We start from the raw sequence: 57671 nt of genomic DNA on the forward strand, positions 1-57671 counted from the left end.
GTTATTTTGCATGACCAACAAGGGGTAAGCCTCACTCACCCCCCCAAAAAAAGAATTGAGAACCCTCCCGGGCTCCCAATTCTTTTTCTTCTGACTGGACTTATTCCATAATCAATCTGGCTACAGCTGCAAGGTCCATAATATCGACGATACCATCGCCATTGATATCCGCTTTCTTGTGAAGCGTATCCCAATCCGGATCTGCCGATGTTTTGCCATAGCTTTTTGCCACAATGGCCAGATCTCCGATACTGAACCTACCGTCTCCGTTCATATCTCCTTGCTGCGCAGCTATCACGGAAGCTTTAAAGACTTGAACTGCCGCCTCCAATTGCTGCGTTGCCGCATTGACCTCTTGTGCGCTCGCACCGGCGCTATCCGCTACGGCTTGCGCCGTAGTAATCGCACGGAGCAATGCCGCTTTGGCTCCTACAGGATACTCGCCCGGCTTGCTGCCTTCTTGTGCTGCATCGTGAAGCTGCTGGGCAGACGCGATCAAATTCAACAATGCCGTCTTATCCACGGTATCTTTCACCGTAATTTGGAGCGCCAGGGCATCTCCACGGTTCAGATTTGTTTCTGTACCGCTGCTATTAGCTACGATGACATCGCTTAAAGTTACAGTGCTTAGCGTCGCTGCGCTTACCGGTTTGGCTTTAAAGTGAAGTTTCAGCAATTGAACAGTACCCGACACGGCAGGTCCTGTATTCGCTAGCAAAATCCTCACTTTACCTGAATTTACGTCTTCGGAGGTGCCAACTACTTGAATCCTCTCAACTAAGGAATCTGCAGAAACATACTCCAAATGGTTAGGATCGTAATTTACCGTAATGTCATTCGCATAAACACTCTCGGATACATCGCTAAAGCCGTAAGTCAAATCTACGGCGTTACCGGCCTCGACGGACGAAGGTCCCGTTAGCGTTGCAATCGGGTTCTCCTTCTCTTTCTCAGCAACTTGAACCTTCGCATAAGCATTCAAATAAGTGCCGGCAACGGTCCCTTTCACTTCAAAAACACCCACTGTTGCGTATTGATCCGCATCGACTCGCTTCCATTCAACATCCGCGTTTTGCTTGCTGCCATCGGATTTCGTCACCGTAACAACGGCCGGCAGCTGCGGTGCGCGTCCAATGCTCGTATGGACATTGACATTATCAATGCTGTCGATAACAGGCGATCTTGTGGTTCTCAGTCTTATGACGGAGAGCGAGTACGCTGGGAAACTGTAGGTGAACGATTTCCCAAAGCCGTTTACCTTCTTCGTCACCGGATACACATGGGTCGGATCATCGTATGAATTCTCATCCGCGCTCGAATCCGATTTTAATTCGATAACGGAAGCCGCCGGTTGAATATACTCGGCTCCGCTAACGTTCACTTGCGTAGTTTGAGCGTCGCCGGAGATATTAATCACTTTGACGATAAGATCGCCCGTCACTTCATCTTTCGTTGTTACACTGTAAAGGGGTCCGGGTATCACATTGTCCGTAATGTCATGAATAAGCTCGCCGTCCAAATAACAGCGAATCCGGCTGCCTTCCAGCACAATTTTGATATCGTACCATTGGTTTGCCGTTATTAATTTAGTACTCGTGTTGCTGATCGTCGTTTTGGTTCCGTTCACTGCTTTTTCAATGACCGTCTTGGTATTGCCGAAGCCGCCAAGATTCCACCAATAGTAGTTGTTGGAATCTTTGCTTCCAAAACCGATAAGGAACCCTTCCGCACCGCTAACTTTTCTCGCTTTAAGCTCCAGCGTATAGTTGGACCAGTTTTGGCCTTGGAGCAATTGGACCCTTGCATCGGTCGCGCTGGCATCCGTCTGCTTGAGTATGCCGCCCGTAATGGCCCAAGTTCCTTTAAATTGGTTCCACTGTGACAAGGTAGAGCTATTCGTAAAATCATTATTAAACAGCTCCGTCTGATCTGCACCCGTTACTTTGACATTGTCATAGTCCACTGCTGTGCTCCACGACCCCAACACAATTGAGCCGGTTACGTCGCTTGATGGTTGGTTCCTCTTCGTAAGCTCAGTCGGCATAAGCTTTTGTCCAAGGTGATTCTTAAACAGTTGTTGAACGTAATAGTTCGGCGTACCGAAAACCTCATGATTATTAAACCAAATCAAATCCGTTGTCCACTGCGTGTGGTTCGTATAAGCGAACAGCGGAGCAAAGGATGCCATGCCGACAACGTCGGAATTACGTTCCAACCCTGTCATGAACGCTCCTTCAGCGAGAGCACTTTCCATATTATTCCTTTTGCCTGATCCGTGAGCTGCGTACTCCCCGACGAATACTTTCGGACCTGTTCGACTGTATTTATCGTAACGGGTTACATTGTTATAGAACCATTGCGGCGATTGATACATGTGCTCGTCGACAAGATCTGCTTTCTGCCCGTTTTTGCTCAGCCAGCTGTAAGTCAGATCGAAGTTGGCATCATCCGGAAAGGCTCCTGCGCTTAAGACAAGCTTCATCTCCGGATATTTCGCTTTGATGGCATCGTAGAAAACATTGTAGCGGTCAAGATAGTTCTGGCCCCACAGCTCATTGCCCAAGCCGAGATATTTCATATGAAACGGTTCCGGATGGCCATTCGCCGCCCGCGCTGCGCCCCATTTCGTTGTCACATCGCCATTCGCATATTCGATCAGGTCAAGAGCATCCTGAATATACGGCTGCAGCTCATTCAGAGGAATCATTGGCGGAGTCGAATGGCATGACACTTGACCGATGAAAATAATCGGCAGCGGCTCTGCTCCAGTGTCTTCAGCCAATTGAAAGTATTCGTGGAAACCTAGACCGAAAGACTGATAATAATTGCTGGACCATTGGTTGTGTTGAATTTGGCGCTGGCTCACATCGCCGATCGTATTTTTCCACTGGTACCGGTTCGCGAGGGAACCCCCTTCAACGATGCACCCTCCAGGGAAACGAAGAAAACCGGGATGCAGGTCATCCAGCATTTCGGCCAGATCGTATCGAAGTCCATTCGATCGATTCCCCCAGGTCGTCTCAGGGAACAAGGAGACCATATCCAGATCCACAGTAGCCGCGTCAGTGGCCGTTACGACCAGGCTTGCTTTCGTATCCGTCGAATTGGATTTCAGAGAACAGTCTAATTTCTGCCATTGAGAGGTCAGGCCGTTGATTGTACACGCATCATACACCGTGCCCTGCTGCCCTTTAAGCTTTACGGCAATCGATTTAGATGGCGAATCCGAACTTCGCGTATACACGGAGAAATGATACGTTTCGCCGCTTTTTACCGCAATGCCGTCATATCCGCTGTTGGAAATTCCTACGCCTGCACCCGGTTTTGTAACGGATAAACGGACGTAGTTCGGGTTTTTCGAATTTAACGGATCGGTTTTCGCAATGGTCACTTGCCCTACACCGCCGTCATTCACGTTCGTCCAGGAATATAGGGGTGAATCAAATTCAAACGAACGGTTCTGCACAAGCTCGCCGTATAGACCGCCATCTGCAGCGTAATTGATATCTTCAAAAAAGATGCCGTATAAGGTCGGGCTTACGTCATGCGCCGGCTGCCCGCCGTTAATGTTCATCGTGTAGGCGGTAGAGCCCGCTTCCCATACAACAACAGTAAAGCTTTTAGTATCTTGAATATCCCCTTTGGAGATCGTCGCTGTCAGGGTTACGGATTTATCTCCTTGACCTGCTGCCGGTTGAATGACGGTCCCGTCGGTTTTTACAATGCTGGCATTTGAAGTTTGCCAAGTAACGGACGTTCCGCCCGGTCCTGACGAAGGCAGGTTTAAGTTTTGCGTTTGTTTGGAGGTGTCACCGAGGTTTAGCCAGTTTTTGGAGTAAGCCACAAGCTCGAGATTGGACATGCTTTCGATCGCAAGTCCCATCACTTCATTGACTTCGAGCGCCCGGGAGTAGATGCGGAAATCATCGATGCCGCCGTCAAAATACGGATCCGCAGCATATTGCGATTTCCCTATGTAGTTCTGCGTTGTATTTCCCAGTACGGAAGGCAACGTCGGCATCGTCGCGGTGCTAGCAACTTCAATACCGTTGATGTACATCGTGCTCTTGCTGCCTTTTTTTACAACCGCCACATGCTGCCAGATCTTTGAAGTCGGAAAAGTGGGGCCGCTTACTAGTTCTTTGCTGCCGCCCTCCGGGGTCGTTGAAAATTCCATGAATCCGGAACCGTTCCTCAGAGTCAGCATCGTCCAATTGGTTGTACCCGATCCGAAATCAAACACGCGTCCCCACGTCTTATTGTTATTTACTTTTACCCATGTTGCTATGGTTACGTCATTCTGACCGGCAAGAATGCCGTCCGGCAGCTTGACATACCCATTCGTTCCGTTGAGGGTAACGGCTCCCCCTAATTTCCCGTCCGTGTTCCAAGTGGCTCCTCCCATCAAAGTACCGTTATGGCCTTTGTTTGAAGCATCTTCCACTGTCGTCCCGCTCGTTTGATCGAACTTGTAGTGCAGCAGCAAACTATCTTCTGCGGCGGTTGATACAGCCGAAATGGTCATATTTGCGCTCGTAGTTGCGTTTTCCGCTGACGCTTGCGCGGGTGAAATGAAAACGCTGCTCATCATCGTTATTATGCCCAAGAAGCTGACCATTTTTTTGAATGTTCTCCGTCTCATCGTGATCAATAGCACTCCTTTAACCAGTTTTTAGTGAAATTGAACGGCATAAAAGCTTCCATCCGTTACGCCAAAATCGTTTGCCCCCTTTCCCCTTTTATTCTAAGCGCTTTCATTTGTTTTAAAATGGAATAATTTGTTTAAAAATTATAATTTAATCGTTATTAAAAAAATAATTCTCGCAACGAATCTCTTTTCATAGAATTTTCGAAGAGCTTAAAAATTTACAAGTTTACCTGATGAAAATATATGGATTCTTCTTGGCTAAAAGCTTTATAATGATATTATCTATTGCTAGAAACCGCTTACGAGAATTGTATTGTTCTGTTTCTGAGATCTAAGATTCATACTTTTGAGGGGCTTGTCCCCCTCTCTATGAGAGGATGATAGATATGCTAAAACGTAAGACAATTTTCACTACTTTATTTTGCAATCTCTGTTTATCCTTAGCCGTAGTTGCCCCTGTTTCCGCCGCGGACGACTCGCAATTTGTGATGTCAGCATCCGGTACTGAATCGGATAACGGCGAATTTACCGTTACCTTGAAAGGGGAAAATATTCAGGATTTATTCGCATATGAAGTCAAATTTAACATCGATGGCGGCAATATCGAGGTCGTCAAAGCTAGCACAGCGATAAACGGTTTCTCCGTTCCTCCTATTGTGAAGAACAATGAAGTTACGTTTGCACATACGAAGATTGGAAAAGTGGATGGGGAGAAGGGGAATGTCGAAATTGGCACCATTACCTTCAAAGCCAAAAAGGCAGGAACAACGAACATTAAATGGACCGATATCAAAATCGTAGATCATAATTTAGGAAGTCAAACTTTTAAGCCAAATGAATCTACAAGCTTTATGAAAGTCTTTGGCGACCTAAGCGGCCACTGGGCCAAATCCGATATTATGCAGATGGTTGATAAAAAAGTCGTCGAGGGTATGGATGATGATCATTTTGCCCCTAATACGAATGTGACAAGAGCGCAATTTGCAACACTGCTTTCCAAAGCGCTTAATTTGCAGGATGATTCCGGGCAAAATCCTTTTGCTGACGTCTCATCCGGATCATGGTATGAAAGTACCGTGAAGAAGTCCTATGCAGCGGGCCTGATCAACGGGGTTGCGGATAATGCGTTCGCACCGGAGCAAAACATTACCCGTGAGGAAATGACAGCCATGCTCTTAAGAGCGAAAGCTTATGCAACCGGGACGAAAATAGAAGATATGAACGCAAATGGGTCCCTTTCGTTTAGCGACGAAGGATCCATCAGCAGCTGGGCCAAGAAAGCGGTCGTATTGGCAGTTGATTCCGGGTTAATGAACGGTAGAACGGATCAAGAATTTGCTCCTCATGACAATGCCAGCAGAGCTGAGTCCGTAGTCGTGCTGAAGCGATTGATAGCGGGATTGAATTAATAAAAAAGGCGGTCTCATAAGTCATTCATGACTTTTGAGACTGCCTTTTGTTTTTATTGGGAGTTTCCCTATGTGATAGGGAATCTGTATGGCGCTATTTCGCCGCGGCAGGCCCCTTTCCGGTTCCTGCGGGAACTACAGAGCCTTATTTCCCCCTGGCAACCCTTACACCACGATAAATCGGCCAAATAGCGGAACAGAGTTCCCTCTGAATTTCCAAATGGTGGGTTTTCGCGCAAATAGCGGACCGTTGTTCCCACTAACTAGCACCATCAGGTGTTTTTTAGACTTTTTGCGGCAGCCGCTTGTTTTATTAGTATTCCCTTAGAGAAAGGGGAACTACAGGGCTCTATTTGGGTTTGGCAGGCCCCTTTCCGGTTCCTGCGGGAACTACAGGGCCTTATTTCCCTTTGGCAACCCTTACACCACGATAAATCGGCCAAATAGCGGAACAGAGTTCCCTCTAAATTTCCAAATGGTGGGTTTTCGCGCAAATAGCGGACCATTGTTCCCACTGACTAGCACCACCAGGTGTTTTTTAGACTTTTTGAGGCAGCCGCTTGTTTTATTAGTATTCCCTTAGAGAAAGGGGAACTACAGGGCTCTATTTGGGTTTGGCAGGCCCCTTTCCGGTTCCTGAGGGAACTACAGGGCCTTATTTCCCTTTGGCAACCCTTACACCACGATAAATCGGCCAAATAGCGGAACGGAGTTCCCTCTAAATTTCCGAATGGTGGGTTTTCGCGCAAATAGCGGACTATTGTTCCCACTAACTAGCACCATCAGGTGTTTTTCAGACTTTTTGAGGCAGCCGCTTGTTTTTTGGGAATCACTTCAGAGGAGGTTGAGAATAGTGGGGGCCAGTCCAGCCTTATTCGCTGCCTCATCCAGCAACAGTTAGCTTAAGAAAATAAGTATAGACTCTGAATGACCACAGTAGTGACTAAAATAATACCGACGCCAACATGCTCTGCATCAGGAACGATGTGATCTTTTATAGGAGGCAAAAACTTATATGTACGCTTAAAATACTTTTCATAATCCTTACGAACTGAGGTTGGGTAACCTGTAAAATAAGGAATCCACCATGAAAACAAGTGCATTACCATAATAATCATCGTCATTGAATATCCGATCCAAGCCCATACACCCTCATTATAAAAGAATATCGCAATAATAATTAAAGGTGGATAATTCCCAAACACTTCAAATTTCCTAAGTTTTTTATCTCTTGCTTGTACATCGTTGAACGGAAACAAATTCATAAAATCAATAATAACTTGATACAATAAAAACAATAGAGGTAATATAAAAGATAGCAAATGTAAGTTCATATTTTTACCCTTTCTATCTATTTAGTCAATAATTTTGGATGGTAATACTTATGCAGCAACAAACCCGGCGTCAATAAACCCGGGTTTGTTTTTCATAGCCTCATTTCGATTAATTCGTATATGTATTCTTCACTCGTTTTGAATTGATAAAGTAGGGTATCCATATTAAGCAAGTTACGAATGATTTAACAATATTTCTGCCTTGTTCACCCATAAACTCGTGAGTTGCCGCCTCCTCAATGGAGTTTGTAATAAAATAATAGCCAATATTAACAGCAAAGTTAATCAAATAAAAATTTATTACCATATATTTTAATAATTTCTTTTTTTTCAAGACAAGATAACCAAGGAACACTGGAAAAATCACAAAAAATATATTTATAACAGTTTCATAGATGATAACCAAAGAATATTTCCAGTTTTCTTCCTGCAATTGAGAGAAAAGTCCATCCTGGTAGATGGGCAATATAGTATCTATCAAATAGTATAAAGAGCTCGCGAAAGTTAATAGGAATCCTAACGCTACGAAGTAAAGCCAGCCACCAAATCCATAAGGTTTAGCTCTTTCCTCGATGGGTAAATTTACTGCTAGATCATTTTCTGTATTTGTCATTGAGTCACCATTTTCTCCGCTAAATTAATTTTATGCAGCAGCCCATTATTTACCCAAATCTAACATTGCCATGAAGTCAAAGAATAAGTGTACTATAATAACTGGGACAATCCTCCTACTCTTCACAAAATAGATTGAAAAAATAAAAAACATTATCCCAGCATACAAGGCAGGGATTAATCCCTGATATAGATGATATGATGTTTGGATTAACGTACTGATTAGTACTGAAATTTCTTCTTTTTTAAATAAATACTTTGTTTCGGTTATGGTATATGCCCTAACAATTAGTTCTTCAAAAAAAGGATTAATAATGATAAATAACAAGTAGAAAATAGATATTTTTGTTTTTAAGAAATCAATATTTTTTGGCGTCTGACCAAAACTCGGAGAGATCGTAACAGCCACTATAAATGCAAGATAGATTCCAACATAGAGAAGGATTCCATGTAGGATATCAGTTTTCTGAAACTCAAAACCTATATCTTTATAATCTCTCCCCTGTTTTTTTAAAACTAAATAAAGTATGCCTAACGAACTGTTATAAAGAGATACACTGAGTTTATGACAAGTGGGAATATTGAAATTAGTAAATGGACAAGTTGTTGAATTTCAGTAATCTGCTTCCTTTATCAAAAAATACTCCTTTGTAATATAGATCACAAAGACTATATTACATGCGCCAAAGGTTTGAAAGCAATACAAATATTGCCTGCTGCCCATTGCCTCAAGGAAAATGCCAATGGATTTTAGCTCCAGCAAGAAGACTTCGTCACCGCCGGTTTGGTAACTGTTGAGCAGCAAGAACTTACTGCTTCTGCTGTGACAGGGGATTGGTCGCTCTGCTCCGAATCGCAGCACGAATTCCTCTGTATACTGCACACTCCTGTTTCAGGCAGATCAAGTTCGACTCTCTCAGCTGCTTCATAATCGCCGACTAGAGCTGCTACAACGGATCTTACTTGTTCATACCCTGTAGCCATTAAGAAGGTAGGCGCTCGGCCATAGCTTTTGGAACCCACAATATAAAAATTTTTCTCTGGTTGTCTTAGCTCTTTCTCCCCATGAGGTCTTACTGTGCCGCAGCTATGCACATTAGGGTCGATCAGAGGTGCCAGTTCAACAGTGCTCTCCAGGCTTGAATCCGTTGTCACGCGGACTTCTCTTAAAAAAGACAGATCCGGGCGGGAGCCTGTATTTGAAACAATCTCATCCATATCATCCAAATAAAGCAACTCATTCTCATGGGAACCAATGACTTGAATTTGGCTACCTTTAGTTTTTAGCTCTTGAATATAAAATGACGTCAAAACTTTTACTTTTCCTGATTCGACAAGCTTTTGAATACGTGTGCCAAGTTCACCTCTAGCAGCCAGCTGATCCTGCTCCTGCCCTCCATAAACATCTTTCAGCTTAGATTTCCGAAGCGCCCAAACAATTTCCGTTTCCTGTACTTGATCCTTAAGTTCTCCAAGTTCCAAAAGCGTATTAATGGCGGAATGACCACTCCCCACAACAAGCACTTTCCTGCCAACATAACGCTCTTTGTGCTTGCCAAGAACATCGGGTATCCCGTAGAAAATGTGATTTCTTAGAGAATTTTCTTCAGTTGTCCAAACCCCTTCTGAAAGGACGGGATTCGGATTCGTCCACGTGCCCGTGGCATCTATAACAGCCCTGGCTTCAACCACCATTCGCTCACCGTTTTTCTCAACATGCAAAACAAAAGGAAGCTCGTCGCGGCCCTGTGTTTTTACCTTGTTAAAACCTTTGCGGCTCGCAGCAACCACTTTTGCATGGAAGTGAAGGTAAGGTTTAATTTCAGGCAGGTTGGCTAAGGGCTTGAAATAGTTTTCGATCATCTCAAGGCCGGTAGGAATATCTTCATTATTTGGAGCTTTCCAACCGTGTGAGGAGAGTAATTGGCGCGCAGCCTTGTCGATATTGAATTCCCATGGAGAAAAGAGTCTGACGTGAGACCATGAAGCCATATTGGAACCAACCTCATTCCCGGCTTCTAACAGTACAAAGGCCTCCTTACGAATCGCTAGATGCGCAGCCGCGGCAAGGCCGACAGGACCGGCACCGATAATAGCTACAGGTAAATTTTTTTGAGTAAGCAAGTTATTTTCAGACATTGAGGAACCTCCAAATTATATATTTTTCAAATATTTACGACGAGCAGTCATTTCAAGGGACGCAAGCTCGTTGATTCTAAAGGAATATAACACCCCCTTAATCAAATAATTTTGATTTATTGATCAAAAAAAATTGATCAATTGGCTAAAAAAAATTTAGTTTCCGCTTGGTCTAAAAATGCAGCACAGCTGCTCAGACAGTAATCCGTTTACTTCTGCCTGATTAATCTCATAGTAACTCCAAGTACCAATGACTTCTTTCATAATTAGGTTTGCATCGAGCAAAATCTTCAAGTGGTAGGACAGTTTGGATTGAGCCATATCGAAGATGTCACATAGGTCGCAAACGCACGTTTTACCGCGCTGAGTTAACTCATACATGATCTGCAGTCGCTTGCTATCAGCTAATGCTTTAAATTTTGACTCGTATGACATGAAAAATGAGTCATTTGGTGTTGTATTTGTTTTAACTTCTTGTATAGGGATTATGGTCTTCATCTATTCTCACCCGATTCCTTGATCAAATATTTTTGATTTATCAATACTATATACCAATAGGAACCATATTGCAATACTTAATCAAGAAAAATTGATCAATTATACCGCTGGTTGATGTGCTTAGCATCTGCCGCGCGGCAAACTGCTTTGGACAGCTACTTGACACCTCCCCTTCCCCCGTGATAACTGCAAAAGTGCAGGTAATTTAAATACAATAGTTCTATTTAGCTAACTTTGATGTAAAAGTGCAGGTAATTTCGGTGAACGAAGCCATTTTGGCCATTTCTATTGAAATTACCTGTACAATTGCAGGTATTGGATTGTAACTGCATGGAGGATGCTGATTTTGATGTACTTTTTTGCAGTTGAGCTAAGTAGGCTCCCCATACACCGACCTTCCCCAACACACAACGACACATTTGCACATATTGGAAGCGATAAAAACCCACCCTCATATTCCGCAAGGATTTACAAAATCTTAACTTTATATATAATCAAATAATTATATAATAATTTACGAGTGATAAGGCTTGAATGTCCCAACGTAAAGGAGCGTGTTATTTTGCCCGATATTGAAAATCTATCTGATGTATGTAAGCTGCTCGGTGACAAAATGAGGTTGACGATTCTCTCTCTGCTCAAAGAACGTGAGCTATGCGTATATGAGCTTGTTGAACTTTTACAAACGAGTCAGCCCAATGTGAGCCAGCATATGCGTAAGCTGAAAGCCGGTGGTCTAGTGAAGGAAGCCAAAAAGGGCCAATGGGTTTTTTATTCGTTAAATATTGAAGATAAGCCCTTTCTGCATGAGTTTTTTCAGTACCTGCCTTCCCAAAAAGACAAAGTGGATGCGATATCTTGTGAAGATCTAAATTGTTGCGATTAGGAGGAACCATGACTTACATTGCGGTACTTATTTTTCTGCTTACGTTAACTTTTGTAATTTGGCAGCCTAAGGGGCTCAACATTGGATGGTCTGCGTCTGCCGGCGCTATCCTTGCCCTTGCCTTCCAAGTCGTATCTTTCCACGACGTGCTGACGGTAACATCCATCGTTTGGAATGCTACGCTCGCTTTTGTCGCCATCATTCTCATTTCCTTAATCTTAGACAATATCGGATTTTTTGAATGGGCGGCCTTGCATATGGCGCGAATTGCGAAAGGCAATGGAAGACTCATGTTTGTATATGTCATTTTGCTAGGCGCGGCAGTTGCCGCATTTTTCGCCAATGACGGTGCCGCGTTAATTTTAACTCCGATTGTATTGGCGATGGTTCGAGCGTTGAAGCTCCCTGATAAAATGATTTTACCCTTCATCATGGCAAGTGGTTTTATTGCGGATACAACTTCATTGCCTCTTATCGTCAGCAACTTAGTCAACATCGTATCGGCTGACTTTTTCGGCATCGACTTTGTCACTTATGCTAGCCGCATGATGGTCACGAGCCTGTTTTCATTAGCAGCAAGCCTGGTGGTCTTGTACGTTTTCTTCAAAAAAGACATACCAACGAATTACGATATGATGCAATTAAAACCGCCTTCAGATGCCATCAAAGATCATAGGCTTTTCCGAATGTCATGGGTTATCCTTGGCATCCTTCTCGTCGCGTATATAAGCAGCGGATTTATTAAAATTCCTGTTTCCATCATTGCAGGCGTCGTGGCACTGATCTTCATATTGATGGCTAGATCCAGCAAGGTGATCGGAACGAAAAGAGTGATCACGGATGCCCCTTGGGCTGTCGTCATATTCTCTATCGGCATGTATGTCGTCGTTTATGGCCTGAAAAACGTCGGCCTCACCGATGCCCTGGGAAAAGTCGTTGAAAACTTAGCAGGACAAGGATTATTTGTTGCAACAGTGGGAATGGGCTTCTTGTCGGCTATTTTGTCCTCCATCATGAATAATATGCCGACAGTTATGATTGATGCTCTAGCCATTCAAGGTACGAATACAGACGGAATTATCAGAGAAGCACTGATCTACGCCAACGTTGTTGGAAGCGATCTTGGACCTAAGATAACACCGATCGGGTCACTCGCTACACTTTTATGGCTGCATGTTCTATCTACCAAAGGTGTAAAAATCACATGGGGCAATTATTTTAAAACAGGTATCCTTCTTACTGTCCCAACGCTCTTAATTACTCTTACTGGGCTTTATTTATGGCTTCACGTTATTCATACAACAAGTGTGAATATTTGGTTGCTAATTGTTGCGATTGCCGTAATTGCGGTGGTCGTCGCGCTGATCATCAAACAAAAAGGAGATATGAAACCATGGAGAACAAAAAACCGTTAGTATATTTTCTTTGCACAGGAAACTCATGCCGCAGCCAAATCGCTGATGGATATTTGAAAGCATTAGGCGGGGATAAATACGAAGTAAAAAGTGCTGGTTTGGAAGCCCACGGATTAAATCCACGTGCAGTTGCAACAATGAAAGAAGCTGGTATCGACATCTCGAACCATACTTCCGATGTGATTGACCCAGAAATTTTGGCTCAAGCTGATTACATCATTACTTTGTGCGGTCATGCCAACGACAACTGTCCAGTTGTTCGAAATGATACGGCTGAAAGATGGCATTGGGGATTTGACGATCCTGCCAAAGCAACTGGGACGGAAGAAGAAATTACAGCTAAGTTCCGTAAAGTGCGCGAATCCATTAAAAGCAGGATCGAACAATTTGTGAAAGAAGGCAAGTAAAATTATTAGGAAAATAAGGAGTTTATTATGCACAAAAATTATCAAGCTTTGGTTGAAGACAGCATATTTTTTGGCGGAGCTTCAGATGTCGAGGACATGGTTAAAAACGAGAACGTTGAGGTTATTGTGGATTTACGGGGAGAGGCCACGGAGTGCGCTTATCCTACAGACCGTGTAGAATGGGTGCAGGTACCACTTGGTGACAATGCGGATGGTCCGCAAGACCAACTATTCCAGCAAGCAATAAATCACGTTGTAGAAGCATATAAGAGCGGTAAAAAGGTTGGATTCCATTGCGGCGGTGGAAAAGGTCGCACTGGCGCTGTAGCCATTGGCACATTGATAACATTAGGCAAGAGCGATAACATCCATGACGCTGAAGAATTAGCGAAAAGCATTCGCCCAGCAGTTCATATTAGGCAGCCTCAACGTGAGGCGCTTGAGAAGTTATTTAACAAGTAATAGGATTTGGCCCCCTGGCAATATTTTGCTAACGGGACCCATATTATTTTAGATGAACCTGAGCAGATCAAAGTGGCGGATCTTTGTTAATCGGAGCCAAAGCTCACCTTATGTTTTCCTTGCAGAGTGTGGTAAAATACGGATAGGCAGATTAATACGCTGCGCATGCTAACACACAGAGTTTTCCAAAATTTTAATTTGGGAGGTTATAATATGGATGATTATTATTTGGTTAAGGACGGTAGAATTGTACGTTGGGACGGGCTAACACTAGGTGGAAGCAAAATACGTGCCGATGAGTTAGTAGAATCTTTTGGACGTAAGGCTCTTGATGAAATTGAACAATTTGGATTTTACACGATAAATAAATCTTAACGACCTATTAACGAAACGAGGCTATCCCCAGTCATTTCTATGACTTGTGGGATAGCCTTCCCAGCAGTTATGCTTCTGTGATCAAATTAAGGGAAAATTTCCCTCTAATTTGTCTGCGGAAGCTTGTCAGATCCATTTAACAGGAAAAACTCCCGCTATTTGCGCCGATTTCATGAGTATTCTCGGAATCCGGTCAAATTAACGGGAGTTTTTCCTTCAATTTTACCTGCGAGGTCCTCTTTCAAGCCATTTAGAGGAAAATTTCCCGTTAATTCCCTTCGACCTTCTTCGTAAAGCTCGAATTCAGAAACTACTTAATGTGTCCGCTCCAGAACAATCATCTATCCATAATATCTTTAAATAATTGTTCGCTTTCCTCATACTGATCTTGATAAACCCCAAGATAATCAAATATCTCAAAAGAGAAATCAACAAAGGCTCGACCAATGGCCGTAATTACATGACCGTCCCGGACTACACGCTTATTTAAATAATTTTCACGGGGAAAAGGATCTATGACACCTAATTTGTGGATTCTTTCTACTGAGCATGAAGTGGTGAAATTTCTTGTATTTAAAATACCGGCTCTACCTAGATATTGAGGACCATGACATATGGCTGCAAGCATTTTCTCTTCTTGATCCAGTTTTATGATGAGCTCGGTTAACTCCTTCTGTTGATTTCGAATCGGTCCGCCAGGGATGATTAATCCCTCTATGTCATCCAGTTCCAATGCATCAGAAACTGTCAAATTAGGCTTATAATACAGACCAGACTCACTAATTACAGACTCAAGATTGTATCCCATCGATAATACTTCTTTTTTGCCAACATTTTTAATCTTATGGAATGCTAAAGTAATTTCAAAATCAGCAAAATCTTCTGATATAAAACAAATAATCTTCCCCATTTATTACACCTCAATGCATCAGTTTCGATGGGCTCTTGTGCCCCGTTAGACCAACGGCACTCCCAGTATGGTATATTATACCACCAATAACGGCAGCCTTGGACAAGAAGAAGTCCCGGACTGCCGCTATGAGTGAGCTATTATGGCACCTTGCGCGCTTTTCCAAAACCGTTACTTCCAATACCGTCTAGATACGCAATGCTCTTTGGCTAGATTCATCGTGCTCAAATCCACAATTTCAATGCTTTTTATAGTTTCAGGGGAATGTATCATGAGATTGTCTCCGGCGTAAATCCCAACATGGTGAATAGCTCCCTTTCCTTCTTCATGCGCAAAAAAGAGTAAATCCCCCGGTTCCAGCTGTTCCTTCTCAACGAAAGTCCCCTGCTTCGCTTGGTCCGAGGCATCTCTAGGAATCAAAATCCCAAAATATTTGTGCATAGCATAAGCAAAACCGGAGCAATCATAGCCGAAAGAGGACATTCCTCCCCACAAATAGGGCAGATCGAGGAACCTCCTCCCCTGTTCGACGATCCCCCGTCCGATGTGGGCTTCTCCAACTCCGGAAGCCAGGAGACCATCGATCAAGCGAACGTCATCCACGCTTAGATACCCGACTCCCTCTGGAGTCTGTACTCTCACCCATTGTTCCGTTGCCTCCAACACAGGCAAAGAGGTCAGATAGCTCAACTCGATCGACCGCTCGGTCGGATTCTTATACAGCCAGGCTTTATCGGCGATCACTTCGGCTCGTTTGGAGCCGACAGGGGCTTCTTTCGCAGCAACTAACTGGCAGCTTGGCACCCAGCCAGGATAGCCCAAGGCATCCTTGCGCGTTCCCTGCTGCGGGATAAGCACCTTGCTCCAACCTTCGCCTTCTTTCATAACTTCTTCCACGACAAGAACGACGGAGCCATAAAGAATTTGTGTTTGAACCCGGTTGGCTATGCACAAATCCAGCTTGTCATTCAGCGTCATCCGCCCTAGCCATTCTCTTATTCGGGCCGGATGCTTCAAAGCAGGCTCATCCATTGGCCTTGGAGATTCCGGCTTCGTCCATACCGTTGCGACAGAAACAACGACCGTCATTCGTTTAGGCATGCTGATGCTCATGTTCATGATCCCACTACACTTTGGCTGTGGATCACGTCCACAATGCCAAGCCCCGCTGTTTTGGGGAAGGTCATGACCCTTCCGTCATACTGCACGCCGCCAACCACAATATCTTGGAGCATCAGCAACGGCGCATCGAAATCGCAGCGCGTAATATTTTTCTTGCTGGCAGCTAAATGCGCTGCGGCTGTTACGGCCACACGGGATTCAATCATGCTGCCTACCATGCATTCGACACCGAATTCTTCCGCGATCTGATTAATAATTTGCGCTTTGTATATACCGCCGGATTTCATCAGTTTGATATTAATCAGGTCGGCTGCGCGGTTTTTTAGCACCTCAAACGCTTGAATAGGAGTAAACACGCTCTCATCCGCCATAATGGGAGTTTCCACGTGATCGGTAACCATTTTCAACCCTTCGATGTCTCCAGCTTTCACGGGCTGTTCAACCAGCTCAATATCAAGCCCTAAGTCCTCCATACGACGGATCGCGCGAATAGCATCCTTTACCTGCCATCCCTGATTTGCATCAATGCGAATTTTCACGCTGCTGCCCACGCATCTGCGGATTTCCTTCATTCGTTCGATATCCTCTAGGAGATTATCCTTACCGACTTTAATCTTCAGTACATTGAAGCCTTCCTGCACATAACGAATCGCATCTTCTCCCATTTCCTTTGGCGAATTGACGCTGACCGTAAAGTCGGTTTCAATCTGATCCTTATATCCTCCAAGGAACTGGTACAACGGCAAACCGCAATTCTGTGCGACAAGATCGTAGACAGCCATATCCACAGCCGCTTTAGCGCTGCTGCTTCCGATCATCGCTTGATGAATCTCCTGCAGAATGCGTTCGTATGCCAGCAAGCTTTTACCGATCAATAAAGGAGTGAACGTATTGACGATAGCCGAATGGATACTATCCAGGCTGTCTCCTGTGATAACGATGGTCGCCGGCGCCTCCCCCCAACCCACTCTGCCGTCGTCCGTCCCAATCCGAACAATAATGGATTCGGTGCTATACACAGTACGCAGTGCTGTTTTGAACGGCTTCTTAAGCGGAGTCGATTGCCGCATGACTTCAACACTTTGAATAATGTTCATATTTGTTGCCTCCTGAAAGTTTTGTGCAGCTGTGCAAGCGAAGCAGACTTATGTCACAAAACTACTTCGGAAGCATAAGCATTGAGCTTATGCCTCTACACCGGGTTCCATACATACCAGCAACTTCTCGTAGGTGCTCATTCTTGCCTCAATTCCCAGTGGAACCGCAATATTCGGAGAGCAGTGGCCGATTTTAAAACCCGAGAGTGTCGGCTTCCCGGCGGAAACGATGTGAGCGTTAAAAATCTCTTCTAAAGTAAGCGACACTTTACGTTTGCTCGGCACACAATTATGAAAGTCACAGAGCAGAATTCCGGCAGCATCGGCCAATTTCCCAGCCAGTCTGAGCTGATTCAACATCCGGTCCAACCTGTAGGGCTCCTCATCGATATCTTCAATAAAAAATAGTTTCCCACTCGTATCCAGTTCATAAGGTGTACCCAGCGTACTTACGATTAAAGAAAGGTTCCCTCCCACAAGCGGTCCGAAGGCTTCTCCTTCCACCAACGTTTGCAGAGGGGAAATCGCTTCTGTGTAGCGGAGTACAGCAGGATGAAGCAGCGATTCATAATTTTGAAGCGTTAGCGGGTGAACCTCTTCTTTTCCCAGATCAACCAACATAGGTCCATGAAAAGTAACCAAACCCGCAAATCGCCCTATCGCTGCATGCAAAAAGGTAATATCGCTATAGCCCCAGAAAATCTTCGGATTCGCGCGAATAAGGTCATAGTCCAGAAGATCGGCTATTCTCCCGGTACCGTATCCGCCGCGCGCACAAATGATCGCTTTAATCGCAGGATCAGCGAACATGGCGTTCAACTCCCCGGCCCGCGCCTCATCCGTTCCCGCAAGATAGCCGTATTGCATGGATAAGGTATCTCCAAACCGAACATTCAGACCCATTTTTTGCAAAAATATTGAATCCGCTTTCACTTGCTCCGTATCTACCCAACTTGCCGGGGCCGTAATAGCCACCGTATCGCCAGGACTTAACCACCGAGGCTTAATAAGCTCAACCATGGAAGATCTCCTTTCTGGCAGTCAAGGATAAAAAAGGGAGAGGCACCCCTGACAGGTGCTTCCCTCGCCCTTCTTTTTATTTCAAATCCGCCCACTTAAAGTCCAGGAAGCCGAAAGCGTGTCTAACGACGCCTTCCAATTTGTCGCTTTGCAGGTAAGTAGAGTTATAGAAGTAAAGCGGAAGAATCGGAGCTTCGTCCATCAAGATCTTTTCCGCATCATGCATCAATTTGTATCGTTTAGCCTCATCCGATTCTACGTAGGCGTCTTTGATCAATTTATCATAAGAAGCATTCACCCACCCTGTGCGGCTGAACGGATTCGTCGATTGGAAACCGTCCAGGAAGTTGATCGGATCGGCAAAGTCCGGAAGGAACGAAGAACGCGACAATTGCAGCTGCAGCGCTTTTTGCTCGGTCGTCAGCACTTTGCCTTCTTTGTTGGCCAGTTTCACATCGATACCTAAGTTGTCTTTGAGCATAGCTTGAAGCGTTTGAGCAATGCGTTGAGAGACATCATTCGTGTTATAAGTCAAAGTTACTTCCGGCAGCGTCTTGTATCCGGCTTCCTGCATCCCTTTGGCCAAAAGCTGCTTCGCTTCAGCCGCATCGAACTTGATCAGACTGCCGCCAACCTGGCGGAAATCTCCGCCCGCAGCATCCTTAAGACCTGGCGATACATAGCCGTCTGCCGGCTTCTGCTTTTGCTTCAGAACCAAATCCACAAGCTTCTGTCTGTCTACCGCTGCAACGAAAGCTTTGCGGATGTTTACGTTATTGAATGGCACCATTTTCACATTAAAGCGGTAAAATGCCGATCCTGCGGCGTCCTCCACTTTCACTTTGTTTTCTGCGAACAATTTATCGCTCATGTCGGCCGGAATGGAACCGGTTGTATGCAGCTCGCCGGTAGTAAATAATTGATACGCGGTGTTCGTATCATTGATCATTTTGAACGTAACGCCTGTCAGCTTTACGTTTGCGGCATCCCAGTACTGATCGTTCTTCACCATTTTCAGCTCGCTGTCATGCTTCCATTCCGTAATTTTGAATGGCCCGTTGCTTACAATCGTAGCTGCTTCGCCTGCCCATTTGGCATTGCCTTCCACAGTAGCCTTATGCACGGGGAAGAAGGCCGGGCTGGAAAGCATGCCGACTAGCCAAGAAGCCGGCTGGATCAAAGTAACCTCTAAGGTCTTGTCGTCCAAAGCCTTAATTTTCACACCATCCGCTGTTCCCTTACCGGAGTTGAAAGCTTCCGCTCCTTCAATAGGATATGCGAGAAAAGCCGCATCAGAAGCTGTTTTTGGATCTAACAGACGCTTCCAGGCATACTCAAAATCAGCCGCTTTGACCGGGTCTCCGTTGGACCACTTAATGCCGTCGCGCAGCGTAAACGTGTACTTTTTCCCATCAGGCGTAACTTTCCACTCTTTGGCCATAGCCGGCTCTGGCGCCTGATTCTTGCCAAGTCGCGTCAATCCCTCAAACGCATTGTTGACAACGTCATAAGAAACTTGGTCAAATCCTTTCGGAGGATCAAGGGAGGTCGGTTCTTTTAAATTGTTGTAAAGGAGGATTTTGGATTTCGCTTCTTTGGCTGCTTCCGTCTGCTTGGCTCCGGACTCTGGCGTTCCGGCCCCTGGATCTTTGCTGCATCCGGCTAGTAACGTACCGATGACCAATACGGAGCTGATTAGCAATGCTGGAATTTTTTTCATGAGCACTTCTCCCCTTCGTTCATTGTCTTATTTATCCTAGAGCCGTCATGATATTTCGCTTGATCGGCGGCTGGAATACAAGTTGAGCGCGCGGATCCTGGAGCCAGCAAGCTACTGAATGGCTGCTCGATACTGCCGTCTGCTCCGGCTGGTAGGCTCCGCACACTTCCATGGCATACCTGCATCGCGCTGCAAAAGCGCAACCTTCCGGCGGAGCAAACAGATCCGGCGGCGTTCCCGCAATCGGCGTAAGCGGAAGCGACTTGTCTGTGTCCAAACGCGGCATGGAAGCTAGCAGCCCTTTGGTGTAGGGGTGCTGCGGATTGCGGAACAGCTCGTCCACCGTCCCGGCTTCGACGATTTTACCGGCATACATCACATGGACCCGATCCGCCATATTCGCAACAACACCGAGGTCATGCGTGATGATGATGATGGAAACGCCGGTTTTCTTTTGCAGCATTTTGAACAGCTCGATGATTTGTGCTTGTATGGTCACATCCAACGCCGTAGTCGGCTCATCTGCAATCAGAACCGAAGGTTTGCACACCGCTGCGATGGCAATCATGATCCGTTGTCTCATGCCTCCGCTGCATTCGTGCAAATACTGCTTCAAGCGCGTCTCAGGATTGGAAATGCCAACCAGCTCAAGCATTTCCGTTGCTTGCTTGCGTGCTTCCGCACGCGATATTTTCTGATGGCGAACGATCCCTTCCATAATCTGTTCTCCGATGGAGATGGTGGGATTCAGTGCCGTCATGGCATCTTGGAAAATCATTGACAGTTCCGAGCCTCTCAGCTCCCGCAGCTGCTTTTCGCTAAGCAGGGTCAGTTCCCTGCCCTTGTAGCGGATGCTGCCTTGGCTGATTTTCGAGCTGTGCTCGGGCAGAAGGCGCATCATGCTGCGCGCTGTTACGCTTTTGCCGCAGCCGGATTCTCCGACGATAGCCAGCGTCTCTCCCTTGCCTAACGTAAAGCTGACTCCGCGAACCGCCTTTACTTCTCCACCATGCGTGGTAAACGTGACATGAAGATTGTCCACTTCCAAAATAACATCGGACGAGTTCGTTGTTTTCATCTCGACTACCTCCTCCTTTTCGGATTAAAAGCGTCCTGCAAGCCATCCCCAACCAGGTTAAAGGCAAGCATCGTAATCGATATGAAAAATGCCGGATAAAATAACCGCCACCACTGTCCTGACAAAATGGTCGACAGACCGTCATTGGCCATCACGCCCCAGCTTGCCAAAGGAGGCTGAATGCCCAGACCAAGAAAGCTTAAGAACGCTTCTGCGAAAATAGCGGACGGTACCGAGAACGTCACTTGCACGATAATGACGCCTATCGCATTAGGCAGCAAATGTTTGCGGATAATGTATCCCGCTCCTCCGCCTAACGTTCTTGCCGCCAACACGTACTCCGACGATTTCAAACTTAGTACTTGTCCGCGTACAATCCGCGCCATCCCGATCCAGCCTGTAGCGCTTAAAGCCACGATGATCGTTACAAGGCCCGGGCCCATCACGACCATCAGCAGAATGACGACAAGCAGATATGGAATTCCGTACAAAAGATCAACGAACCTCATCATGATATTATCAAGTCGTCCTCCGAAGTAACCGGCGATGCCGCCATAAATAATGCCGATGACCAAATCGATTAAAGCCGCCATGAGGCCGATAAATAGCGAGATGCGTGCTCCATAGAGGATACGGGCATACACGTCGCGCCCAAGCTCATCCGTGCCGAACCAGTGGGCTGCCGACGGTTTCTGATTGGCGTCCAGCAGCACCTGTTTCGAATAGCTTTGGTCCGTAAGGAACGGCCCAAATATTGCGAGCAGCGACATCACGAGCACAATGATCAGCCCCGCCATGGCCAATTTGTTTGCACGCAGTCTGATCCATGCTTCCTGCCAGAAAGACAGCCGTACGCGAACAATGGCTTCCGCCGTCCCTGCGCCTTTGGACATAGGGACAAATAAAGAATCCGGAACGTTCATCGGTTACCCCTCCTTCCTGTGCAGCTTGATGCGGGGATCAATGAACCCATAGGCGATATCCACCAGGAACATCATTATGACTAACAGAGCGCTATAAAATACGGTCGTACCCATAATGAGCGAGTAATCGCGATTATTAATGCCATCGACGAAATATTTGCCCATGCCCGGAATGGCGAAAATCTTTTCGATCACGAAGCTCCCCGTAAGTACGTTGGCCACCAATGCGCCGAGCAAAGTAATGACCGGTAGCACCGCATTGCGGAGCGCATGCTTGATGACGATCGTAAAGGGCGACAAGCCTTTGGCTCTTGCCGTTTCGATATAGTCGGCTGTGAGTACCTCCAACATGCTTGCTCTGGTTAGTCTGGCTATAATGGCAAGAGGTCCTGTTGACAGAGCAAGTGCTGGAAGGACAACATGCTTCCAGGTCCCCCATGTGGCTACCGGAAGGAGCTTCCACTCGACGGCAACATATTTGATCAGCAAGGTTGCTACAATGAAGTTAGGTACTGCAATGCCGATAACCGCAAAAATCATAGCGAGGTAATCGATGATTCGGTTCTGCCGGAGTGCGGCGACCGTTCCGAGCGCGATACCCGTGACGATCGAAATCAGGATGGACACCATGCCAAGCTGGAACGAAACCGGAAATCCACGGCTGATCATGGCATTCACGGTATCGGGAAAGTGGCCGATAGAGGGCCCGAGGTCCAACGAAAGCAGCGATTGTAAATAAAGAAAGTACTGCGTCGTAATGGGTTGGTCCAAATGGTAAAATTCCATCATGTTCTGAACCGCCGTCGGGTTCGAATTTTTGCCCTCTTTTTCGAAAGGCGACCCCGGAACCGTATGCATCAGTGCAAAAGTAACCGTGATAATTAGCCACAGTGTGACAATCATGGAGATAAATCTGCGAAGAATATATTGTGTCACGCTATCACCCGCTCCCGCTTTTTAGCAAAATGCCGTTCTCATCGCCAATTCCGTCATAACTAACATAGCTTGATAAGCTTCTAGTATATTTTTCGCCTGATATGTAACCGTAGGGCTGTTATCATCTATCGTCGTACCCGGCATCAGGTGAGCCCACTCCGCTTGGCCATAGTTGGCAAATTCGATCTTCAAAACCGGATGATCGGGAGGTACGAGCGGTTTTACCCGGCTGCGGTTAGCCAGTGCCTCCTTCGTTTTTTCCCGGAGCAGCTGCCCGCTTTTTTCGGGAGTTAAGCACACGGCAGACGTTCGCGATATTCGCTTCTTTACAATTGCTGTTGTAATGCCCGGAATAAGCTCTTCCGCTTCAATTGCCGTTTCATCGTCCCCAGCCACTAATAAAACAGGCACACCGTAATGACCTGCAACATAGGCATTAAAACCGAGCTCGCCTATTGCTTTATCATTGATGTACATATTACGAACGCCGAAAATCATCGTATGACTAAGCACACCTTTTGTGGCTGCTCTCGTGTGATAACCTAGAAATGCCGCACCTGCGAAGGAAGCGTCCAGTCCCTGTACCATGGAAAAAGGCTTTACGTCCCCCGAGATCAGTTGGGTTTCCGGATGCAGTTTCTCGATTAAGAGATTGTTCATTTTGGAGTGACTGTCATTCACGATAACTTCCTTGCAGCCTTCATCAAACGCAGTTCCTATGACATGATTGGCTTCGTCCGTCATAATGTGCTGCCCGCGTGTGTAGTTGATCTGTCTGGAATCGACGAACGTGTTATCCACTAGTCCGGTAATCCCTTCCATATCAATGGAAATATACAGTTTCATAGGTTGTCCTCCCCTATTGTAAGGTAACAAAAACCCAGCAAACAGCCTCGGGAGCATTCATCCCAAGAAACCATTTGCTGGGTTTTATTTACGGGTATGTTGCCATACGGATAAATAAAGCAGCTTACACTGTACCGGAAGTTTGGAAACCCATCTCTTCACGGCCGTTAAGTGCTAATTTGTATTTTTTTTGTGCGTCTTTGTACGCTACGACCAACGCCTTCTGGGATGATCCATGGTATCTCCGGCGAATTTCTTCCGCAACCGCATCAAGGAGCAGCATATTGTGCCCGATAAAGATGGAGCGGACAAAATCCGATGTGAGCGGTATCGTGGACGAACATCCTGCATCAACGATTTTGTGGCTTGTTGTATCCACGACAAGTCCAATGAAAAATGCGTTGTACTGCTGCGTAATAGGATTGTTCACGGAAGCTTGCGCATCGCCGATAATATAAATCGTGTCTTTGTCGTATAACAAACGAGCACTCTCCTACATAGCATTCTGTTCGATTTCTGAGCGGGATGTGGGAAGAGATTGAGTCTCCCTACGACCGCCAGAACCAGACCGCCAATAATGTAATATATTCTAACATCGAATTCACATGTTGTAAATAACGAATCTCTTCACTCTACGTATGCGCTTCCAAAAAGCGTGCCAAGTTATTGATTAAAGTGCGTTGTCCGCTCTGAGGACTGAATTACGCTTCATTGGCGCCTGGTTCATCCAATGAATTCAAGGCGATCCTCCTTCGTCCTGATTTGTAAAAGAATTGATCCTTATTTTTACATTATAATAAAGTCTATTCGTACTGTGTAGCATTTTTTTGACGGGGGATCGTGTATGGGGAAAAGTTCCCTCTAATTTGACTGCTGAAGCTTGTTAGAGCCAATTAGCTGGAAAACCTCCCGCAATTTGCAGCGGTTCCGTGAGAATCTACGAAATCCGGTCAAATTAACGAGAGGTTTTCCTTTTATTTCCCTGCGAGGTCATCTTTCGAGCAATTTAGAGGCAGTTTTTCCAGTTAGCTGCCTTGCTTAGCTTGCTCTACAGCCAGCGGATCAACCGGCAGCGTCATGCCTTGCAGAACGTTACCGATGCGCTCAATGACAATTACCGCTTGAGCTCGTGTCGTTGCTTCTTCCGGCGCCAGCTGTCCGCCGCTTAAGCCTTGTAGTATGCCTTTGTTAACCGCCCCGCTCATCACAAAGTTCGGAGCAAGAGCGGTATTCGCTTTTTGCAAGTCCGGGCTTACCGCGCGAAGGGCAACTGCAGCAATCTCCTGACGTGTAACAGGAAGATCCCAGCCCTGCTGCAGATCTCCGATTTGCAGAATTCCCGCCTTTTGTACAGCATCGATATAAGGTTGATACCAGGCTTCGCCTGCGTTCTCCGAAGCGATAGGCAAATGCATGGCCGTAGCGGCAAGCTTCACAAATTCGCCTCTTGTAATCACGCGGTCAGGAAGAAAGCTTCCGTCGCTAAAGCCGTTCACAATCCCTTTTTCCGCTGCCTGAACAATATTTTCCTTCGCCCAGTGTCCTTCCAAGTCGTTGAAAGAAGCGCCAAGTCCCGTAACGACAGACGGCTGATAGCTATTGGTCAAAGTATTGTTCCCAAGTTGGCCCGTGTAGTTGCCTCCCCATGTCCAAATGGCGCCATCCTTATCTTTCACCACGCTATGAGTCCCACCTGCGGCAGCGACAACTGCATTGGAAATTCCTTTTATTTGTTCCGGTTTATTCTGATTGATCTTGGTCCCATCGCCTAACTGACCGAACAGGTTCTGGCCCCAAGCCCACACACTCCCGTCATTGGCGATCGCCAGGCTGTGGTAAGAGCCTGCATAGACAGATTTCATAGCGGGCAGTGTTGTCACTTGAACAGGCTTTGTTTGATTAGCCGTTGTACCGTTGCCTAATTGTCCAAAGGCATTGTAACCCCACGCCCATACGGTGCCATCATTCTTTACAGCAAGTGCAAAATTTTTACCGGCAGTAATGGCGATAACACCGGTTAGATCAGAAATTTGTACAGGCTGTTGCTTGCCGGCAAGCGTCCCGTCTCCCAACTGTCCATTCGTATTATCGCCCCACGCCCATATTTTCCCGGTATTTTCTAAAGCCAAGTTAAAATTAGTGCCTGAAGCGATAGCAACAATATTAGATAGCTGAATAATTTGATTTGCCGCTTCTGTTTTGTCATGACCCAGTTGACCGTACGTATTGTCTCCGAAACTCCATACGGAACCATTATTCAGCAGCGCCAGCGTATGGTTACTGCCTGCAGCCGCGGATACAACACCGTTCAACTCTTTCACTTGAACAGGTAAAGGGCTTGGTGTCGTAGTTCCATCGCCTAATTGACCGGAGAAGTTCTGTCCCCACGCCCAGAGAGTTTCGTCCTGCTTGACGGCAACTGTGTGAGAATCACCGCTTTCAATGGTCGCGATCCCGTCCAGACTGATCGCTTCCGGTGCAATGGCCGAGGTATGAGTGCCATCCCCCAATTGACCGAACGCATTGCTTCCCCAACCGTACAGCCGTTTATTTTTGATAACAAATGTATCACTTTCACTCGCTGTAAGGGTTTGTTCTCTAGGAGCTTTGATTATGACCGTTCCTTCACCGGGCTTTAGCACCGGAGGATTCAGCCATTCGTTCACCTGCGTTTGAATCGGGGCGGATTGGTTGTTCAACGTCTTGTCGCCGAGCTGGCTGTAACTGTTGTTCCCCCATGCCCAAAGCTTGTCGTCTTTATCGATAGCAAAAGTAAAATTGGAACCCGCACCTATTCCCGTTATTTCGGGCAGGCCATTGACATGGTCGGGGAATGACCGATTCCATGTTTTCCCGTCAAAAGCAGTTCCTATGCCCAGTTGGCCTGAAGTATTAACCCCCCACGTATAGACGCTGCCATCATCCTTTAACGCAACCGCGTGCGAACTCCCGGTCGTGATTTGAGTGACGTGATCCAACCCGGTCACAAGAACGGGAAACTTATTTTCATCTTGCGTGTGGGTAGTAACCGCATTATACATAGCGGTTGGATCTGAATCGATCAGTCCCCACGTTAACACGGTACCGTCGTCCTTGAGAGCTAATGAGAAGTCGAACCCGGCAGCGATCTGTGTAATATGCCAGTTCGAACTTGTAGTCACAATTGGCGTATTCAATCGGTTCTGATCGTAACCATAGCCGAGCTCACCAAAGTAATTATCGCCCCAGGCCCACACAACGCCATCTTGGTCAATCGCCAAGGTGTGGTACGCGCCACTCGCTATCGCTTTAACCGAAACTATGTTGCCTATTACTTGCACAGGTTTATTTTTGCCTTTATTCGTACCGTCTCCGAGTTGGCCGTACGTATTATCTCCCCAGCTCCAAGCTGTTCCATCGTCTTTGATTGCAACAGAGTGGAAGTTGCCCGCAGAAATCGCAGTCACATGGGCAAGATCAGCAACCTGAACAGGTGTGGACCGGTCTATCGTTGAGCCATCGCCTAATTGTCCAAATGTATTCTCCCCCCAAGCCCACACGGTGCCATCCGATTTGAGCGCCAAGGAGTGAGCTTGACCAACCGCAATCGCGGTTATTCCTGACAACCCGCTGATTGGCGTCGCTTGATTGCGGTTGTTCAACCCTGACCCCAGCTTGCCGCGGAGATTATTTCCCCATGTCCAAACCGTTCCGTCTTTCTTCAAAATAACCGTGAAACCTTTCCCGCCGCTAATTTGCTTGATCAAAGCAGGGTTTATATTTGATGTTCCGGCAGCAGGGCTGTTCGTTTCCCCAAAAACTTTCCCGGGAAATAACGGGAAAGCCGTGAAGGAACTAACAAGCAGAAAACCTAGCAGCCAGAGAGTAACATTACGTTTCACTGTTTTCATGTTCCTTCTCCTTAAGAAAGCTATGTTGGCTATATTCGCACTTCCTATAATGTGGCAGTCGTGCCTTGTTCCTGAACCATTGCAGGCTTGCGTTTAAATCTTCTCGTAATGCCGTTTTTCCAACTGTCCAGCAATGTGTAAACAACAGGAATCAGTACCAAGGTGATCAGTGTGGATAAGGTTAAGCCAAATGCTACAACGGTTGCCATGGAAGCTTGCGTTTCCGCACCCTCTCCGAATCCAATGACAAGAGGCACCATCGCAAGTACGGTAGTCGCTGTAGTCATCAGAATAGGCCGCAATCGTACTTTGCCCGCTTCAATTAAAGCATCGAATAACGGCATGCCTTTGGCTCGCAATTGATTCGTATAATCGATTAAAACAATGGCATTATTCACGACAATTCCGACCAGCATAATCATTCCGATGATGGAGTTCATATTAATGGTTCGATGGGTCACCAGAAGTCCCAGGATGGCTCCTATGAACGTCGGAGGCAGCGAGAACATGATGATAAACGGCCCGTATAGCGATTCAAATTGACTAGCCATAACCATGTACACTAAGGCAACGGATAGTATAAGAATCAAGTATAAGCTTTTGAAGGAATCATTCTGGCTTTGCTGCTGACCGCCCATCGTAACCTGGTAGCCATCCGGTGGTTGTATCGCATCAATTTTCTGTTGAACCAGAGCCGATACTTCCCCGACGGAAGCTCCGAAAACGGAAGCTTGCACCGTTGCCACACGGTTCTGATCTTGCCTGCGAATTTGCGCAGGACCTGTTCCCGGTTCAACCTTGGCAATGAGACTGACCGGCACAACCGCACCGCTTGTCGTCGTAATCGTCACATTATTGAAATTTTCCAGCTTATTCGTAAAATCGTTCGGATACTTCACGAGAACAGAGATTTGTGAACTGGCTGTTTTAAACTGCGTAGCCACGCTTCCCTGATAGGCTGTTCGCAATGCCGTCATCACATCTCTTAACGATACGCCGTAATGTGCCGCTGCATCGCGATCGATCGTTAAATTAAATTGCGGAATCGAACGGTCTAACGTATTTTGCACATTGCGCGTGCCATCTACGGATGAGATTTCTTGTACGACGAGATCGCCCAGCTTTTGCAAAATCGCTAAATCCGGCCCGGATAGATTAACTTGAATGTCGCCGCCGCCGAAGTTGCCGCCACCGCCAAGCCCCGGCAGACGCACGCCTGATGGAACACTCACGCCAATTTGCGCTCCCGCGAAGCCTGTTGTCAGCGTCCGGATTTGTTCCGCAACTTGATCGGTGCTTTTCTTTCTTTCGCTGAGCGGTTTTAGCCTAATTTGAATGCTGCCCGTATTGGTTGCCGCTGATTGAAACGCTCCACCTCCGGCCGATCCGACAGATGTAAAGACAGTGTCTATTTCCGGCACATCTTTCAATCTCGATTCCAACGTTGCTGCGACTTGATTCGTCACGGCGAAATCCGTACCCTGCGGGAGATTAATATTTAAATTGACTTGTCCTTGATCGGTTTTGGGCGTTAATTCACTGCCTACAAAACGAACCGCGTACACACTGCCAGCGAATAAGACAACCGTAATGGTGATAATGACCCAGCGGTGAAGCATGGACCACCGGAGCAGCCTGCTGTACCAATGTGTGATATGCTGCATACCCCGGCCGAACCACACGAAAGGATTGAGGGTTCTGCCGGTCGGCAGCTCTTCATCGACCTTGCGGCGCAAAATTTTGGCCGCCAGCATCGGTACCAAAGTGACGGCTGCAAACCATGCCGCGATATGAGAAAAACAAACCACAAGCGCCATCGGCCAGAAAAATTGTTTCACTAAACCGCTGATGAAAGCCGTCGGCGCAAACACCGCAATTTGGGCCAACGCCGAAGCCATAACCGCTGTTCCCACCTCGGCCGTTCCCACTTTGGCGGCTTCTTCAGGAGACAAGCCTTCATGTCGTTTACGGAAAATGCTTTCCAAAACAACGACGGCGAAGTCTACAAGCGAACCGAGACCGAGTGCCAAGCCGCCAAGCGTAATCGTGTTAATCGTTTGATGACCGAAATACATCATACTGAATGTGCTGATAATTGAAATCGGAATTACGAGACCGATAATGAGTGTCGCTCTTATGCTTCGCAAGAAGAACAACAAGATGATGACCGAGAACACGCCTCCGAGCAACGTATGCTCAACGACGGTACGCAAGGAATCGCGAATAAACTTGGCGGAATCATTCAATACCGCGATATGCATGCCTTCCGGCAGCTTGGATTGAATATCTTGAAGCGACTTCTGGATGTTGCTGGACACGGAAACCGTGTTTCCATCCGATTGTTTGAGTACTGAGAGAGAAACGCTGGCCTCTCCGTCTTTACGCGCTTCAAGCGTAACATCTTGATACGTGTCTATAATTGTGCCGAGTTCGCTTAGAGCAATCGTTTGTCCACGCCCCAGCTGTACTTGTACTTTGCCGATATCTGCCGTTGATTTAAATTCCCCATCAATATGCAAGGGCACCAGTTGACTTCCTTTATTGACAAGTCCGGCATCGGTGGAAGAATTATCATTCCCGAGCGCTGACACCAATGTACTGAAAGAAATATTGTATTGCTGCAAGCGGCTTGGCTCTACAAGAATTTGAATTTGTCTGACACGACCTCCGGTAACGCCAACCGAAGCGACACCATCCGAACGCTGAACATCGGGACTAACAATATTGTCAGCAATGTCGCGCAGAGTGACAAGGTCGGTTTTGCCATACAAAGCCAATGTCATGATCGGTGTACTGTTCGGATCGACACGTGATACGACTGGAGCATCTGCATCGGAAGGAAGCTGCCTTCGGACACGATCTAATTTATCCCTCATCGTTAATGTAGCCTGATCAATATTCGTACCGTAATTAAATTGCAAGGTAACGTTGCTTGAACCAGTACGGGAGTTAGAGCTAATACTCGTTACTCCTGTAACGGTAGCCATAGCATTCTCAATCGGCTTCGTAATTTGCTGCTCGATCTGTCCTGGCGATGCACCGCTCCATGAAACCGATACGGTTGCCGATGGAATTTCCAGATTCGGGTAAAGATCCACCGGCAAAAGAGGAATCGCAATCGAACCCACAATGACGAGCGAAATCATGATCATCAAGATAGTGACAGGGCGATGAACGGAGAAATTAGCTAATTTCACTGTCCAGCCCCCGCTTTCGGAGCCGCTGCGTCAGGGCCATTGCCGCTTGGCCTTGTCCCTGACGGGGCAGGTCCCTTACCTTGCGTGCCTTGCCCGTTTCGGCCTTGGCCTCCTTGGCCTTGACCTTGACCGCCTTGACCTTGACCACCTTGGCCTTGGCCACCTTGACCTCCTTGACCTCCTTGACCTCCCTGGCCTCTGCCTTGCCCCTGACCTTGGCCGGCTTGTCCCTGGCCTTTGCCTGCTCCGTTCTCTTGTCCCGGTTGATTAATTTGTACCGGAACGTTATCGGAAAGCAGCTCTTGCCCTTTTACAACCAGCTCGTCTCCAACCTTCAGGCCGCTTGTAATTTCGAAGGATGCGCTCGTCATCACGCCTACTTTTACAAGCACTTTCGAAGCTTTGCCGTCTTTAACGATGTATACCGCATTGCCACTCGGTTGGCTGAGAACGGCATCTGCAGGCACAACAATGGATTGTTTGCCTTCACTTTTGAGCGAGGATTCCGCAAACATCCCGGGTAATACTTCGTGCTTCTCATCATTAATTTTAATGTCTACCAGAAAGGATTTGGATGTAGGATCCATTGTTGGATGAACGGCATATACCGTTCCATCGAACGTTTTATTCAACGTAGGGATTTTCACCGACATCGATGAGCCCATTTTGATTTTGCCAATGGATGCTTCCGATATGTTCACCGTTGCCAACAAAGGATCTACGGTAGCAATCGACATGACGGCAGATTGCCCCGCATTCTGTCCGACCGGCACTAGAATTGCGCTTACAATTCCTGTTACCGGGCTCGTTAACACACCATCCTGAAGCTGCTCGCTTAAAATCTTCAATTTGGTTTGAGTTTGCTGAAGCTGGGCTGCGCTTACTTGCAAGGAATCCGTAGACTGCGCTGCTTTCAGCGCTTGCTTGGATTGCTCGAGCGTTGCCTCTGCACTGTTTTTGGAGATATCCTGGGTGGATTGTGATTGTGCCAGCTGTGTACGACTGAGTTCGAGCTGAGCTGCAGCGCTTGCTTGCGTGTTAGCTAGTGATAAAAGCGCGGAGTTTAAACTCTCCTGTGCAACTTGTACAGCTTGCGAGCTTTGTGCAGTCAACAACGCATTCTGCAAGGTGGTCAACGATTGCTGTGCCGACTGTGTATCTTTATATTGAGCCTGCTGCGACTGCTGCAATGTAAGCTGCGTACTTTGCAGCTTGGCAAATGCATTGTCTATGTCCTTTCCGGTCTGAACAGCTGTATTATAGGCAGCAACAGCTTGTTGTACGTTCAGTTGATAGGTATCTATATTATTGTTCTGTGTTGTTAATAAGCTGTCCAACTGTGAGTTTAAGTTCGTTTGGGCGACAGTCACAGCTGTAGCCGCATCCGATTGCGCTTTGCTGAATCCAACCTGTGCCGTAGAAACCCCTTGCTTAGCCGTTTCAATTGCGTTTTGCTGTGTCGTCATCGCATTATTCAATTGGATTTGCGCTAGAGCTACTGCGTTCTTCTGATCATTCATCGTTTTCTCATATGCGGCTTGCTGAACGGCTAGCGATTTCTGTGCTGAAGCCAGACTATTCGCTTGATCGTTCACTACTTTGTTGTACTGCACCTGACTTAAAGCAAAATCACTCTGGGTCTGCTCGAAGGATTGCTGAAGCGTGGAAGTATCAATGTGCGCTAAAGCTTGTCCAACTTTCACTGTATCCCCGATGTTCACATCAAGGGAAGTAATGCGGCCATTCACTTTGGAAGAAAGATTCGTGGTGAAAGCCGGCGTGATCGAGCCCGTAAATACTTGCCCGCCACCAATGTCCGACAATTTCACGATTTGTGTTTCTACGGTCATCTGGCGTGTTCCCGATCGGCCGTTTGCCCCTGGTTTAGCGGTGCTTGCTGGCGCGCTGCAGCCCGCTATGGTGACGGTTATCGCGGTAACGACTGCGATGATTGTGGTACTCTTGAGTGAACTGAACTTCCTCATGGGATGGAAACCTCCGTCTTATTCGTTTGGGCAAATGCTCTTTCTCACCATATTTGACATTGATGATAAAAGTGTGATCTACGTGTAAAAAATTTGTAAATTTAAGGATATCATTTCATTCCTTTAATGCAACTGCATTTTAACGCTTGCACATGACGTAACGTCATGTTTTATAGTATAGTTACCGGTAAAACGATGCGCAGTAAAAAGAGGTGATTATGAAGCAGCTTTGGAAGGTGGGAGAGCTCGCTAAGCTCACGGGACTCACGATACGAACATTGAGGTTTTACGATCAGATCGGTCTGTTTTCTCCGTCGGCGCATTCCGATTCAGGGCACAGACTGTATAACGAGGCCGACCTGTCGAGATTGCAGCAAATTCTGTCGTTAAAAGAGCTCGGCTTATCGCTGGAGGAGATCAAATCCGTAGTAACCGGCGGGCAATTCAGTCCGCTGGAAATCGTGTCACTGCAAATCACCCGTCTCAAAGAAACGATCGCGATGCAGCAAAAGCTTTTGAGCGGATTGGAATACGTTTCCAACCTGATGCATTTAAAACAACCTGTGACAGTCGAAGATTTTACGAAATTATTGGAAATAATGAAAAAGAGCCATGAGAAAATGATCCTCGAACGCCGGATGACTTGGGAACACCGTCTGGACCTGCTTGGCGACATCCTCGACAAGGATGCCGGCGAATCGAATCAAGGGAGCTGAAAATCATGAACAACCGATCTACCGTTCATCATACTTTCGTCGTCGAAAGAGTCTATAAAGCTTCGCCCGCAAAGACTTTTACCTACTGGGCGGACCCCCGCCTGAAAGAGCAGTGGTTTTCTAAAGCGGATGCGTTTGACTTCCGTGTCGGCGGTGGAGAAAGCAGTCAAGGGGGGCCTCCCGGCGGACCGGTATTTACGTTCGATGCCCGGTATCACGATATTGTGCCGAACGAGCGCATCATTTACACCTATACGCTGGACATGGACGAGACGCGGATGTCCGTTTCCGCAACGACCGTCGAATTCAAGCTGGAGGGTGAAGGCACCAAGCTGATTTTCACTGAGCAAGGCGTCTTCCTGGACGGCCACGATACGCCTGCTCAGCGCGAGCACGGCACGAAGGAAATGCTGGACAAGCTGGGTGTGCTGCTGGAGATCGGCTAACCTATTTTAACAGGCAGAGGAGGAACGGAAATGTCGGAGAACCGTACGCCAAACAGTGAAATCAGCGCTGTGGAAGAATACGAATTGGTAACAACGCGGGTGATGAATGCATCCCCTGCTCTCGTTTACGAAGCTTGGACAAAACCCGAGCATTTGGCACGTTGGTGGGGGCCGAACGGGTTTACGAATACGTTTCACGAGTTCGATATACGGCCGGGAGGGATATGGGAGTTCGTGATGCACGGACCGAACGGAGTCGATTATCCCAACAAAAGCGAATTTGTCGAAGTTGGGCCCGAACGGATCGTGCTGCGGCATCTTTGCGCGCCCCACTTTCAGCTTACGGCAACCTTCGAGGATCTTGGCGGCCAAACCAGGCTGACTTGGCGCCAGCTTTTCGAAACCGCTGCCGTCTTTGGCGCCATCAAGAACTTCGCATTACCAGGCAACGAGCAAAATCTTGACCGGCTCGAGGCGCATTTGCAGAGCATGTCCTTCTGAGAACTTGAGTATCGCTGGGAGGGGAACTACAGGGCGCTATTTGGCTGGAAACAGCCCTTTTGGCAAAGGGAAGGGAACTGGTGTCCGCTATTTCACCATTCCGAGCAGCTCGTTCGATCATCGCGGCGAAATAAGGCCCTGTAGTTCCCCTTAGGCGCCTGGTATTACGCTTTTCGCCGTAATAAGGGAATAGAGTTCCCGCAATCGAGCGGATCTCAAGTTGAGCCGACGGCGAGGGTAATTAACTGGAAAATCCCCCTCTACATGGCTCGAATGATGCCCTTGCAGGGAATTTAGAAGGAAAACCTCCCATTAATTTGACCGGGTTTAGTCGATTCTGACGAAATCGGTGCAAATAGAGGGAGGTTTTCCAGCTAAATAGATCTGACAAGCATCTGCGGTCCATTTAGATGGAACTTTTTCCTTTATTCTGACCACAGAAGCAGAACTACTGGGAAGGCTACCCCACAGGTCAAGAAATGAGTATCTTCGTTCTATTCAAAATATCGAGGGCGGACCGATTAAAAAAATGGATTTAAATCGTATGCCGCGGCCTCTAAAGTTATTCGGATACTTCGCTTTCTCGCTTTTATTGTTATTCGGTGCAGCAATAGTTGTAATCAGTTTTTTACGTTAAAATACGATGAATGGCTTCACCGCTCCGACAAACGTGAAAAAACCCTATGATAAAGTTCATAGGGCTTTTCGCAATGGGATTCTAGTAAGCTGTCCAACCGGCATCCGCTGTAACAACTGTACCATTAACAAAGCTTGATTCATCCGAAGCCAAGAACAAAGCAATCTTCGCAATTTCTTCCGGATCGCCTACACGCGGGTTAATCCCCATTCCAATGGTTGCACGTTCCATACCGAATGCATTTGGAGCTGTAATCGATGAGCCAATGTTGGTGTTCACGCCGCCCGGTGCCACAGCATTACAGCGAATACCTGAGGTTGCGTATTGGAAGCCAACGTTTTTGGTGAAACCGACCACTGCATGCTTTGCTGCTGTATAAGCGGCACCGGCCCTCGAACCGTACAAGCCCCCCGCCGAAGCTATATTAACAATGACACCGCTCTTTTTCTCTGTGAAAATCGGAAGTACTTTGCGCGTTGTTCGCATCGGCCCCGTTGTATTAATCGCAAAAACTCTCTCCCACAACTCATCCGTTAATTCTGCTGCAGGAACGAAGTTATCCATGATACCTGCATTGTTAATCAATATGTCAACTGTACCAAATTGTTTTACCGCGTTATCTATTAACTGTTGGACATCCTCTTCTACTGCCACATTTGCTGCGAGCGCAATGGCTGCACCGCCGTTAGATTCAATACCGGATACAACGGTCTGAGCCGCTTCAAGGCGTAAATCAGAGACAACTACCTTTGCTCCTTCAGCTGCAAAAAGTTCAGCGATTGCTTTACCCATCCCCGAAGCAGCACCTGTAACTACAGCTACTTTTCCTGAAAGCCTCATTATAGGATACCTCCATGTTATAAAAAATGAACAAATGTTGAATACAAAACATCTGTTAAAACAAGTATAATCAATAGATGAAAAGGATTTCAATCAGCAATAATGTTGTATTTGTTCTCTAACGAACAGAAACGGGGACTTTGTTGAATATTACATGAGGAAGTGAATGGAATGAGCGAATCTTCTCATAAAACCGACCGCCGAATCCTTCGAAGTAAGCATGCTTTAAAAAACGCCTTATTGACTCTTATGTCCAAAAAGCCGTTTACTTCCATTTCGATAACCGAAATTGTGGAGGAGGCGAATTATAATCGCGGTACTTTTTATTCCAACTATGAAAGTAAGGAAGATCTGCTCGATGACATCCTTACTGAGTTGATTCAAAAATTGCTGCTTGCATTTCGAGCGCCTTACGAAAAGAATGAAGTATTTCGCATACATGAATTGCCGGCAAATTCCGTTATGATTTTCGAGCATATGTTTGAGCATTCATCCACGTATACCGTTTTGATGAAGAGTGACGTTCTCCCCAACCTGCGGGAAAAAATGTTCACGGCCTTAAAAAAGATCACACAGGAAGAATTGATCCACGCAGACAACCAAATTGACCAAGAACTTCTCTCGATTTACTCCATCCATGCCTTGCTTGGACTGGTTTTGTACTGGGTTGAAAGTGGATTCAAGCACACGCCCGCTTATATGCAGGAACAGCTTATTAAAATCATTAATTGGCGCCCTACGGTCGTTCATACCGTTCTTCATCATAAAAATAAACAATAAACAAGTGTGCGAAGAAAATAAAGAAAAAAGCCGATTTCTCCTACTTTAAGGATTAACCGGCTTCATTTTTTTAGAGGCTGATTTTTTGCCTACTCTCTACTATGTTTCGCTTGGTCGATTTCGTATCTTGTACTTGATCCAGAAAAAAAGTATGAGTGGTAATGCTGTGTTCGAAGCGATAAAGAACAATAGCGACGGCAAGCCCGTGAGCGGGACATACTCAGCACCTTTAAGCTGAATTAACAATTGATCACCAATAGGACCGTCAGAGAAGATGATTGCCGATGCTGCATTCCAACCAAGATGGCTGCCTACTGCGATCGCCATGGAACCAGATTTTGAGTACGCATACGCCCATACCAGTCCCATCACAAAAGTAGTTGCAAACATCAAGATCATGACAGGGATATTGCCGAACAAACCATACGAGAACCAATGATAAGCCCCAAACGCGGCTGCCGAAAGAACAATTCCCAATCGAACACCCAGCCAGCGGATCAGTATGACAAGCAGTGCGCCTCGAAATAGCAGCTCTTCAAACCAAACAGACTTAAAACTCCACCAACTAGCGGAGAAAAAATTAGACCATTGATAGCCTGAGTTTACTTCCCAGCCCGCTGACGTAACCACAGACTCTGTCCATTTGACAACCACACAAACGAACAAACCAATCAGTAAAGCAATACCAAATTGCCGTAGGCGCAGACCAATGGGATTGTATCCTAGTACGGACAATTGCTGCCTAATCGTGAAACGTAGCAAAAGCCATGACAACAGTAAAATCACGATAATGCCTAACATTACAAATCTCCTCCCTCTTTAATTATCAATTTATTCAAGAATTTGCAAACCGACGTAATAAACAAACTTACAACATTATGTCAACTCAGTTGCGTCAAACTTCCTCGGTTATAAACTTTATTTACGCACATACATGGAAAAAGTTTCCACGATATCTCGCTAAGCTCTAGAATTTGGGAAGGTTTTCCTCGATACCTCGAACAAAAAGGAGCCTGCTCTTTAACGAGGGCTCCTTTTTTATTGTTTGTGGATAGATTAAGCAATACGGAAACGAGCTAAGATCTGCTGCATTTCCTCGGCCATGTCGGATAAGGTTTGAGCAGCGACTTTGACTTCGCCGGTCGTTTCAAGCTGATTGACGGCAGAGTGTGAAACGTCCTGAGAAGAGTCGGCGGTTTTTCTGGCGATGGAAGCTACTTCCTGAACAGAAGCCGTAACCTCTTGAGCGCCTGCCGACATTTGTTCGGAAGTTGCCGCCATCTCCTGAATTTGCGAAGCCACTTGATTCGTCGACTGCACAATTTCGCCGAAGTTTTGCTCCGTTTTCTGAACGAGCTCAATGCCTGTTTGCACTTCCTCTTTGACTTGGCTCAACGCTTCGTTCGAATCTTGGACGGTGGATTGAATTTCACCGAGCAAGGTGGAGATTTCAGCCGAGAATTGGCTGGACTGCTCGGCCAGCTTACGGACCTCGCCGGATACGACAGCAAAGCCGCGCCCCTGCTCGCCAGCACGCGCCGCTTCAATCGCGGCATTAAGGGCAAGAAGATTCGTTTGCTTGGAAATATCCTGAATCGCTTGTAAAATATGTCCGATCTCTTGGGATTTTTGCTCCAATAATGACATGACTTTATCGGTTTGATGGACAGATTCATGAATCGATTCCATTTGCTGAACGGTGCTCTGCACATACGTTCCACCGGATTCGGCCTGCTGTTTGGTCCACTCGATAGACTCTGCAATGGAGGAGGCGCTTTCCGCCATACGATAGATGCCGGCGCCGACTTCCTCCATAGAACGCGTAGTTTCTTCCATCGCCAGCGTTTGTTGATCCGCACCGGTTGCCACTTCTTTCACTGTCTGAGTGATGTGATGCGACACTTCCTGCATATCGATGGAGCTTGTGCGAAGCTGCTCCGCAGAGGAGGAGACGCTTTGGGCGTGCCCATTCACGGCTTCGATCATACTGCGCATATGCTCCGTCATTTGAGCAAAAGAGGCTTGGAGATCCCCGATCTCATCCCGCCGTTTCATAACCGTATAGGTTACGGAAAGATCCCCCTCGGAAATGCGTTTGGCGGCAGCACTCATGGAGGAAATCGGTTTGGAGACGTGACGCGCGATCAGGAACGAGATGATCAGTCCCAAAAGCACGGCAATTATACTGAGTATAATATTCCACGTTACACCGCTCTGATAGGAATGCTCTACCTGTGCTGCCCCTCCTTCCGCGTCATCCTGTATGCGTTGGGTAAACATCTCAATCAACAAGGAGCAGCTGCCCAGACTGCTGTCTGAGACCTGGATGAGCGCCATGCCTTCAGCTCCATGCTGCTGCGCGGCAGCGAGCGTTGAAGGGAAGGCGCTAGCGTATTGTGTCCACTGCTCTTTAAAAACATTGAGCATTTGGACGTCTTTTTCTTCCTGGAAAATCCCTTCCAGAAGACTGACTTTCTTTTGAATACCATTAAACAAGGTTTGGATCCTCTCTACTGGAGTAGTCGTGCTCTCATCCCCCAATATACCGGTTCCGCTTAAATTTTGTTTCGTTTTATCCTCCATATTGAATTGGAGGCGCAGCATTTGATCGTCGAGACTTTTCAAATCGTAATTTAAATTGCCAAGCAAAATGACAGAGGGAAGTCCCTTATCCGTCGTTTGCTTGGCGGTTTCACCCATGGATTTCATCTTAACTTGGGACGTCAAACTAATAGCCGTTAGAAGCAGTAAAACAATGACAAAGCTAAAAAGCAGTTTCTTATAAAGCGTAAGTTTCATTCTGTCCAGCCTCCGAAGTTGTTTTATAAGGGGACGTGTTTTCCCTTTTTGACATGGATAAAATATCCTATGTTTAATTTCGGCGAGACTCACTGAATTTTGAATAGCTAAAAAAAATCGGTCAAAGATCTTCGGGAATCTCCGGAGGCACAAAACTTTGGCACTTCTTTAAGCTTGGCCGCAAAAGCTTCCCAATACCCATGCTCATCGAAACTTTCGCTTCATTTGGCTCGATTCAAGCTGAACCCGCGCAAATAAGAGCCTCCAGAGACTTCTATCCTGCGAAAACGGGGCTTTTCGGCTGTGATAGAAGTCTTTTGGATCTCTTATTTCTCGGATCTGGCTCGATTCAAGCTGAATCCGCGCAAATAAGAGCCTCCAGAGACTCCTATCCTGCGAAAACGGGGCTTTTCGGCTGTGATAGAAGTCTTTTGGGGCTCTTATTATTCGGTTCACCTATCCCTATCTTCCCGCGAGGCATGGAACGGTTGGATGGGGTGGCCCCCAGCAGCCTTTGCCATTAGACGAAATCATATATTGGTGTATATTACCATTTATATAGCATTCAATTGTCGTATTGTTCTTGTTCAGTGGAATCCATGCATACCCTAATAGCCTCCGCACTTAATTAGTGAACGCCTCCAGATTTCCTATGTACTCTGCCTAACGATAAGCTTCGGCACTAGAACCGTCAGTTTCTTTACTTTTTCCTTCTGAATTAACTTGTGCAAAATGGCCATAGCTTGCCTGCCCAATTGTTCGCTGTGCTGTGAAACGGTCGTCAGCTCTGGATTCATAGCCGATGAAAGCTGTGTATCGTCAAATCCGGCAATCGCCATCTCCTCAGGGATACGCAATCCTCGAGATATTGCGGCTTTCATCGCCCCGATAGCCACATAGTCATTAATGCACATGACAGCCGTAGGCGGGTTCCTGTGCTCCAATGTCTGACTCATCAACTCATATCCGCAGTCTATTGAAAAATCCCCCAGACGTACCCAATCTTTACGAACCGGGAAACGATTCGCATGCATCATGCGCCGGAACGCCTGCAGCTTCTCAAACGTTGTCGTGGTTTCCCCGCTTCCGCCCAAAAACCCGATATGCCGATGTCCGTGATCGATTAAATGCTGCATGATGAGCTCTGTCCCCAAATATTCGTTCGTTTTCACCCGATGGCATGGATGACCAGGCAGTGATCCGTTAATGAGAACCACCGGAATTTTCTTCTGAATATCCAGTACTTCCTGCACGAGTGCATCGGGACAATGCCGTGAATTAATGCGGCCGCCCATGAAAATAAGACCTTCAACCTGCCTTTCCCGAAGTAAAGTTAAATATTCGGACTCTCTGCTGAAATCGCTAAACGTATTACATAGAAAAAGCGTATACCCCAACTTTTGCGCAGCTCTTTCCGCCCCTCCGAATACTTCAGGGAAGAACATGTTACTGCTATCCGGAAACAAAACACCGATCATACCTGTTTTCTTGTTCACCAGGCTGCGTGCCAAAGCATTAGGCTGAAACTTATGCTTTTCAATAATAGCCATAATCTTCTGTCTAGTTGACGTACGAACGGGAGCCGTATCATTAAGAACACGGGAAACTGTTGCGACGGAAACGTTAGCTTCCCTAGCAATATCGTAGACGGTAATGGATTCCAGGGGCATACACTCTCCGTTACTTGAGTGATATAGATCGAAGGCCTGTTCGGAAACAGACCTTCGACCTCTTCTATTTACTGCTCTCTACGGTTGTTTTGAAAGCATCCAGCTGCTTCTGCACTTCCGCCTGCAGCTTATCGTACCCGGCCGCTTTTAGCTTCGTACGGAAATCATTCACTGCCTTCTCCGGGTCACCGGCTTTGCCGTATAGAATGGCAGGCGCCATTTGACCTACAATTTGTGTAATAGCCGTCAGCTCATTGGATACAGCAGCCTTGTCGAAAACAAAACGGCCGTATGGAAATGGCTTTTTGATCTTGTCATAGGAGGCGTATAGGGCTCCCTTGCCCACCCAATCCGTACCGTCAGGGATTTCATTTTTGTCTGTACGTCCACCCCAGAAATTGCTGTAGAAATCGTCTCGTTGTACATCATAGCCATCCGGACGGAAACGTTTGCCATCTTTCATGACATATTGAACCCCTTCAAGGCCATAGTTCATCAAATGATACACTTCAGGATCCTGGCGAATGAGTTCATACACCATCAGAGCGCGTTCCGGATGTTTGCTTTTCGCACCGATAGAAGTTCCTCCATGCGTAATGGACATGGAAACGAGATTGTTGCGCGTAGCGGAAAAAGGGAAAAATTGAAGATCGGAACCAGGCTGCAGCTTATCCATCTTGATACGCTCTCCAAGGAACGTTTGCGTATGATGCTGATCCACGGAGGATTTGCCCGCTTCAAGCTCGGCACGGTTATCTCCCTTATAGTTCAGCACATCCTCACGCCAGAAGCCTTTATCGCCCCAATCTTTCATTAGTTTAGCAAAATCAACGAAAGTGCTATCGAAAATAGGACTGTAGGCTGTATATTTCTGATCGTACGATTTGCCGTAAATCAGATTGAATAAGCCTGTATTGACAGGAAGTTCAATCGCATCGGTGTAGGAATTAATGTAGCCTCCGATATTACCGGCAGCGGTTCCATTCGCATCCCAAGGAACGACGCCTGGCTTCTTATCTTTAACGCCTTGGAAGTATTTGCCCATCGTTTCCCAATCTTTAATGGGTGTTGTTATGCCGAATTCCTTGGCCCAATCGCCACGGTACAAGAATCCATGGTTCACCCACTGCGTATAATGATCTTCCGGAATGAGCATAATTTGATTCTTGTATTTTGTCTCTGCCCAGTTCTCAGGCGGTACTTCATTCCATGTTAACGGCGCGTAGGTCGGAAGCAGCTTATCGAGAGGCATGAAAGCGCCTTTTTGTGCATTTTGCCATGTATCCAGCCAATCCGTTGCAACGGTAATTAGATCCACAGGCTCCCCGGAAGCGAGCAGCAAATTATATTTGGTTTGCCAATCCGCCCACTCCACCCACTTGATCTCCAATTTGGCATTTGCCTTTTGCTTCAAAATGGCATTAACCTTTTCCATCACTTTTTCAAATTGACCGTTTTTCGGTTTGTCACCCAGCATGACGTATGAAATGGTTTGAAATTCCGATGTATCCATTTTACTGGGTGAAGCACTTGCTCCCGTAGCGGTTGCGGTTGTTGCAGTAGTGCCGGCCTGGCTTGTTGTCGTGTTCGAAGATGACGTGCATGCGGTTAGACTGAAAGCAAGTGTTGCTGTTAAGGCTACGCCAAGCGTTTTCTTCTTTCTATTATCCATACGAAAATGCCTCCCCATTAATATGTTGGTATATGCTTTGCGTCAGCCTTTCACTGCGCCAACGGTAATACCCTTGATGAAATATTTCTGAACCATCGGAAAAAATAGAATAACAGGTCCTGTTGCAACGACCGCAGTTGCCATTTTCATGGACTCTAGCGGCATATCTCTGGGCTGAACATTCGATGAGACAGAGGAGTTTTTAATAAAATCAGCACTGGTCACGACGTTATAGAGGAACAATTGCAGCGGTCTATATTTTAAATCCGGTGAAAGGAACAACATGGCATTGTACCATTCATTCCAATAACCAAGTGCAATAAACAGGCCGATTGTAGCTAAGGCCGGTGTTGTCATCGGCAAGATGAGCTTGGTGAAAATTTTGAAGTCTCCAGCCCCATCCATTTTGGCTGATTCCGTGATCGCATGCGGGATCGAGGTGACGAAGCTTTTCATCATAATGATCAGAAACGGGCTCATCAATCCCGGCAGAAGCACCGCCAAATAGTTATCCTTCAGGTGCAACCACTGTGTCATGATCAAATAAAAGGGAACAACTCCGCCTTGGAACAACGTTGTAAAGTAGATGAAGAAAGAAATGCGATTTCGATACGGAAAATCAGGGCGCTGCAAGGAATATCCGGTCATAGCGACGATAAATAATCCGATTGTCGTTCCGACCAAGGTAATTCCCATCGTTACCCCATAGGAGCCGATGATCAATCCCGGATTCTCGAAAACAATTTTATAAGCAAATGTACTGAACTCCTTGGGCCACAGATTATAGCCATGCAGCGTAATCGATTTCTCTGCGGTGAATGAGGTGCCTAGAACGAGCAGGAATGGAAGTAGACAGCATAGAGCGAATAAACCAATAAACCCATAACCAAATACGCGGATGGCCACCGAAGAAAAATCAGTTCCCCTTTGCCGTGCGATGACTTGCTCCACTGTTTGTACCCCCTAAGCTACTAATTTGTCTGGCTTGCGCGCTTGATTTAGAACAAAGAATTCTCAGGCGAAGTCTTTTTAACGAGCCAGTTAGCCGTGATGACGATGAAGAATCCAAAGACAGACTGATACAAGCTGACAGCGCTTCCTAACGAGAAATTAAAATTGTTCATTAATGAACGGAACACGAAAGTCTCAATAATGTCCGTTGCATCGAATAAGGCTGTATTGTTGGCCCCAACCAAGTTATAAAATAATCCAAAATTCCCTCTGAGAATACCGCCTAAAGAGAACAGCAGCAAAATAATAAAAGTAGGCTTCAACCAAGGCAGCACGATATAGCGAATACGCTGAAGTGCGTTGGCACCGTCAATCTCGGCTGCTTCTACAATCTCCGAATCCAATCCCATAATGGCGGCGAAGTAGACGATGGACCCATACCCGGTAGACTGCCACAGATAAGTAATGACAATAATGAATGGCCAAATACCGGGGTTTGAGTATGTCTTCACCGGGTCCCAACCGATGGATTTAAGGATGCCATTCAGCAAACCGTAATCATAGCTGAGAATGTTGTAGGCAATCAGGCCCACCAGAACGAAGGAGATGAAAAAGGGTAAAAACATGAGCGATTGCGCAATTTTCTTGAACCATTTTTTTCGAAGTTCATTCAGCAAAATGGCGATACTAATCTGCAGCGTATTTCCAATAAGGATAAACGCAAGATTATAGGCAATCGTATTAAAGGTGAGCTTCCATAATGCCCCTGAGGTGACCAGAAAGTTAAAATTATCAAATCCCACGAACTGACTTCCAAACAACCCGCTGCTATAGTTGTAGTTGATAAATGCAAGGTACAGCCCCGGCATCGGTAGATACGACATAACCAAGAAAAATAATATAGCAGGCACACACATAAACAGTAAGGTGCGGTGTGACCAAAATCTGCGCAACCCGTTTGAGCGCTTTTTGATCATCATACGCTCCTCTTCTAAGCTGCTTGAGGTGATGGCAGTTCTCATGCGTACGCTCCTTTCCATCTAATTGGCGGTTACAGGTACAAAACGAAGTGGCTCTAACAAAGCATCCCCAACCGCCGATACCGCTTCTAACAAAATAACGATCTCGTTGCCCTCATCTTCATTGCGGAACCAGGGCCCGGGCACATAGACGGAATCATCACTGCCTCCACGGAAAACCGGCCTATTAGCACCGCCTTGCGTCCATAGACGCCCAATCAAATGACCGTTAAAAAAGATCGTCAGCTTCAAATCCTTGCCTTTCGCGCAGATTCTCCAGCCTAGCCCTTGATTATCGTCCTTTAACTCGCCGTATAACCATGAGACTGTCCCCGGCTTGAGTAATAAGGGAACTTCAACCGCATGTGCAGCTAATTTAGACTTATCGGCATGCCGCAGCAGACCTGCCTCCTGACATGCGCTCAACGTCCATTCTTTGGCTGCTACCCCTTCATAGAGGGAAACTTGCCCGCCTAGAGAACCGTACGTTTTATCCAAAAATAACGTTATTGTAGCTGTTTCTCCGGCCTTCACATACGGGGTTAAATCCATATAGGGATTCAACGGATTCAGTTGTCCGAGTGCCTGGCCGTTTACATAAGCATAGGCATGAGTGAAATTCCCCACAGTATGCAGCATCCATGTATCCGCTTCTTCTGTCAGCCTCACCTGTTTTCGGTAGCATTGATGAGCAGGCTGCTCTGTGGATAACCATCCGCCAATGCTTACAATCGGCCAATGCTGGTGATTAACGTCTGCAGCTGCGTAATCTTCCTTATCCTCTCCCGGACTCATTCGTTGGTATCTCCAATTTTGATTTAAATCCTGTACTGAAATAATGCCTGCAATCCCCTTTAGTCCTTTAAGGCTGTTTAGATGCAAAGCCGGCAAATTCGTATCATGGAAATTCGTGTGTCCCCATATCTCCACTCTAGCTGTCAGTGACTCACGGAATGGAGTCTCAGTTGGGATTGGCACATAGTCGCTGGTTCCGCCGGGCGTTAACGTACCTAGAAAGGAATCACCGCTATACAAGGAAATGACATCGCTCGCCTGCTGCAGCATATAACCCAGATAATTGCTTTCCTTCGGTCGCTTGAGCTGTGCTGTATACCAAGCAAAACCGCGATATATCCCATTTTTCTCTAAAAAGTCGGCTGAGTCACCGAGCGCTATTTCCTCAGATCCCAGGGAAACGACCGGATTAACAAGGCTTTGAGCCCATGTAATAGGGAGATCGGCGCTTTCTGTTATTCGTTCCGGATAAGCACCTGTTTGCAGATTGCCGATCTCATCGATATTTTCTAAGAGCAAGGCATGTGTACGATTCAATCCTATAATTTCAATGACATGATGCTCAGACACATGAATCCTTGCCCTGGCTTCTTTCTCAGAGGATCGATAAGAGACGATCACTTGACCGGCAGCTTCCTCATGCACCTGCATATCTCCGCCTTCCAATCGCACCTCCGTATCAAATGTAAAACAGAGCTCTCCTTCGCCATCGGTATGAAACACCAACAATGTTCGGTTGGCAAGCTGCTTGACTGCGAAAAGCTCAGCCGTCGCATACGCCAGAGTACCGCTCGCTGGAATGTCCCAAGTTTGCAGTGGTATCTGCACTGGCAGGGCCGGACAGTGTCCGCCGGCTGCGATAAGGGCTGTATAGCGCGGAATCCTTTCATCCGAGCATTGAATGTATGCGTCTTCATTTGTATCTGACACATTTGTTAGAAACAAAAGTTCCCCGCCCTGCTTTAAAGCTAATCTATGGGGGCCTGTTAAACTCTCAACCGGCGTTGCTTCGGCCAAGGAACGGCCAAAGGTTTGAATCAGCCGGGCCAGCAGTTTGCCTTCGTAGGCTTCCTCTCGAAGATGTCCTTCCGGAGTCAGCATGCCATTGAAATCGTAATCCGATGTGAGGAAAGAAAGGGGATTGCCCCAATTATTGGCCGCATTCGTAAACCCGAAATTTGTGCCTGAAGCTTGCAGATAAGGTCCGAGCATCTTCGCTCCGGCAGACAGCAATCTGCGAAGCAGAAAGTGCGAACGATTCGTTTCTGTGACAAGCAAGGGATACCCGTACCGGGCTAACTTTTCCCTATACCAGAGCACCTTCTCTTCAAAGAACGGATCACGGTCATTTGGATAAAAGTTGCACGTTGGCACCACATCTTCAGAGAACCCTGAAGCCTCCTGCAATCCCCCTTGACCTGCACATGCCAGCAGAGGTACAGAAATGCCATGCTGGACGGCCATATCCCGTAAAGCGGATATATAGCCCTTAGGATCAGCGCAAGGATAGAAATCCAGCTCATTCTCCAGCTGAACGGCAATGACCGTCCCCCCTTGTCCATTCTCATAGTTGCGAATAATGGGCAGAATCTGACCATACCATCTAGCCACATGCTGCAGATAATGAGGGTCGTTCTCTCTGATATGGAGGTCATCTTTGACAAATAAATAGGCAGGCAGTGCGCCGCCGTCCCATTCGGAACAAATGTAAGGTCCCGGCCTGGCAATCACCCAAAGACCGGCATCTGATGCCTCCTTCAGGAACTGCGCAGCATCTTTTTCCCCTGAGAAATCCCATACGCCCTCTTGAGTCTCATGGTGGTTCCAAGGAAAGTAGACGTCAATCGCGTTATAGCCCACACTTTTCACCTTAAGCAGCCGCTCTTTCCACACGCCCTGCGGGAGTCGAAAGTAAAATAAGGAGGCGCAAAGTATGATTTGCGAATTCCCGTTTATTCTCAGTGCTTCCGGTGAGAGATGGATGACAGCTTTATTATTTTTGGATGGTTGCACTCGTTGCCCTCCTTCGAATCCAATCTTTCGTTATGAAACCCATTTCATTAGCTGGAGCTCTATAATTGTTATCAGTGAAGTTAGTATAAAATATTAATTAAGCGCTTTCATTAAAGGAAACATGCAAATTTATAATAAAACGATGATATTTTCAGACGATCGGCATAAAAAAAAGCTGTGAATTCTATCTGAATTCACAGCTTTTTTCCTTCAATAATTCACAGATTTCTTGTACATTTCACAGAGCTTTTCGGCAACAAAGCCGCTGCATTAATTTTCACATCTGAATTCTTTCACCGTCTTCCCTTCGATTTCTTTAAATACTTTGCAGAAGTAAGAAGTTTCTTGAAACCCTGTTTTTGCTGCAACCTCATACACTTTTAAAGAAGGATCACGAAGCAGCAGCTTGGCTTTGCGGATCCGACAACGGTTCATATATTCAACAATTCGCATGCCTGTCTCATTTTTAAATAAATTGGATAAGTAATTGCTGCTGAGATGGAGAACGTAAGCCATCTTCGCAACCGTGATATCTTCGGCATAATGCTCTTCCATGTAAGCAATTGCCGCTTGAATCTCTTTCCTAATCTGGGCATTTTCAGAACGGTTTCCGATCAACGATCGGGTCAAGTCCAACAGAGAAATTTTCACTTCATCCAAGAGCGGAAGGGCTTCAATGGTTTGGCTCAGCTGTTTAAGCGAATTTTCCACACGCTCAGAAAACATATTTTTTTCCAATGCGGTGGTTTTTATCAACAGGATAACCTCCATAAGAAGTGATCTTAATTCCGCAAGAGGCCGTTTTCTTTCTCGCAGAGATTGAAAAAAGAAGTCTATCTGAGCTTCGACATCCGTCCAAACGCCCTTTTTCATAGCTGCGGCCAGCGCTTGTATCGCGAGATTGTTCTTAGCCGGCTCAACCTCCATGACGCTTGTACTAGCATAGCTATAAATTTTCCCAGCACCTTCGTATACGGATTGTTCCAATGCTGACTTTGCCTGCTGATACAAGGCGGACCAGTCTTTTAATGCATAGCCGATGGAGCTAATGCCTGCCGTTACCGTATCGTTTTGTTTTACCGCAAGCGAAGCATGGCGAAGTGCTTCCTCTTTGCATTTACGCTCGCTCTTTTCATAAGGACAAGAAATGATTACCGCGTTTCTCCGGTTCTTGATAGGGATGACCATTGTGATCAGCTCTTGCTGCGGCTCCTCCGTGGCCTTAGGAAGGATATTCGGCAGCTCGCCCTCCATGACAACAACCGCAGTAGGTCCATTCTGGAATGGAAAATGAACCGCAGATGCTTGGCTCTCCATTTCTCCAGCCGTTTGCCATTCCCCAAGCAGCAGCTTGCGACCCACTAGCAGCTGCATCTCACGCAAATTCGCATCTCGGTAATCGGCTTGCTTCTGCCGCTCGTAATCCTCTAAAATTTTGACATTCATAAGCTGCAATAGCTGCTGAAGGGTATCCGGCTCCAGGTCATGCTTTAATAAATAATCTTCAGCGCCAAGTTTCAAGGCTTCCTTCACATAACGGAAATCATCGAAAGAGCTTAGAGCTACGATTTTGATGCTCGAATCCCACTGTTTCACATGCTGAATTAAATCTATCCCATTCATTTCCGGCATAGAAATATCGGTAACAATTAAATCAACACGCTGCTCCTGCAACAGCTGAAGGGCATGCACGCCATTTAGCGCTTCACTCACAATTTGGAACCCATAATCCTCCCAACGGAGAATCGATTTAATGGCATACCGGTAAATGGCATTGTCCTCAACGATCATAGCGTTCAACATATTCTTACCTCCTCTGACGGTACGTCTTGTGTGGTATGCATATCATTGCTTTCGTGCCAACGCCAAGCGTACTCTCATAACTAAGCCCGAATTGCTGACCATAATAGAGTTGAACACGTTCATTCACATTATGAATTCCGATACTTGTCACGCCAGGCACCCTTTCCTCTTTGGCAACGGTATTTAACAAATCGGCTGTTCGCTTCTCCGACATGCCAACTCCGTTGTCCTCGACAACCAGGTACAGCCGGTTCTCCGCCTGCTTGGCTGAAACGCAAATTCGTCCATTTCCTTTCGACATTTCAATGCCGTGAAGAATAGCATTCTCCACCAAAGGCTGCAAAATAAAATAAGGCACCTCGCACCCAAGAAGCTGCTCGTCAACCTCGTATTCAACCTGGAAAGCTTCCCCGTACCCGATCTTCTGAATGTAAATATAGTTTTTCAATTGCACAATTTCCTGCTCAAGACTATGGAACTCCCCGACTCGCCGGACGGAAGACTTCAAAAGATCAATAACAGCGGTAACCATTCGTTCAATCTCCGGCTGCTGTTTCAAACGGGCATACCATTTTACAGTTCCTAGTGTGTTGTATAAGAAATGCGGGTTAATCTGGCTCATTAAAACAGTGAATTCCGCCTGCTGCTTGGCAATCTGCTCTTTATACACCGTATTGATCAACTCATTGATTCTGGAAAGCATGAAATTAAAACGAACGGTGAGACTGCCAATCTCATCCTTCCCCAGCGGCTCAATTCGGACGTCAAAGTTGCCCTCCTCCACCTTTCTCATGGTTTGCTCCAGCGTTTTGATATTGCGGGTTGACGAATTGGAGAGCAAGGCGGCAATACCTGTGGAAATCAGAACCGCCAGCAGCGAAACTAGCAGGATGACTAAAATTAATACGCGCGTATCCGACAGCAAAGCTGACATAGGAATAAAGCATAAGATCCGCCATCCAAGCTTTGGGGTTCGCTCTTGCACGAATAAATAGCTCCCTGTCCCTGCATGCTCTACCATGGCCATGGATGAATCTTGTTCACTAAGGACAATGCCCGAGCTTTTTTTAATAAGATTCGCTGTATCGGGATCGCTGCCGCCAGCTAACAGCTCGTTGAAAGGGCTAAGAATAGCCACATTGTTTTGCTTAATTATCGAACTCCCGCTTCCTAACGAAAGGAAATAATTAGAATCAATGCAAAATACGATCGTACCTAAACTGCGGTCAATTTGATTCAAATCTGTGAAATCTCTAACGAGCAATACTTCATTTTGCTTTCGGATTGGAGGGGACCAGCCCGTATTCTGTCCATGATCGTTTAAATAAGAGGATCCCATCTCGGTTATGGCTTTTACAGCATCAGAATTCAAAGTATGATCCAGTCCGTTCTTATTTTCCCACCAATACACTTGCCCTTTTCCGGTTTGAATCATAATGGCATTCATATAGGGATTACCGTTCCCGTATTGCGCAAGCAAAAATTCCATGCGACTGCGAAATGCTGGATAATTATCGCTTGTAACCTGCTCCCCTTGCTCGGCAACAATTTGCCTGATATTATTGTCGCTTAACACATAAACCGATGAATTGAATACCTCCTTGGCCTTGCTCTCAATATTATCCGATACTTGATGAATAACTTGCATGGACAGGTCTCTTGTATTCGACTCAATATATGTAGTGGAAGCATAGATCGCAGCTCCGCCTATTGCCACCGAAATGAATAAAATGATGATCATATTTGATAGAAATATTTTCGTACGGATGCGATAATCTTTAATCTGTTTTTGACGCCAAAATGGAACTGCCACTCTGCACCGCTCCTTGCCATCTATCCTTTGTATGGTTTGCGAAAACGATCGAAGGCTTGATCAAGCTCTTGAATGCATGACTCCAGGTTGTGGTTGCGATCGAGTACAAATTTTGTTAACGCATTCACAAACACCTTCTGCAAATCCTGATTAACGAAATCCGTCGGCAAACTGGACCAATCATACGTTTTGCCCTTCTGAATATAGGTTTCATCCAAATCTACATAGGTGGGATCAAAGTCGGTGGGTAATCCCTTAATGACAGACAATGCCTTTTTATTGTTCTGGAAAACAATACCCATTTCTTTGGAAGCAAATAGGTTTAGCAGTTGCAAAGCGACTTCTCTGTTGGGGGATTTCGGATTGACGACAATGCCGCCTGTTGATTTTAAACCGAACTTGGCATCTTGAGGATCATTCGAGTAAGGGAATGCGAACAAGCCCAGATTGCTGGCAGGATTTTTCGACTTTACCCCGTCAACCGTCCATGTTCCGTTAATAATCATTCCCGCTTTCCCCTCAGCCAGTAAGAACTGCGCTTGATTCCAATCCGTTTCAAATGGTTTTGACACATATTTCAAGCGTTCTCCAAATCGTTTCAGTATAGCTTTAAAATGAATACGATCTTCAGCAAATGTGGTTCGTCCTGCTTCAATTTCAGAAAACCAATTTACATTCTCTGCATGCTGATTGGCTAACAGATCGGCCGCTATGTCCCAAACGATTGTCCAGCTATCCTTATAACCCGCGGCGATAGGCGTTATGCCAACATTGCGAAGCGCTTCACAGGCTTCTATAAACTGTTCCCATGTTTTCGGCGGATCTTGTATACCGGCTTTCGCGAAAGCCTCTTTATTGTAAATAACACCCGCCCCATTGACATCGATCGGCAGCGCCCAAATTCGTCCATCGGCTAATTTCACGCCATTCAAATATCGCTCGTCAATCTGAGAAAGGAAGGGCTGGCCGGTCAAATCCATGGCGTAGCCGGTTCTGATTAAGTCCTCTGCGGATTCCAAGTTATCAATCATATAGATATCAGGCATATTATTGGAAATGGCCTTTGTACGAAGCAAACTCATGTAGTTGCCACCATCTACCCCCGTAAGTGTGACCATATACATCGGATTCTTTTGGGTAAATTGCTGTGTTCCCATTTCCAGCCATTTACGCGCGCCTTCCTCATCAAAATGATGAATCCAGGTAAGGGTCTGTTCTGTCGGGTGTTTCTTCGCGACCGAAGTCACACCCCCCTGCTGACAGGCAGCCAAGAGCACAGACATAGCCATTCCAAGTGCGATAAAACGCAGCTGCATTCCTTCCCCGCCTTTCTGTGATACCGCTTACATTAATGCTGTTTGCCTTTTATTTTACTATAAGATCTTCGTAAAGCAACGGTGCGTTTCAAACAATGCATAAATTTGGAATTTATATCAATACTATGCTCAAACAGATCTTGCCCGAATAGCGCTAATGCAGGAGGCTTTCATGAAACATGACGAGAACGGATTGGACATGGAGTTGGCCGATAGTCTGACAGATAACTTGCTGGAGATCACACAAGAACTGGGAAACAGCAGCGACATTGCCATCCGGGAAATCCAGATTGATCTCGGCGATCATCGTTCCATCGAAGGAGCGATTGTCTATATGGCTGGCATCTCGAACTTGTACTCGATGATCGACACCCTGCTCGCCTGCTGCAAGAACGGCGCACAACAACACTTGAATCCCGAAGAGCTGCTAGGCTATTTGGAGAATGTTGTGGTCTCCTCGGGCACAGTAGAGCATATTGACACTCTGGACGATCTTTTTGAGTCGCTATTGTCCGGTGAAAGTATTCTGCTGCTTGACGGATGCAAGCGGGCATTAGCGATTGGAACCAAGGAGCTTATCGGGCGCCAGGTCGAAGAACCCAATGTACAATCAGTTGTCCGCGGCCCCCGGGAAGGCTTTACAGAGGTTCTGCAATGGAATACAGCCATGCTCCGCCGTAAAATCAAAGACCGCAATCTCTGGATGGAAACGATGAGCATTGGCAGAGTGACCAAAACGGAAGTCGTAGTGGCCTACGTTAAGAACATTGTGTCCGAAGAAGTGCTCGAAGAAGTAAAAACCAGACTGTCCCTCATTGATATAGACGCCATCTTGGAGAGCAACTACATTGAGGAGCTGATTGAAGATAAACAGAACACACCCTTTTCAACTGTTTTCAACACAGAGCGCCCGGATGTCATTGCAGCCGGTTTATTGGAAGGACGCGTTGCCATTCTTGTAGACGGAACGCCGTTTGCCCTGCTTGTTCCGGCATTGTTCACCCAATTTTTCCAATCCAGCGAGGACTATTACCAGCCGGCGAATTTCTCCTCCTTAATCCGTCTGCTTCGCGTATTGTCTTTTGGATTGGCACTATTAACCCCTTCTTTTTACATTGCGGTGACAACTTTTCATCAGGAAATGCTGCCGACTACGCTGCTCTATAATTTAGCAAGCCAGCGCGAGGGCGTTCCTTTCCCGGCCTTTGTCGAAGCGATTATGATGGAGATTACGTTCGAAATATTGCGTGAAGCCAGTGTGCGTATGCCTAGAACCGTTGGTCAGTCCATTTCTATTGTGGGCACGCTTGTGATTGGTCAAGCTGCCGTGGAAGCAGGTCTCGTAAGTGCCGCGATGGTTATCGTCGTATCGATCACAGCGATGTCCAACTTTGTTCTGCCCGCCTTTAACCTCGGCATCACGATTCGCATCATCCGGTTTTTGCTTATGATACTGGCTGCCACATTTGGTCTTTTTGGCATTTTTGTAGGGATCATCGCATTGGTCGTCCATTTGTGCGGGATTTCCTCATTTGGCGTTCCCTATATGTCGCCTTTTGCTCCGTTCCATTTATCAGATCAGAAAGATACGCTGGTCCGCTTTACTTTTCCGAATATGATTACTCGCCCCAAGGTCTTCCGTCAAAAAAATCTCGTTCGTCAGAAGCGCAGATGAGGAGGCTCATCCTTTGAATCGTGCCATATCCGCCGGTTTATGCTTATTTACGTTCCTTTGCTTATTAACGGGTTGTTGGAGCAGCCATGAATTGAATAGTATAAGCATCGTCGTAGGAATGGGGATTGATAAAGTCGGAGAGCGCTATAAAGTTACGATCCAAATCGTCAATCCAAGTCAAGTATCCGTCAAAAAAGCAAGCTCCAGCAACGGGAACGCCGTTGTCGCCTATGAAGAAACCGGCATGACGGTTCCTGAAGCCTTATCTCGCATGAGTGTGAAAGCATCCCGGTTTTTGCACTACTCCCATCTGCGGATGGTTGTATTCGGTGAGGATGCGGCTCGCGCAGGCATTAGCAAACCGCTGGATTTCTTGTCCCGCAATATGGATATGCGAACTGACTTTTATTTCATCGTCGCCAAGCAGGCCAAAGCTTCCGATGTTTTAAACCTTATTAGCGTATTGGATCCGATTCCCGCCAACAACATGTATACAATGCTTGAAACTTCCGATAAATATTGGTCTGCAACGGGAAGCATGAATCTTAACCGTCTGCTTCAGGAAGTAGGAACTCCGGGCAAGAGTCCCGCCATGACCGGGATCGAAATTATAGGCAATAAAAATATCGGGAAGCAGTCGGCCAATACAAAATATGTGAAACCACCTGCCCTGTTTAAATATTCAGGCATGGCTGTTTTCAATATGGACCGATTTGTTGGCTGGTTGGATGAGAACGATACGAAAGCTTTAAATTATGTGCAAAATTCAGTTTCACAAAGCACAGGGTATATTCCATGTCCGGGATCTCAAGGGAACATTACGCTGCAGGCGATTCGTTCCAACAGCGTCATCCACCCGCACCTTGTCAATGGAGCTCCCGAATTCGACGTCAATATCGGAATTGACGGTGATATTGCCGATGTCGAATGCACAATCGACCTTTCTCAAGCCTCGGTGGTCGACGAGATCGAACAGTTGAACAACAGCAAATTGGAAACGATCATTGAGCAATCCATCGCGAAAATACAGAAAAATTTCGGTGCGGATATTTATGGTTTTGGAAAAACATTCCATAAAAAATACCCCCAATCCTGGCATCAAATCAAGAATTGGAACGAGGTTTTTCAATCGGTTAAAGTACGTGTTCATGTAAAATTCACCATTCGACGGATAGGAACGATCATGCAGCCTATTGAAAAAATAACGACAGAATAAGGTGCAACTTATGCTGCTCTTAATTGGGGTAGTTCTCACACTCATCTGGACGGTATGGAAAGAAATCCATCCATTGTGGAAGGAGGACAAGCGCAAAGAAGCTTGGATATTGGCTATTTCTACACTATGCATCAGTGTGCTTGGCATCGCAAAAAGCTTGAACGCCTCTTTACCTAATCCGTTGGTTATGTTGTCGGCGATACTAGGACCCTATCCTCAAGCGGTTTATTCCATATTGCAATGAAAGGGGGGCCGGCTCCATGGAGAAGCAACAAATCATTAGCAGAAGCTCTTTCACGATACTCGTTACTTTTTTCATGATTGGCACTTCCATACTGATTACGCCTTCAGGGCTTGCAATTGAGGCAAAGCAGGACGCATGGCTGGCATGCCTCCTAGGTATTGCTTTCAATGCTTTGAACGCCATGCTATATGTTGTATTAGGAGAACGCTTTGCCGGGCAAACTTTGGTCCAATATTGCGAAACTGTGCTTGGCAAATGGGCGGGCAAAGCGGTATCTCTGGCTTTTGTCTTATTTTTTTATTTGTTGGCTTCCCTGATGATCGGGGATCTAGGTTATTTCGTAACTTCTCAGATCATGCAGGAAACGCCGATAGAGGCTCTGCAAATGCTGTTTATTCTTGTTGTTGTGCTGGCCGTCCGATCAGGCTTTGTCGTGTATTCGAGGGCGGCCGTCGTCTTTTTCCCCTGGCTGATTCTCCTATTTTTACTGCTCATTTTACCGTTGCTGCCTAAATTCGATATGAGAAATTTCATGCCGGTTATGGAGTTCGGCATAAAGCCGGTTCTGCGGGGCGGATTTTCATTCTACGGTTTGCAGGAGATGATTGTGCTGCTCATGTTTTATCCGTTCGTTGCCAAAGAGAAAGGTCGTCAAATCAGCTTTATTTGGGGGATTGGAATCGGGGGCGCCATCCTTCTTATTACGACGATCGGGAGCATTGCCGTGCTGAGTGCAGAGCTGACTTCGAACCAATTGTTTCCGGCCTACACGCTTGCCAAAAATATAAGCATCGGCCATTTCCTTGAAAGGGTCGAAGGCATTTTGATCTCCATTTGGGTGCTATCCATTTTCCTCAAAATTGTGCTCACCTTTCACGCTTCTCTGCTGGGGCTCGTGCAAATCCTGAACATCCAGGATGAGAAGCCTCTGGTCGTTCCTCTCGCATTGGGAATGATCGTTCTCTCGCTGATGTGCTACCCCAATACGATCTTCATCCATGATTTTCTAGGAAAAAATTGGGCGCCATTCGCACTTATTTTCACCCTTTTTTTACCTCTTCTGCTGTTTGTCGGATCTTGGTTTCAAAAACTGATAAAGGTTACCTACAAGCAATCCAATAAATAAGTACATTAAACCTCCAAAACAACCGTAAACAACTGCTCCAACAACCGCGCTAAGGATGCCAAAAATGACTTGATCCTTATCCTTGGCAGGTGAAGTAGGCGGATCTGTAAGCATAAATAAAGCAAAGAATAGGGAAGCATTGATAAATGGCGGCCGAAGCGCGTCAGCAGCGTCTCCGATATTTAATATCCCCATAACAAACAATAAAATGAAATACGTCCCAAGAAATGAAAAAACCTGAGGGAATTTGTTTACTCTGTTCGTTACCATGTATCCGCCAATCAAGAGAAATACGACTGACCATGCAGGAAGATCCCCGAATGCCCCCCACCAGCTTTGTCCTGTTCGAAAAAAAAGGATGGACAGAAGCAGTCCAAAGGCGGCTGGATTAAAGATTGGTTTTTTGTTCTGGACAAGTAAATATTTAGACAAAATAGCCATAAGGGAAGTTGCCGCAACAATATACCAAGAGGCAGCGGTGCTTAAGATCAAAGCAATGATTAACCCTGTTATCACGGCTCCATCTGGCAGAGCCCGCTTTTTTTTGGCTATGCGTGAACAAAGAATATCGATGGCTGAACAAACACCTACCGCAATAAGGCCATTAACAATGCCTTTGATGTCTTGTGACCAAATAGCAGCTATGAATAAAAAGGCCACCATGGAAATGATGACATATCCCTTTGGCGTTTTGATCCAACGATTCATAGTCAATGTATATCCCCCCCTA

The 57671-nt window shown here is 46.4% G+C and carries 45 protein-coding genes (1 of these 45 running past the window's edge); 13 read left to right on the plus strand and 32 right to left on the minus strand.

The features are described 5' to 3' along the window. Positions 1 to 100: 100 nt before the first annotated feature. On the minus strand, positions 101 to 4642 hold the full coding sequence (locus GC097_RS27290; RefSeq protein WP_171686448.1) for an alpha-L-arabinofuranosidase family protein: 4542 nt from the start codon (positions 4640 to 4642) through the stop codon (positions 101 to 103). Between the two features lie 392 nt (positions 4643 to 5034). On the opposite strand from GC097_RS27290, the gene GC097_RS27295 reads away from it, so the two are divergent. After that, on the plus strand, positions 5035 to 6057 hold the full coding sequence (locus tag GC097_RS27295) for an S-layer homology domain-containing protein (RefSeq protein ID WP_171686449.1): 1023 nt from the start codon (positions 5035 to 5037) through the stop codon (positions 6055 to 6057). A gap of 902 nt (positions 6058 to 6959) precedes the next feature. Here the strand turns inward: GC097_RS27295 and GC097_RS27300 are convergent. The 5 genes from GC097_RS27300 to GC097_RS27320 all read right to left on the minus strand — a co-directional run bounded on the left by GC097_RS27300 (position 6960) and on the right by GC097_RS27320 (position 10577). Further along, positions 6960 to 7391, minus strand: coding sequence for a hypothetical protein (locus GC097_RS27300; protein WP_171686450.1), 432 nt, complete (start codon positions 7389 to 7391; stop codon positions 6960 to 6962). A 109-nt stretch (positions 7392 to 7500) separates the two neighbouring features. Next, a complete protein-coding gene (locus tag GC097_RS27305) occupies positions 7501 to 8004 on the minus strand; it encodes a DUF2569 domain-containing protein (RefSeq protein ID WP_171686451.1) in 504 nt (167 codons plus the stop codon). A 45-nt stretch (positions 8005 to 8049) separates the two neighbouring features. Further along, positions 8050 to 8412, minus strand: a complete 363-nt coding sequence (locus tag GC097_RS35370; RefSeq protein ID WP_171686452.1) for a CPBP family intramembrane glutamic endopeptidase — start codon at positions 8410 to 8412, stop codon at positions 8050 to 8052. Between the two features lie 341 nt (positions 8413 to 8753). Next, a complete protein-coding gene (locus GC097_RS27315; RefSeq protein WP_171686453.1) occupies positions 8754 to 10142 on the minus strand; it encodes an NAD(P)-binding domain-containing protein in 1389 nt (462 codons plus the stop codon). A 156-nt stretch (positions 10143 to 10298) separates the two neighbouring features. Next, a complete protein-coding gene (locus GC097_RS27320; protein WP_171686454.1) occupies positions 10299 to 10577 on the minus strand; it encodes an ArsR/SmtB family transcription factor in 279 nt (92 codons plus the stop codon). A gap of 625 nt (positions 10578 to 11202) precedes the next feature. Here GC097_RS27320 and GC097_RS27325 point away from each other — a divergent pair. The 5 genes from GC097_RS27325 (at position 11203) to GC097_RS27345 (ending at position 14185) form a co-directional block, all read left to right on the plus strand. Next, positions 11203 to 11526, plus strand: coding sequence for an ArsR/SmtB family transcription factor (locus GC097_RS27325; RefSeq protein WP_171686455.1), 324 nt, complete (start codon positions 11203 to 11205; stop codon positions 11524 to 11526). Positions 11527 to 11534: 8 nt separating this feature from the next. Further along, complete coding sequence (locus tag GC097_RS27330) at positions 11535 to 12941, plus strand: arsenic transporter (RefSeq protein WP_171686456.1); 1407 nt, start codon at positions 11535 to 11537, stop codon at positions 12939 to 12941. Further along, on the plus strand, positions 12920 to 13348 hold the full coding sequence (gene arsC / locus GC097_RS27335; RefSeq protein WP_171686457.1) for an arsenate reductase (thioredoxin): 429 nt from the start codon (positions 12920 to 12922) through the stop codon (positions 13346 to 13348). The genes GC097_RS27330 and arsC overlap by 22 nt, the downstream gene beginning before the upstream one ends. A gap of 27 nt (positions 13349 to 13375) precedes the next feature. After that, positions 13376 to 13810, plus strand: coding sequence for a protein-tyrosine phosphatase family protein (locus GC097_RS27340; RefSeq protein WP_171686458.1), 435 nt, complete (start codon positions 13376 to 13378; stop codon positions 13808 to 13810). 213 nt (positions 13811 to 14023) lie between these two features. Then, complete coding sequence (locus GC097_RS27345; protein WP_171686459.1) at positions 14024 to 14185, plus strand: hypothetical protein; 162 nt, start codon at positions 14024 to 14026, stop codon at positions 14183 to 14185. Between the two features lie 337 nt (positions 14186 to 14522). On the opposite strand, the gene GC097_RS27350 is transcribed toward GC097_RS27345, so the two are convergent. The 13 genes from GC097_RS27350 to GC097_RS27410 all read right to left on the minus strand — a co-directional run bounded on the left by GC097_RS27350 (position 14523) and on the right by GC097_RS27410 (position 32909). Next, positions 14523 to 15095 carry a DJ-1/PfpI family protein gene (locus GC097_RS27350; protein ID WP_171686460.1) on the minus strand — a complete coding sequence of 191 codons (573 nt, stop codon included), beginning with the start codon at positions 15093 to 15095 and terminating at the stop codon, positions 14523 to 14525. Positions 15096 to 15266: 171 nt separating this feature from the next. Then, on the minus strand, positions 15267 to 16214 hold the full coding sequence (locus GC097_RS27355; protein WP_246294478.1) for a C40 family peptidase: 948 nt from the start codon (positions 16212 to 16214) through the stop codon (positions 15267 to 15269). Then, positions 16211 to 17314 carry a dipeptide epimerase gene (locus GC097_RS27360; protein ID WP_171686461.1) on the minus strand — a complete coding sequence of 368 codons (1104 nt, stop codon included), beginning with the start codon at positions 17312 to 17314 and terminating at the stop codon, positions 16211 to 16213. The genes GC097_RS27355 and GC097_RS27360 overlap by 4 nt, the downstream gene beginning before the upstream one ends. 87 nt (positions 17315 to 17401) lie before the next feature. Further along, positions 17402 to 18334: a S66 peptidase family protein gene (locus GC097_RS27365; protein ID WP_171686462.1), complete on the minus strand. Its 933-nt coding sequence runs from the start codon at positions 18332 to 18334 to the stop codon at positions 17402 to 17404. Between the two features lie 76 nt (positions 18335 to 18410). After that, positions 18411 to 20054: a peptide ABC transporter substrate-binding protein gene (locus GC097_RS27370; protein ID WP_171686463.1), complete on the minus strand. Its 1644-nt coding sequence runs from the start codon at positions 20052 to 20054 to the stop codon at positions 18411 to 18413. Positions 20055 to 20085: 31 nt separating this feature from the next. Next, complete coding sequence (locus GC097_RS27375) at positions 20086 to 21132, minus strand: ABC transporter ATP-binding protein (RefSeq protein WP_171686464.1); 1047 nt, start codon at positions 21130 to 21132, stop codon at positions 20086 to 20088. 5 nt (positions 21133 to 21137) lie between these two features. Continuing rightward, positions 21138 to 22055 carry an ABC transporter permease gene (locus GC097_RS27380; protein WP_171686465.1) on the minus strand — a complete coding sequence of 306 codons (918 nt, stop codon included), beginning with the start codon at positions 22053 to 22055 and terminating at the stop codon, positions 21138 to 21140. A gap of 3 nt (positions 22056 to 22058) precedes the next feature. Then, positions 22059 to 22991: an ABC transporter permease gene (locus tag GC097_RS27385; protein WP_171686466.1), complete on the minus strand. Its 933-nt coding sequence runs from the start codon at positions 22989 to 22991 to the stop codon at positions 22059 to 22061. A 21-nt stretch (positions 22992 to 23012) separates the two neighbouring features. Beyond that, entirely contained in the window at positions 23013 to 23837 is an 825-nt protein-coding gene (gene dppA / locus GC097_RS27390; RefSeq protein ID WP_171686467.1) for a D-aminopeptidase DppA, read from the minus strand. Positions 23838 to 23961: 124 nt separating this feature from the next. Continuing rightward, complete coding sequence (locus GC097_RS27395) at positions 23962 to 24318, minus strand: DUF3870 domain-containing protein (RefSeq protein WP_171686468.1); 357 nt, start codon at positions 24316 to 24318, stop codon at positions 23962 to 23964. A 544-nt stretch (positions 24319 to 24862) separates the two neighbouring features. Continuing rightward, positions 24863 to 27727 (minus strand): RCC1 domain-containing protein, encoded by a 2865-nt coding sequence (locus GC097_RS27400; protein ID WP_171686469.1) that lies wholly within the window; start codon positions 27725 to 27727, stop codon positions 24863 to 24865. Between the two features lie 44 nt (positions 27728 to 27771). Further along, entirely contained in the window at positions 27772 to 30924 is a 3153-nt protein-coding gene (locus GC097_RS27405; protein ID WP_171686470.1) for an efflux RND transporter permease subunit, read from the minus strand. Further along, positions 30921 to 32909, minus strand: coding sequence for an efflux RND transporter periplasmic adaptor subunit (locus GC097_RS27410; RefSeq protein ID WP_171686471.1), 1989 nt, complete (start codon positions 32907 to 32909; stop codon positions 30921 to 30923). Before GC097_RS27410 ends, GC097_RS27405 begins: the two co-directional genes overlap by 4 nt. 218 nt (positions 32910 to 33127) lie before the next feature. On the opposite strand from GC097_RS27410, the gene GC097_RS27415 reads away from it, so the two are divergent. The 3 genes from GC097_RS27415 to GC097_RS27425 are packed head-to-tail and all read left to right on the plus strand — an operon-like array spanning position 33128 to position 34572. Continuing rightward, the gene (locus tag GC097_RS27415; RefSeq protein WP_171686472.1) at positions 33128 to 33625 is read left to right on the plus strand and encodes a MerR family transcriptional regulator; all 498 of its coding nucleotides are present in this window, start codon (positions 33128 to 33130) and stop codon (positions 33623 to 33625) included. 5 nt (positions 33626 to 33630) lie between these two features. Next, positions 33631 to 34071 (plus strand): SRPBCC family protein, encoded by a 441-nt coding sequence (locus tag GC097_RS27420; protein WP_171686473.1) that lies wholly within the window; start codon positions 33631 to 33633, stop codon positions 34069 to 34071. Between the two features lie 30 nt (positions 34072 to 34101). Next, a complete protein-coding gene (locus GC097_RS27425; protein ID WP_171686474.1) occupies positions 34102 to 34572 on the plus strand; it encodes an SRPBCC family protein in 471 nt (156 codons plus the stop codon). A gap of 718 nt (positions 34573 to 35290) precedes the next feature. On the opposite strand, the gene GC097_RS27430 is transcribed toward GC097_RS27425, so the two are convergent. After that, positions 35291 to 36052 (minus strand): SDR family oxidoreductase, encoded by a 762-nt coding sequence (locus tag GC097_RS27430; protein ID WP_312875738.1) that lies wholly within the window; start codon positions 36050 to 36052, stop codon positions 35291 to 35293. Positions 36053 to 36220: 168 nt separating this feature from the next. On the opposite strand from GC097_RS27430, the gene GC097_RS27435 reads away from it, so the two are divergent. Continuing rightward, positions 36221 to 36829, plus strand: a complete 609-nt coding sequence (locus GC097_RS27435; protein ID WP_171686476.1) for a TetR/AcrR family transcriptional regulator — start codon at positions 36221 to 36223, stop codon at positions 36827 to 36829. Between the two features lie 99 nt (positions 36830 to 36928). Here the strand turns inward: GC097_RS27435 and GC097_RS27440 are convergent, their stop codons facing one another. The 10 genes from GC097_RS27440 to GC097_RS27485 form a co-directional block, all read right to left on the minus strand. Next, positions 36929 to 37630 carry a CPBP family intramembrane glutamic endopeptidase gene (locus GC097_RS27440; protein WP_171686477.1) on the minus strand — a complete coding sequence of 234 codons (702 nt, stop codon included), beginning with the start codon at positions 37628 to 37630 and terminating at the stop codon, positions 36929 to 36931. Positions 37631 to 37885: 255 nt separating this feature from the next. Further along, positions 37886 to 39628, minus strand: coding sequence for a methyl-accepting chemotaxis protein (locus tag GC097_RS27445; RefSeq protein ID WP_171686478.1), 1743 nt, complete (start codon positions 39626 to 39628; stop codon positions 37886 to 37888). A gap of 650 nt (positions 39629 to 40278) precedes the next feature. Beyond that, positions 40279 to 41298 carry a LacI family DNA-binding transcriptional regulator gene (locus GC097_RS27450; RefSeq protein ID WP_312875736.1) on the minus strand — a complete coding sequence of 340 codons (1020 nt, stop codon included), beginning with the start codon at positions 41296 to 41298 and terminating at the stop codon, positions 40279 to 40281. A 64-nt stretch (positions 41299 to 41362) separates the two neighbouring features. Beyond that, the gene (locus tag GC097_RS27455; RefSeq protein WP_171686479.1) at positions 41363 to 42970 is read right to left on the minus strand and encodes a DUF3502 domain-containing protein; all 1608 of its coding nucleotides are present in this window, start codon (positions 42968 to 42970) and stop codon (positions 41363 to 41365) included. Positions 42971 to 43012: 42 nt separating this feature from the next. Further along, positions 43013 to 43921, minus strand: coding sequence for a carbohydrate ABC transporter permease (locus GC097_RS27460; RefSeq protein ID WP_171686480.1), 909 nt, complete (start codon positions 43919 to 43921; stop codon positions 43013 to 43015). 47 nt (positions 43922 to 43968) lie between these two features. After that, the gene (locus GC097_RS27465) at positions 43969 to 44898 is read right to left on the minus strand and encodes an ABC transporter permease (RefSeq protein ID WP_376768431.1); all 930 of its coding nucleotides are present in this window, start codon (positions 44896 to 44898) and stop codon (positions 43969 to 43971) included. 63 nt (positions 44899 to 44961) lie between these two features. Next, a complete protein-coding gene (locus GC097_RS27470) occupies positions 44962 to 47748 on the minus strand; it encodes a beta-galactosidase (protein ID WP_171686482.1) in 2787 nt (928 codons plus the stop codon). 270 nt (positions 47749 to 48018) lie between these two features. Beyond that, positions 48019 to 49551, minus strand: coding sequence for a response regulator (locus tag GC097_RS27475; RefSeq protein ID WP_171686483.1), 1533 nt, complete (start codon positions 49549 to 49551; stop codon positions 48019 to 48021). A 4-nt stretch (positions 49552 to 49555) separates the two neighbouring features. Next, a complete protein-coding gene (locus GC097_RS35085; protein WP_171686484.1) occupies positions 49556 to 51364 on the minus strand; it encodes a sensor histidine kinase in 1809 nt (602 codons plus the stop codon). Between the two features lie 20 nt (positions 51365 to 51384). Beyond that, a complete protein-coding gene (locus GC097_RS27485) occupies positions 51385 to 52680 on the minus strand; it encodes an ABC transporter substrate-binding protein (RefSeq protein ID WP_171686485.1) in 1296 nt (431 codons plus the stop codon). 172 nt (positions 52681 to 52852) lie between these two features. Between GC097_RS27485 and GC097_RS27490 the strand changes: the two genes are divergently transcribed. The 3 genes from GC097_RS27490 to GC097_RS27500 all read left to right on the plus strand — a co-directional run bounded on the left by GC097_RS27490 (position 52853) and on the right by GC097_RS27500 (position 56941). Beyond that, a complete protein-coding gene (locus tag GC097_RS27490) occupies positions 52853 to 54355 on the plus strand; it encodes a spore germination protein (protein WP_246294479.1) in 1503 nt (500 codons plus the stop codon). Between the two features lie 13 nt (positions 54356 to 54368). Next, positions 54369 to 55571, plus strand: coding sequence for a Ger(x)C family spore germination protein (locus GC097_RS27495; RefSeq protein ID WP_171686487.1), 1203 nt, complete (start codon positions 54369 to 54371; stop codon positions 55569 to 55571). 260 nt (positions 55572 to 55831) lie between these two features. Beyond that, positions 55832 to 56941 carry a GerAB/ArcD/ProY family transporter gene (locus GC097_RS27500; protein ID WP_171686488.1) on the plus strand — a complete coding sequence of 370 codons (1110 nt, stop codon included), beginning with the start codon at positions 55832 to 55834 and terminating at the stop codon, positions 56939 to 56941. On the opposite strand, the gene GC097_RS27505 is transcribed toward GC097_RS27500, so the two are convergent. Then, positions 56867 to 57649, minus strand: coding sequence for an RnfABCDGE type electron transport complex subunit D (locus GC097_RS27505; RefSeq protein WP_246294495.1), 783 nt, complete (start codon positions 57647 to 57649; stop codon positions 56867 to 56869). The two genes, GC097_RS27500 and GC097_RS27505, sit on opposite strands and share 75 nt — an antisense overlap. Positions 57650 to 57651: 2 nt before the next feature. Beyond that, positions 57652 to 57671: the end of an FAD:protein FMN transferase gene (locus tag GC097_RS27510; RefSeq protein WP_246294480.1), read on the minus strand. The gene runs 847 nt beyond the window's last position; only the last 20 of its 867 coding nucleotides appear in the window; its start codon lies off the right edge, out of view; its stop codon occupies positions 57652 to 57654.

This window comes from Paenibacillus planticolens (assembly GCF_013141725.1).
GTDB lineage: Bacteria > Bacillota > Bacilli > Paenibacillales > NBRC-103111 > Paenibacillus_E > Paenibacillus_E planticolens.

What these genes read in the sequence shown, in the direction of transcription:
- GC097_RS27290 (WP_171686448.1), bottom strand. Translation starts at nt 4,642, where the DNA reads ATGAGACGGAGAACATTCAAAAAAATGGTCAGCTTCTTGGGCATAATA.
- GC097_RS27295 (WP_171686449.1), top strand. Translation starts at nt 5,035, where the DNA reads ATGCTAAAACGTAAGACAATTTTCACTACTTTATTTTGCAATCTCTGT.
- GC097_RS27300 (WP_171686450.1), bottom strand. Translation starts at nt 7,391, where the DNA reads ATGAACTTACATTTGCTATCTTTTATATTACCTCTATTGTTTTTATTG.
- GC097_RS27305 (WP_171686451.1), bottom strand. Translation starts at nt 8,004, where the DNA reads ATGACAAATACAGAAAATGATCTAGCAGTAAATTTACCCATCGAGGAA.
- GC097_RS27315 (WP_171686453.1), bottom strand. Translation starts at nt 10,142, where the DNA reads ATGTCTGAAAATAACTTGCTTACTCAAAAAAATTTACCTGTAGCTATT.
- GC097_RS27320 (WP_171686454.1), bottom strand. Translation starts at nt 10,577, where the DNA reads ATGTCATACGAGTCAAAATTTAAAGCATTAGCTGATAGCAAGCGACTG.
- GC097_RS27330 (WP_171686456.1), top strand. Translation starts at nt 11,535, where the DNA reads ATGACTTACATTGCGGTACTTATTTTTCTGCTTACGTTAACTTTTGTA.
- arsC (WP_171686457.1), top strand. Translation starts at nt 12,920, where the DNA reads ATGGAGAACAAAAAACCGTTAGTATATTTTCTTTGCACAGGAAACTCA.
- GC097_RS27340 (WP_171686458.1), top strand. Translation starts at nt 13,376, where the DNA reads ATGCACAAAAATTATCAAGCTTTGGTTGAAGACAGCATATTTTTTGGC.
- GC097_RS27345 (WP_171686459.1), top strand. Translation starts at nt 14,024, where the DNA reads ATGGATGATTATTATTTGGTTAAGGACGGTAGAATTGTACGTTGGGAC.
- GC097_RS27350 (WP_171686460.1), bottom strand. Translation starts at nt 15,095, where the DNA reads ATGGGGAAGATTATTTGTTTTATATCAGAAGATTTTGCTGATTTTGAA.
- GC097_RS27355 (WP_246294478.1), bottom strand. Translation starts at nt 16,214, where the DNA reads ATGAACATGAGCATCAGCATGCCTAAACGAATGACGGTCGTTGTTTCT.
- GC097_RS27360 (WP_171686461.1), bottom strand. Translation starts at nt 17,314, where the DNA reads ATGAACATTATTCAAAGTGTTGAAGTCATGCGGCAATCGACTCCGCTT.
- GC097_RS27365 (WP_171686462.1), bottom strand. Translation starts at nt 18,334, where the DNA reads ATGGTTGAGCTTATTAAGCCTCGGTGGTTAAGTCCTGGCGATACGGTG.
- GC097_RS27370 (WP_171686463.1), bottom strand. Translation starts at nt 20,054, where the DNA reads ATGAAAAAAATTCCAGCATTGCTAATCAGCTCCGTATTGGTCATCGGT.
- GC097_RS27375 (WP_171686464.1), bottom strand. Translation starts at nt 21,132, where the DNA reads ATGAAAACAACGAACTCGTCCGATGTTATTTTGGAAGTGGACAATCTT.
- GC097_RS27380 (WP_171686465.1), bottom strand. Translation starts at nt 22,055, where the DNA reads ATGAACGTTCCGGATTCTTTATTTGTCCCTATGTCCAAAGGCGCAGGG.
- dppA (WP_171686467.1), bottom strand. Translation starts at nt 23,837, where the DNA reads ATGAAACTGTATATTTCCATTGATATGGAAGGGATTACCGGACTAGTG.
- GC097_RS27400 (WP_171686469.1), bottom strand. Translation starts at nt 27,727, where the DNA reads ATGAAAACAGTGAAACGTAATGTTACTCTCTGGCTGCTAGGTTTTCTG.
- GC097_RS27410 (WP_171686471.1), bottom strand. Translation starts at nt 32,909, where the DNA reads ATGAGGAAGTTCAGTTCACTCAAGAGTACCACAATCATCGCAGTCGTT.
- GC097_RS27415 (WP_171686472.1), top strand. Translation starts at nt 33,128, where the DNA reads ATGAAGCAGCTTTGGAAGGTGGGAGAGCTCGCTAAGCTCACGGGACTC.
- GC097_RS27420 (WP_171686473.1), top strand. Translation starts at nt 33,631, where the DNA reads ATGAACAACCGATCTACCGTTCATCATACTTTCGTCGTCGAAAGAGTC.
- GC097_RS27425 (WP_171686474.1), top strand. Translation starts at nt 34,102, where the DNA reads ATGTCGGAGAACCGTACGCCAAACAGTGAAATCAGCGCTGTGGAAGAA.
- GC097_RS27435 (WP_171686476.1), top strand. Translation starts at nt 36,221, where the DNA reads ATGAGCGAATCTTCTCATAAAACCGACCGCCGAATCCTTCGAAGTAAG.
- GC097_RS27440 (WP_171686477.1), bottom strand. Translation starts at nt 37,630, where the DNA reads ATGTTAGGCATTATCGTGATTTTACTGTTGTCATGGCTTTTGCTACGT.
- GC097_RS27445 (WP_171686478.1), bottom strand. Translation starts at nt 39,628, where the DNA reads ATGAAACTTACGCTTTATAAGAAACTGCTTTTTAGCTTTGTCATTGTT.
- GC097_RS27450 (WP_312875736.1), bottom strand. Translation starts at nt 41,298, where the DNA reads ATGCCCCTGGAATCCATTACCGTCTACGATATTGCTAGGGAAGCTAAC.
- GC097_RS27455 (WP_171686479.1), bottom strand. Translation starts at nt 42,970, where the DNA reads ATGGATAATAGAAAGAAGAAAACGCTTGGCGTAGCCTTAACAGCAACA.
- GC097_RS27465 (WP_376768431.1), bottom strand. Translation starts at nt 44,898, where the DNA reads ATGATCAAAAAGCGCTCAAACGGGTTGCGCAGATTTTGGTCACACCGC.
- GC097_RS27475 (WP_171686483.1), bottom strand. Translation starts at nt 49,551, where the DNA reads ATGTTGAACGCTATGATCGTTGAGGACAATGCCATTTACCGGTATGCC.
- GC097_RS27485 (WP_171686485.1), bottom strand. Translation starts at nt 52,680, where the DNA reads ATGCAGCTGCGTTTTATCGCACTTGGAATGGCTATGTCTGTGCTCTTG.
- GC097_RS27490 (WP_246294479.1), top strand. Translation starts at nt 52,853, where the DNA reads ATGAAACATGACGAGAACGGATTGGACATGGAGTTGGCCGATAGTCTG.
- GC097_RS27500 (WP_171686488.1), top strand. Translation starts at nt 55,832, where the DNA reads ATGGAGAAGCAACAAATCATTAGCAGAAGCTCTTTCACGATACTCGTT.
- GC097_RS27505 (WP_246294495.1), bottom strand. Translation starts at nt 57,649, where the DNA reads ATGAATCGTTGGATCAAAACGCCAAAGGGATATGTCATCATTTCCATG.